The 57,671-nt window shown below is 35.0% G+C and carries 48 protein-coding genes and 5 tRNA genes (1 of these 53 running past the window's edge); 19 read left to right on the top strand and 34 right to left on the bottom strand.

The features are described from left to right. Positions 1-81: 81 nt before the first annotated feature. Both GOQ24_RS10385 and GOQ24_RS10390 read right to left on the bottom strand, forming a co-directional pair. On the bottom strand, positions 82-1,209 hold the full coding sequence (locus tag GOQ24_RS10385) for a protein BatD (protein WP_160339649.1): 1,128 nt from the start codon (positions 1,207-1,209) through the stop codon (positions 82-84). A gap of 196 nt (positions 1,210-1,405) precedes the next feature. Then, a complete protein-coding gene (locus tag GOQ24_RS10390) occupies positions 1,406-2,593 on the bottom strand; it encodes a hypothetical protein (protein ID WP_160339651.1) in 1,188 nt (395 codons plus the stop codon). Between the two features lie 291 nt (positions 2,594-2,884). Between GOQ24_RS10390 and GOQ24_RS10395 the strand changes: the two genes are divergently transcribed. Further along, entirely contained in the window at positions 2,885-4,636 is a 1,752-nt protein-coding gene (locus GOQ24_RS10395) for an aromatic amino acid hydroxylase (protein WP_160339652.1), read from the top strand. Here the strand turns inward: GOQ24_RS10395 and GOQ24_RS10400 are convergent. The 3 genes from GOQ24_RS10400 to alaS all read right to left on the bottom strand — a co-directional run bounded on the left by GOQ24_RS10400 (position 4,631) and on the right by alaS (position 8,926). Continuing rightward, complete coding sequence (locus GOQ24_RS10400; RefSeq protein WP_006259634.1) at positions 4,631-5,263, bottom strand: DUF4230 domain-containing protein; 633 nt, start codon at positions 5,261-5,263, stop codon at positions 4,631-4,633. The genes GOQ24_RS10395 and GOQ24_RS10400 overlap by 6 nt on opposite strands. A 2-nt stretch (positions 5,264-5,265) precedes the next feature. Further along, a complete protein-coding gene (locus GOQ24_RS10405) occupies positions 5,266-6,222 on the bottom strand; it encodes a GSCFA domain-containing protein (protein WP_160339654.1) in 957 nt (318 codons plus the stop codon). A gap of 76 nt (positions 6,223-6,298) precedes the next feature. Beyond that, positions 6,299-8,926 (bottom strand): alanine--tRNA ligase, encoded by a 2,628-nt coding sequence (gene alaS, locus GOQ24_RS10410; RefSeq protein ID WP_155093086.1) that lies wholly within the window; start codon positions 8,924-8,926, stop codon positions 6,299-6,301. A gap of 224 nt (positions 8,927-9,150) precedes the next feature. On the opposite strand from alaS, the gene GOQ24_RS10415 reads away from it, so the two are divergent. The 5 genes from GOQ24_RS10415 to GOQ24_RS10435 are packed head-to-tail and all read left to right on the top strand — an operon-like array spanning position 9,151 to position 12,378. Further along, on the top strand, positions 9,151-10,128 hold the full coding sequence (locus GOQ24_RS10415; RefSeq protein WP_155093087.1) for a M23 family metallopeptidase: 978 nt from the start codon (positions 9,151-9,153) through the stop codon (positions 10,126-10,128). Beyond that, entirely contained in the window at positions 10,128-10,457 is a 330-nt protein-coding gene (locus tag GOQ24_RS10420) for a MerR family transcriptional regulator (RefSeq protein WP_155093088.1), read from the top strand. The genes GOQ24_RS10415 and GOQ24_RS10420 overlap by 1 nt, the downstream gene beginning before the upstream one ends. A 14-nt stretch (positions 10,458-10,471) precedes the next feature. After that, positions 10,472-11,068, top strand: coding sequence for a LemA family protein (locus GOQ24_RS10425; RefSeq protein WP_155093089.1), 597 nt, complete (start codon positions 10,472-10,474; stop codon positions 11,066-11,068). Positions 11,069-11,070: 2 nt separating this feature from the next. Further along, positions 11,071-11,511: a TPM domain-containing protein gene (locus GOQ24_RS10430; protein WP_155093090.1), complete on the top strand. Its 441-nt coding sequence runs from the start codon at positions 11,071-11,073 to the stop codon at positions 11,509-11,511. A gap of 3 nt (positions 11,512-11,514) precedes the next feature. Beyond that, a complete protein-coding gene (locus tag GOQ24_RS10435; protein ID WP_155093091.1) occupies positions 11,515-12,378 on the top strand; it encodes a TPM domain-containing protein in 864 nt (287 codons plus the stop codon). A gap of 172 nt (positions 12,379-12,550) precedes the next feature. On the opposite strand, the gene GOQ24_RS10440 is transcribed toward GOQ24_RS10435, so the two are convergent. The 3 genes from GOQ24_RS10440 to era all read right to left on the bottom strand — a co-directional run bounded on the left by GOQ24_RS10440 (position 12,551) and on the right by era (position 17,626). Then, positions 12,551-15,301 (bottom strand): outer membrane beta-barrel protein, encoded by a 2,751-nt coding sequence (locus tag GOQ24_RS10440; RefSeq protein ID WP_155093095.1) that lies wholly within the window; start codon positions 15,299-15,301, stop codon positions 12,551-12,553. Positions 15,302-15,370: 69 nt separating this feature from the next. Further along, positions 15,371-16,681 (bottom strand): ribosome biogenesis GTPase Der, encoded by a 1,311-nt coding sequence (der, locus tag GOQ24_RS10445; protein WP_155093092.1) that lies wholly within the window; start codon positions 16,679-16,681, stop codon positions 15,371-15,373. 57 nt (positions 16,682-16,738) lie between these two features. Further along, the gene (era, locus tag GOQ24_RS10450) at positions 16,739-17,626 is read right to left on the bottom strand and encodes a GTPase Era (protein ID WP_155093093.1); all 888 of its coding nucleotides are present in this window, start codon (positions 17,624-17,626) and stop codon (positions 16,739-16,741) included. Positions 17,627-17,781: 155 nt separating this feature from the next. On the opposite strand from era, the gene GOQ24_RS10455 reads away from it, so the two are divergent. The 5 genes from GOQ24_RS10455 (at position 17,782) to GOQ24_RS10475 (ending at position 19,637) form a co-directional block, all read left to right on the top strand. After that, positions 17,782-18,444 carry a CatB-related O-acetyltransferase gene (locus GOQ24_RS10455; protein ID WP_155093094.1) on the top strand — a complete coding sequence of 221 codons (663 nt, stop codon included), beginning with the start codon at positions 17,782-17,784 and terminating at the stop codon, positions 18,442-18,444. A 69-nt stretch (positions 18,445-18,513) separates the two neighbouring features. Beyond that, a tRNA-Met gene (locus GOQ24_RS10460) sits at positions 18,514-18,586 on the top strand. A 328-nt stretch (positions 18,587-18,914) separates the two neighbouring features. Next, positions 18,915-18,987: transfer RNA gene (locus GOQ24_RS10465), tRNA-Met, on the top strand. A 335-nt stretch (positions 18,988-19,322) separates the two neighbouring features. Continuing rightward, positions 19,323-19,395 (top strand) — tRNA-Met (locus GOQ24_RS10470). A gap of 169 nt (positions 19,396-19,564) precedes the next feature. Then, positions 19,565-19,637, top strand: a tRNA-Met gene (locus GOQ24_RS10475). A gap of 116 nt (positions 19,638-19,753) precedes the next feature. Here GOQ24_RS10475 and abc-f read toward each other — a convergent pair. From abc-f to topA, 8 genes are all read right to left on the bottom strand, one after another. Further along, positions 19,754-21,679 carry a ribosomal protection-like ABC-F family protein gene (gene abc-f / locus GOQ24_RS10480; RefSeq protein ID WP_155092139.1) on the bottom strand — a complete coding sequence of 642 codons (1,926 nt, stop codon included), beginning with the start codon at positions 21,677-21,679 and terminating at the stop codon, positions 19,754-19,756. Between the two features lie 6 nt (positions 21,680-21,685). Then, a complete protein-coding gene (locus GOQ24_RS10485) occupies positions 21,686-22,741 on the bottom strand; it encodes an NAD(P)/FAD-dependent oxidoreductase (protein WP_155092138.1) in 1,056 nt (351 codons plus the stop codon). A 93-nt stretch (positions 22,742-22,834) separates the two neighbouring features. Then, entirely contained in the window at positions 22,835-23,722 is an 888-nt protein-coding gene (gene gldN / locus GOQ24_RS10490; protein WP_155092137.1) for a gliding motility protein GldN, read from the bottom strand. A gap of 38 nt (positions 23,723-23,760) precedes the next feature. Beyond that, entirely contained in the window at positions 23,761-25,314 is a 1,554-nt protein-coding gene (gene gldM, locus GOQ24_RS10495; RefSeq protein WP_155092136.1) for a gliding motility protein GldM, read from the bottom strand. 26 nt (positions 25,315-25,340) lie between these two features. After that, complete coding sequence (gldL, locus tag GOQ24_RS10500) at positions 25,341-26,000, bottom strand: gliding motility protein GldL (protein ID WP_155092135.1); 660 nt, start codon at positions 25,998-26,000, stop codon at positions 25,341-25,343. A 37-nt stretch (positions 26,001-26,037) separates the two neighbouring features. Then, positions 26,038-27,441 carry a gliding motility lipoprotein GldK gene (gene gldK / locus GOQ24_RS10505; protein WP_160339655.1) on the bottom strand — a complete coding sequence of 468 codons (1,404 nt, stop codon included), beginning with the start codon at positions 27,439-27,441 and terminating at the stop codon, positions 26,038-26,040. Positions 27,442-27,566: 125 nt separating this feature from the next. Continuing rightward, the gene (locus GOQ24_RS10510; RefSeq protein ID WP_160339656.1) at positions 27,567-28,715 is read right to left on the bottom strand and encodes a formimidoylglutamase; all 1,149 of its coding nucleotides are present in this window, start codon (positions 28,713-28,715) and stop codon (positions 27,567-27,569) included. Between the two features lie 3 nt (positions 28,716-28,718). Then, positions 28,719-31,244, bottom strand: a complete 2,526-nt coding sequence (topA, locus tag GOQ24_RS10515) for a type I DNA topoisomerase (protein ID WP_155092132.1) — start codon at positions 31,242-31,244, stop codon at positions 28,719-28,721. Between the two features lie 1,332 nt (positions 31,245-32,576). On the opposite strand from topA, the gene miaB reads away from it, so the two are divergent. The 7 genes from miaB (at position 32,577) to groL (ending at position 39,238) form a co-directional block, all read left to right on the top strand. Then, the gene (gene miaB / locus GOQ24_RS10520; protein WP_155092131.1) at positions 32,577-34,025 is read left to right on the top strand and encodes a tRNA (N6-isopentenyl adenosine(37)-C2)-methylthiotransferase MiaB; all 1,449 of its coding nucleotides are present in this window, start codon (positions 32,577-32,579) and stop codon (positions 34,023-34,025) included. 35 nt (positions 34,026-34,060) lie between these two features. Next, entirely contained in the window at positions 34,061-35,353 is a 1,293-nt protein-coding gene (locus GOQ24_RS10525) for a sigma-54 interaction domain-containing protein (protein ID WP_160339657.1), read from the top strand. A 3-nt stretch (positions 35,354-35,356) separates the two neighbouring features. Then, positions 35,357-35,860, top strand: a complete 504-nt coding sequence (locus GOQ24_RS10530) for an LptE family protein (protein ID WP_155092129.1) — start codon at positions 35,357-35,359, stop codon at positions 35,858-35,860. Between the two features lie 11 nt (positions 35,861-35,871). After that, positions 35,872-36,789 carry a tetratricopeptide repeat protein gene (locus GOQ24_RS10535; RefSeq protein ID WP_155092128.1) on the top strand — a complete coding sequence of 306 codons (918 nt, stop codon included), beginning with the start codon at positions 35,872-35,874 and terminating at the stop codon, positions 36,787-36,789. A 1-nt stretch (position 36,790) separates the two neighbouring features. After that, entirely contained in the window at positions 36,791-37,150 is a 360-nt protein-coding gene (gene secG / locus GOQ24_RS10540; RefSeq protein ID WP_155092127.1) for a preprotein translocase subunit SecG, read from the top strand. A 146-nt stretch (positions 37,151-37,296) separates the two neighbouring features. Beyond that, positions 37,297-37,572 carry a co-chaperone GroES gene (gene groES, locus GOQ24_RS10545; protein WP_155092126.1) on the top strand — a complete coding sequence of 92 codons (276 nt, stop codon included), beginning with the start codon at positions 37,297-37,299 and terminating at the stop codon, positions 37,570-37,572. 37 nt (positions 37,573-37,609) lie between these two features. Continuing rightward, on the top strand, positions 37,610-39,238 hold the full coding sequence (groL, locus tag GOQ24_RS10550; RefSeq protein ID WP_155092125.1) for a chaperonin GroEL: 1,629 nt from the start codon (positions 37,610-37,612) through the stop codon (positions 39,236-39,238). Positions 39,239-39,350: 112 nt separating this feature from the next. Here groL and rpe read toward each other — a convergent pair whose 3' ends face one another. The 3 genes from rpe to GOQ24_RS10565 all read right to left on the bottom strand — a co-directional run bounded on the left by rpe (position 39,351) and on the right by GOQ24_RS10565 (position 40,981). Then, positions 39,351-40,013, bottom strand: coding sequence for a ribulose-phosphate 3-epimerase (gene rpe, locus GOQ24_RS10555; RefSeq protein ID WP_155092124.1), 663 nt, complete (start codon positions 40,011-40,013; stop codon positions 39,351-39,353). Between the two features lie 91 nt (positions 40,014-40,104). Beyond that, positions 40,105-40,806: a lipoyl(octanoyl) transferase LipB gene (lipB, locus tag GOQ24_RS10560; protein WP_155092123.1), complete on the bottom strand. Its 702-nt coding sequence runs from the start codon at positions 40,804-40,806 to the stop codon at positions 40,105-40,107. A gap of 10 nt (positions 40,807-40,816) precedes the next feature. Further along, positions 40,817-40,981, bottom strand: coding sequence for a YqaE/Pmp3 family membrane protein (locus GOQ24_RS10565; protein ID WP_155092122.1), 165 nt, complete (start codon positions 40,979-40,981; stop codon positions 40,817-40,819). A 187-nt stretch (positions 40,982-41,168) separates the two neighbouring features. On the opposite strand from GOQ24_RS10565, the gene lysS reads away from it, so the two are divergent. Beyond that, positions 41,169-42,869: a lysine--tRNA ligase gene (lysS, locus tag GOQ24_RS10570; protein ID WP_155092121.1), complete on the top strand. Its 1,701-nt coding sequence runs from the start codon at positions 41,169-41,171 to the stop codon at positions 42,867-42,869. Between the two features lie 44 nt (positions 42,870-42,913). Here the strand turns inward: lysS and GOQ24_RS10575 are convergent, their stop codons facing one another. The 15 genes from GOQ24_RS10575 to ftsZ form a co-directional block, all read right to left on the bottom strand. Beyond that, positions 42,914-43,957, bottom strand: a complete 1,044-nt coding sequence (locus GOQ24_RS10575; RefSeq protein ID WP_155092120.1) for a cytochrome-c peroxidase — start codon at positions 43,955-43,957, stop codon at positions 42,914-42,916. 61 nt (positions 43,958-44,018) lie between these two features. Then, a complete protein-coding gene (locus GOQ24_RS10580) occupies positions 44,019-44,822 on the bottom strand; it encodes an MbnP family protein (RefSeq protein ID WP_155092119.1) in 804 nt (267 codons plus the stop codon). Between the two features lie 83 nt (positions 44,823-44,905). Continuing rightward, positions 44,906-45,265 (bottom strand): hypothetical protein, encoded by a 360-nt coding sequence (locus GOQ24_RS10585; RefSeq protein ID WP_155092118.1) that lies wholly within the window; start codon positions 45,263-45,265, stop codon positions 44,906-44,908. Positions 45,266-45,359: 94 nt separating this feature from the next. Continuing rightward, positions 45,360-46,226 carry an AraC family transcriptional regulator gene (locus GOQ24_RS10590; RefSeq protein ID WP_155092117.1) on the bottom strand — a complete coding sequence of 289 codons (867 nt, stop codon included), beginning with the start codon at positions 46,224-46,226 and terminating at the stop codon, positions 45,360-45,362. Positions 46,227-46,280: 54 nt separating this feature from the next. Further along, a complete protein-coding gene (locus GOQ24_RS10595; protein ID WP_155092116.1) occupies positions 46,281-46,649 on the bottom strand; it encodes a hypothetical protein in 369 nt (122 codons plus the stop codon). Positions 46,650-46,743: 94 nt separating this feature from the next. Further along, the gene (locus tag GOQ24_RS10600) at positions 46,744-47,607 is read right to left on the bottom strand and encodes an RNA polymerase sigma factor RpoD/SigA (RefSeq protein ID WP_155092115.1); all 864 of its coding nucleotides are present in this window, start codon (positions 47,605-47,607) and stop codon (positions 46,744-46,746) included. A gap of 168 nt (positions 47,608-47,775) precedes the next feature. Beyond that, positions 47,776-49,161, bottom strand: coding sequence for an NAD(P)-binding domain-containing protein (locus GOQ24_RS10605; protein ID WP_155092114.1), 1,386 nt, complete (start codon positions 49,159-49,161; stop codon positions 47,776-47,778). Between the two features lie 488 nt (positions 49,162-49,649). Then, a complete protein-coding gene (locus GOQ24_RS10610; RefSeq protein WP_155092113.1) occupies positions 49,650-51,812 on the bottom strand; it encodes a polyribonucleotide nucleotidyltransferase in 2,163 nt (720 codons plus the stop codon). Positions 51,813-51,985: 173 nt separating this feature from the next. Beyond that, positions 51,986-52,255, bottom strand: coding sequence for a 30S ribosomal protein S15 (gene rpsO, locus GOQ24_RS10615; protein ID WP_155092112.1), 270 nt, complete (start codon positions 52,253-52,255; stop codon positions 51,986-51,988). Between the two features lie 145 nt (positions 52,256-52,400). Then, positions 52,401-52,862 carry a GAF domain-containing protein gene (locus tag GOQ24_RS10620; protein WP_155092111.1) on the bottom strand — a complete coding sequence of 154 codons (462 nt, stop codon included), beginning with the start codon at positions 52,860-52,862 and terminating at the stop codon, positions 52,401-52,403. 1,114 nt (positions 52,863-53,976) lie between these two features. Beyond that, on the bottom strand, positions 53,977-54,396 hold the full coding sequence (locus GOQ24_RS10625) for a CBS domain-containing protein (RefSeq protein WP_155092110.1): 420 nt from the start codon (positions 54,394-54,396) through the stop codon (positions 53,977-53,979). A 473-nt stretch (positions 54,397-54,869) separates the two neighbouring features. Then, positions 54,870-55,580: a hypothetical protein gene (locus GOQ24_RS10630; protein WP_155092109.1), complete on the bottom strand. Its 711-nt coding sequence runs from the start codon at positions 55,578-55,580 to the stop codon at positions 54,870-54,872. A 257-nt stretch (positions 55,581-55,837) separates the two neighbouring features. Further along, positions 55,838-55,911: transfer RNA gene (locus tag GOQ24_RS10635), tRNA-Arg, on the bottom strand. Positions 55,912-55,926: 15 nt separating this feature from the next. Then, a complete protein-coding gene (locus tag GOQ24_RS10640) occupies positions 55,927-56,379 on the bottom strand; it encodes a GatB/YqeY domain-containing protein (RefSeq protein WP_155092108.1) in 453 nt (150 codons plus the stop codon). A 99-nt stretch (positions 56,380-56,478) separates the two neighbouring features. Then, positions 56,479-57,671, bottom strand: partial view of a cell division protein FtsZ gene (ftsZ, locus tag GOQ24_RS10645; RefSeq protein WP_155092107.1) — the 3' portion only. Its footprint extends 922 nt past the window's final position; the window shows 1,193 of its 2,115 coding nt (coding positions 923-2,115); its start codon lies beyond the right edge, outside the window; the stop codon is at positions 56,479-56,481.

The following is a 57,671-nucleotide window of genomic DNA, read 5'->3' on the forward strand; positions in this document are numbered from 1 at the left end:
ACTATTTTTACCCATAGTAGTTTAAAGTGTGGTTACTTCAAACTTACTAAAAATTAGAGTAGTCTGAAAAAACTACTCTTTTTATCGGACAACAATGATTTTAAATTCGTTTTTAATAGATTTCGCATTACTATTATCCAAATCAATTTTATAATATGCTTGGTACTCACCATCAAAATCAGATGCTAATGAATTTCCTGATACTTTATCCGTCCCCTTAACAGCAAGTTTTACATTTCCTTTACCGTTATCTTTATTTGGAGTAGTAAAAACAGGAATACTATACATAGTTTTTTCATCAGCCTGAAATTCAACGCCAAAAACTTTCCCTCTAAAATCTACGATAACAATCTGTTCATTAGTCGTAACCTGCCATGGTAAACGTAGGGCTTTTGAGTTCTCTTCTTGTTCTACATAAAACAATAAAGATCCAGAATTCTCATATTCTGTTCCTGATATCGAGTCATCAATCTTAACAGTAAATGTTCTAATGATGAAAGGCACAAAAGTTTTACCGTCAATTACTTCAGAATAAACCGATCCACCTTTACTAAAATAAAAGAAAGCACTTCCTTTTAAATCAATGCTTTTATTTCCCAAAGAAATAAAATTCTCAGTTGGCATAGGTGTATCCTGTTTCAATACATTAACAGAAACTTCATTCGAAGTTTTATATCCTTCTTTGGTAGCTACAAATTTAACAACTCCATCTTTATTTGCTGTCCAAGTCGTTCCATTTATTTTTGTTCCTCCTACCATTTGAACTGTAAACCCAAAAATATCTTCCTTATTATCTTTGGCTGTAAAAGTTACAACATCCCCCAATTTCACTTCAGATTTATCAACAGATAAAGTGAAACTCTTACTTGGTTTAGGTCCTTCATCATCAGCTACCACATTTATCTTAAGAATAGAACTATCTTTAAAATTTACTTTACTTGCATAAACTTCAAAAGTTCCACTTTCATTAAATACATATTCGTTTGATGCCTCTTCTCCATTGATAAAAATCTTCGCTCCATCAACATTCTTTCTATCTGCTTGTACATAAAAATTTACCTTATCACCAACCTTTATGTCAACACGATCTGCGTTGAGTATCAATTGATGGGTCATTTTATCTTCATTGGACGAATTATCATCACTGCTACACGACACTCCAAATGTCGCTAAACCAGCAACAGCTAAAAACATAAATAGCTTCTTCATAATTATAATTTATTTGGTTATTGATTAAAAGACCAAATTATTGAAGCACTCTTCAAAAAAAGCAAGCTATTCAAAGACAAAAAAACTATTATTAAAACTTTACAAAGAAACCTCTTATAACAGATCGCTTATATCAAACAAAAAAGCAGTTGCCATGGCAACTGCTTTTTAAAATTCTGTAAATCGTATTTTGTGATTATTTTACTAATAATTTTGACAATACTTGACCTTTAGAAATACTAACATTTTTCATGTTACTTGAATGATTAAAAGATTTAGTTCCTTTAGCATCTGGTTGATTTGTAGTATCAATACTGTACATTGCAGCAATATTTCCATCATACTTAAGTTCAAACTTTTGTGCATCATCTTTAACAGTTGCTTTAACATTTCCTGTTTTATCAGCAAACTCTTTTAGTTTTACATCTAATTGTGTAATAACTTCTTCTCCTTTAAAATCAACATCACCATTCTCTGACAGAACAAATCCGTTTACATTTAACTCTCTATTTGGATCCATACCAGGATAAAAAACTTCTTCACTTGCTTCATCTTGTATAACAATCTTGTAAACTCTAGAAACAGCACCTGTTACATTTTCTCCTGCAATTGCAAAATTCTTAGTGCGTACATCAACTGCAAACCTACAATAGAAAATCTTTCCTTCCTCAGTATCTAAACTATATAATCTAATATAATTTTCTCCATCATGAATAATAGTTTCAGCTAATAACTTTGTAGAAGCTTCATCAATGTCAAAGTTTTTTCCATTTACAGACATAAAGTTACCTTTTGGAGCCTCATCTTTCGTAACATTTACTGTAATTTCAGCTGTATCGTTATATCCATCCTTAGTAGCTATGAATTTCACAACACCTTCTTTTTCAGCCTTCCATGTTAAACCTGGTAACTCAGCACCACCTACAACCTTAACTTTAAATCCAGAGATTGCTACATTATTTTCTTTTGCAGAAAATGTTACTGTTTCTCCCACTTTAACATCAGCTTTATCAGCTACTAAAGTGAATGTTTTCTTCTCTGTGTCTGGATCTGTACCATCTTTCTTAGTTACAGTTATTTTTAAAGCAGCACTATCTTCAAAATTTGCCTTTTTAGCTACTACATTAAAAGTACCTTCTTTCTCAAAAACATGCTCAATACCAGCCTCTACACCATCAACGTAAATCTTTGCACCGTCGACATTTTTCTTGTCAGCTTGTACTGTAAACTTTACAAGATCACCTTCTTTTACATCAACACGATCAGCACTAAGAACCAATTGTTTGCTCTCTTTACCTGAATCTGATGAGTTGTCATCACTGCTACATGACACTCCGAATGTAGCTAGACCTGCTACAGCCAAAAACATAAATAGTTTTTTCATATAAGTTAGTTATTTTGGGTTATTAAATTTGGTAGCAAGATAAAAACTATTTTGAATCAAAAAAACTATTTCGTTAATTTTTTCAATATTTTTACTTAAAAAAAACTTAAATCAAATAATCATTATTACACATATCACATAAATAACACAGCATACATAAGCTTTTAAAATATATGAAAACTTAAAATTAATAAAATAATAATCGCATCATATACAACAGATATCAACTGTTAATATACCTTCCACAAGGATTTTTATTATATTTACGACAAACAATAACAAATTTCATTTATGAAAACACAAGAATATGAAAGTAACGACTTGATCGAAAGATTGCCACAGCATTTAAAACAATTTATCAAACCACAGAGTTATCAGGATTATACACCTATTAATCAAGCTGTGTGGCGATACGTTATGCGTAAAAATGTTGATTATCTATCTAAAGTTGCTCACGAATCATATCTTGACGGTCTAGCTAAAACAGGTATTTCTATAGAAAGCATCCCTAGTATGTATGGGATGAATAGAATATTAAAAGAAATAGGTTGGGCTGCTGTAGCAGTAGATGGCTTTATACCACCGAATGCCTTTATGGAGTTTCAGGCTTATAAAGTACTTGTTATTGCATCAGATATTAGACAATTAGAGAATATAGAATACACACCTGCACCAGACATTATACACGAAGGGGCAGGACATGCTCCTATTATCGCTAACCCTGAGTATGCTGAGTATCTGAGACGCTTCGGAGAGATAGGCTGTAAGGCTATTTCTTCTGGCAGAGACTATGAGATATATGAAGCTATCCGCTTACTATCTATCTTAAAAGAGGCTGAGGGTGTAGACCCTGAGGAAATCAAAAAGGCAGAAGAGCAGGTAGATTATTTACAAGGTATAACAGAAGAACCTTCTGAGATGGCACTTATCCGTAATCTTCACTGGTGGACAGTAGAGTATGGATTAATCGGTACTACGGATAACCCTAAGATATACGGAGCAGGCTTACTATCTTCTATCGGAGAGAGTGCGTGGTGTATGACTGATAATGTAAAAAAACTTCCTTACAGCATAGAAGCTGCATACCAAGGCTTTGATATCACTAAGCCTCAGCCTCAGTTATATGTAACTCCTGACTTTGCTTATCTAAGTGAAGTATTAGAAGAGTTTGCAAATAAGATGGCTTTAAGAAAAGGAGGCTTAATGGGAATAAACAAACTAATAGACTCTAAAGCCTTAGGTACGATAGAACTGAATACAGGTCTACAGATATCAGGTGTATTTACACGTGTAATCGAACACGAAGGCAAACCTGCTTATGTACAGACAGCAGGCAAAACAGCTTTAGCCTATAGAGAGAAAGAATTAGTAGGACACGGCACAGAGACTCATCCACATGGTTTTGGTACTGCATTAGGTCGTTTAAAGGGAATCAACCTTGCTATAGAAGATATGAGCCCTAGAGATCTAAAAGCTTATAACTTATATGAAGGCAAGCCAGTAACTCTAGAGTTCGAAGGAGGGATCACTGTATCTGGAACTAATATCACGGGTATTCGCAATATACATGGTAAGATTATTCTGATTAGTTTCAGTGACTGTACAGTGAAGCACAATGATGAAGTACTATTCCAACCAGAATGGGGGACTTATGATATGGCTGTTGGTGCTCATGTGATTTCTGCTTTCTCAGGGCCTGCTGACTACCACAGTTTTGATCTAATCAATCACGTTCCTTCTAGCCAAACAATAAAAGCAAAAAGAGACGAGAATAAAATAAAGCTTGAAAACTTCTACCAAGAAGTTAGAGCCATGAGAGAAGAGAATAAATCAACTGATTTAAACAACGTACTAGATGTTCTAATCAATGAATACCCTTCTGATTGGTTACTTACAGTAGAAATACTGGAATTAGCTAAAAAAGCTTCAAATACAGTATTAGCTGAAAAAGCAATGAGCCACCTTAAATCTGTTCAAACAAACAGACCTGAAGTAGCTCATTTAATCAAAGACGGTATAGATATTATTCTAAAAAGCTTATAAAGCTATATCTAATACCAAGTCTTTATCACTTTGAATAACGTTACCCTGATACTCTAGTTTCCAACCTAGAGTATTGGTAACTATTAATATTTTAGAAAGTTCACTTATAAGTCGATTCTCCGCATTCGATTTTAAAGTGGACTTTTCTATTTTATCTTCTAAGTCTTTCTTCACTTTTGCATTAATCTTATTGTAGTCATCTCCTTTAAAAGGGTTGAAAGTACTCTGTTCTACATCTAGTATTTTATAGTCAGGATAGATATTAACTTCTGCTTCTGGTATATATATTAATTGCACTACCTTATTCTTCTCATCAATCTGATATTGCAGTTGACTCAAATCATAAGACACTGTAGCCTTTGCATTAATAATAACCACAGCCTTTTTATCAAAAGAAAGCATATTTAAAAAGTATTTCTGCTGATCCTTATACGTCATTACTTGTGAGAAAGTAGCTTCTGTCACCACTAATTTACTCACATTTTTTAACTGCTCTTGGATTAGAGCTGTATTGTATTGCATATCATCTTTATCCCCCTTCACAAAGCTGTTATACAAAACAACTCCTGCAAACATAAAGAAGAGCACTATAAATATACCGAAGAGTACGCGCAATAACTTTCTCATAACTATCTAAAGTTCATAAATGGATATTTCTCTAATAAGTAATCTATCTTGGCTACCAATGTATCTAAGAAAGCTAAGTGTTGTTCTGCAGTAGGGTTAAAAGGTCTATGGTTCAATCCTTTTTGCACCTCATCTACTTTATGCATGATTGGATACATATCAGGATGAATCCACGTTGTCACAAAGCGCTCCCAGATATAGTCTATCGCCAACTCATTTGGATGTAACATATCAGCTTTATAAAAGCGATAATCTCTTAGCTCATCCATTACAATCTCATAAGAAGGGAAGTAACTAATTTTATCTCCGCTTTGCTGATCTAACACATCGTGTAGGGCAGTAAATAATACTGACTTACTTCTCTGATTCTCTACGATACCATCTTTAAAATGTCTCACTGGAGACACTGTAAACACAATCTGTATATCTGGATTAATAGCTTGTACTAATGTAATAATTTTAGACAATCTAACCTTCACTTCTTCAATACTTAATAATCTCTTTTTGAAATTACTCTGCGCTACCTTATGACAATTGGCAACAACCATTCCACTCTCGATATGCTCATATACCCAAGCTGTTCCTAAAGTAATATACATAAACGAGCTCTCTTTTAAAGCTACCTGTAAGTCAAACAACTTTACATTCAGCTTCGTCACGATATCTTCTTCTTCTAACTCATTCAAATCAGAATGTGCGATAAAGCTACTCCACACCTCGTTATGACAGAACACATCTGCACTTGTAAATTCATGCCCTTTCACCGCATACTCTAATATGCGCTCTATCGCAATAGGGTGAAACAGAATACCGAATGGATTCACCACACTTTGGAACTGATACTCTTTTAGCTTATCACTTATATTCACAGCAAAACAAGATCCCATAGATAAGATCTTATGCTCGTATTTAATTCTATCCTTTGCTACCTTAGTAGGCACTACTGTACTAAACTTCATAATCTGATGAACTCTTGAACAAAAAAAAGATTCTCATATGAGAATCTTTTTTTCTATTATAATTGCAAATATAATACTATTTCAAATAATCTTTTGCGTGAGCGATAGCGTCTGCCATACCTGCTGGGTTCTTACCTCCTGCTGTAGCGAAGAACGCTTGTCCACCACCACCACCTTGGATGTGTTTACCTAACTCACGTACGATAGTACCTGCATTAAGACCTTTGCTCTCTACTATATCTTTAGATACATAACAAGTCAGCATTGGCTTATCATTCGCTACACTACCAAGCAGTACATATAGATTAGAGAACTCATTACCTAACTCATACGCAAGGTCCTTTGCTCCAGCAGCATCTAAGTCCACTTCTACAGCTAAGAAAGAGATACCGTTTACCTCTTGGATTTGACCTTTTAAGTCTCCTTTTAGGTTCTTTGCTTTCTCTTTTAATAATTGCTCTACTTGTTTTTTAAGTTTAGCATTCTCATCTTGAAGAGATACTACCGCTTTTAAGGTATCTTGTGGATTCTTTAATACTGCTTTAAGCTCTTTTAATGTATCTTCTTGTTCTGCGTAGAACTGACGAGCAGCTTTATTCGTAATCGCCTCAATACGACGAATACCTGCAGCTACAGCCCCTTCACTTACGATCTTGAACTGCCAGATATCACTTGTATTTCCTACGTGAGTACCTCCACATAGTTCCATACTCTCTCCAAACTTAATAGCACGTACCTCATCACCATACTTCTCACCGAATAATGCCATAGCACCTTCAGCGATAGCCTGAGCCATCGGTATACTTCTGCGCTCTACTAAAGGCAAGTGATCGTGAATTCTATCATTCACGAATGCCTCTACTTGTGCTAACTCTTCTTCTGTCACTTTAGAGAAATGAGAGAAGTCAAAGCGCAAGTGCGTAGGAGCTACTAACGAACCTTTTTGTTCTACGTGAGTACCTAAGATAGTACGCAATGCTTGGTGTAGTAAGTGAGTAGCAGAGTGGTTAGCCATAGATTGCTTACGCGCTTCTACATCTACCTTCGCTACTAAAGTTCCTTCTACATTAGCAGGAAGCTCTCTTACGATATGTAATATTAAGTTATTCTCTTTTTTCGTATCGATTACTTGGATCGTGTCATTAGCAGATACTAATACTCCAGTATCTCCTACCTGTCCTCCCCCTTCTGGATAGAATGGAGTAGAATCTAATACGATTTGGAATAACTTACCATCTTTCTTACTATCAATCTTTCTATAACGAGTGATCTTTACTTCATTCTCTAACTGATCATATCCTACGAACTGCTCTACATTTCCTGACACTAATACAGTCCAGTCATCAGTAGATACTTCTGAAGCCGCACGAGAACGTGTTTTTTGTTCTAACATTGCTGCGTCAAAACCAGCTTCGTCTAGTTCATACCCTTTCTCTCTAAGGATAAGCGCTGTCAAGTCAATAGGGAAACCAAAAGTATCGTATAGTTCAAAAGCCTTCACTCCTGATACTACTTTACCTTCTGTTTGTTTGATTACATTGTCTAATAAATGTAACCCTTGCTCTAACGTTCTTAAGAAAGAAGTTTCTTCTTCTTTAATCACGTTTTTCACTAATTCTTTTTGACTAGTGATTTCTGGGAAGAATGCTCCCATCTGTGTACTTAACACCTCTACTAACTCATAGATGAATGGTTCTTTCTTATCTAAGAATGTAAATGCATAGCGAATAGCACGACGTAAGATACGACGGATCACATACCCTGCTCCATTGTTAGAAGGCAACTGCCCATCTGCAATAGCAAAGGCAACTGCTCTCACGTGGTCAACGATAACGCGGATAGCGATATTAATCTTCTCTTCCTCATCATCTTTTGCTTTCATTGTGTATTTACCACCTGTTAACTCAGATACTTTAGCGATAAGTGGAGAGAATACATCTGTGTCATAGTTAGACTGTACTCCTTGAAGCACCATACATAGACGCTCAAACCCCATACCTGTATCTACGTGCTGAGCAGGTAACTTCTCTAGAGAACCATCCGCTTTACGGTTAAACTCCATAAATACGTTATTCCAGATCTCTACTACCTGTGGATGATCTCCATTCACTAATTCTCTACCCGCTATCTTTGCCTTCTCCTCAGCACTACGGATATCTACGTGTATCTCAGTACATGGTCCACACGGTCCTTGATCTCCCATTTCCCAGAAGTTATCTTTCTTATTCCCCATCAGGATACGATCCTTGCCGATTAGGGTACTCCAGATATCATAAGCTTCTTGGTCAAAAGGAACGTTCTCCTCTTCGCTACCTTCAAATACAGTAACGTATAAAATATCTTTAGGGATGTTATAAACTTCAGTCAATAATTCCCAAGCCCAATTGATAGCTTCTTTCTTAAAGTAATCTCCGAAACTCCAGTTCCCTAGCATCTCGAACATTGTGTGGTGGTATGTATCGATACCTACCTCTTCTAAGTCATTGTGCTTACCAGACACGCGAAGACACTTCTGTGTATCAGTGATACGGTTACTTTTAGGCTTGGCGTTTCCTAAGAAATACTCTTTAAACTGGGCCATCCCAGAGTTATTAAACATTAAAGTTGGATCGTCTTTCAGAACGATCGGCGCAGAAGGTACAACCATGTGACCTCTTTCTTCAAAAAAGTTTAAAAACTTCTGACGAATTTCTTGTGATTTCATATCCTTTGGAAACTATAAATTTTAATTCAAATTCTCAATTACTGTTTTTTACCTCAACATTGTTAAAAAACAGCTAAATATTCTATTTTATTACTTTTTTTTATTCTTCTACTAAAGAAAACAATAGCTGTAATGAAAACATTTTTTAAATTTGTTAGCTATCAATCTTTTTCCACTTTAATGAAGATTAAAATTTTAGTGCAAAAATAGTGTTTTTTTAAAATATGGCTAAGGTAAAATATTATTACGACCCTGAAAAATTAGCGTTCCTAAAAATTAGACCTAAAAAGTTTAGATACTTAGGTAATGTCTTCTTATTCATACTTTCTTCTGCCATCTTTGGTGTACTTGGATTATTCGTACTCATTAACACTAATATCCTGCAAACACCTAAAGAAAAAGTACAAGAGAGAGAAATAGCAGAGTTCAAAACAAACTATCTACTTTTGAACAAGAAACTGGACTTAGTTGCAGAAGTATTAGATGAACTTGAAGTAAGAGATAATGACATTTACCGCGCATACTTTAATACAGCTCCTATTCCCGATGAACAAAGAAGGTCAGGATTAGGGGGAATAAACAGATATCGCTCGTTTATAGGGTTAACAAATGAAAAAATCCTAACAACGACGAACGAGAAGATGGATATGCTATCAAAGCAAATAGCCATACAGTCACAATCTTTAGATGACATCATTGAGTTAGCTAAGGGTAAAGAGGCATTCCTTGCATCAATTCCCGCGATTCAACCAGTAAAAAATGAAGATCTAAAACGCATGGCCTCTGGTTATGGGTATCGTAGTGATCCCTTTACAAAAATTAAAAAGTTCCACGCTGGAATGGACTTCTCTGCAGAAACTGGAACTCCTGTTTACGCTACTGGTGATGGTAAAATAATCCGTGCTAATAATGAATTATCAGGATATGGAAATCTAATAGAAGTAGATCATGGACATGGTTACTTGACGAGATACGCTCACTTAAGTCGATATAATGCTCGACAAGGACAAGCAGTTAAACGCGGTGATATCATAGGGTATGTCGGTAGTACTGGACGTAGTTCGGGACCACACTTACACTATGAAGTGCACTACTTAGGTAATGTAGTAAACCCTCTAAACTACTATTATGGCGATATTTCTGCTAAAGAGTTTGAATTACTTTCACAAGAGGCTAATCAAGAAAATCAATCACTTGACTAATGAAACTAAATTTACCTGACAAACGTTATTACAGTATAGGAGAATTAGCGAATGCTTTTGACCTAAATGCTTCGACATTGCGCTTCTGGGAAAAAGAATTTGACATCATTAATCCTAAAAAAAATGCAAAAGGAAATCGCATGTTCACACATAAGGACATCGAAAACCTTGAATTGATTTATCACTTGCTAAAAGAAAGGGGCTTCACAATTGAGGGAGCCAAAGAATACTTAAAGAAGCAACCTAAGTCAGAAATGAACAACTTTGAGCTGATAAAAAAATTAGAGAATATTAAAAACACCTTAATAAATATTAAAAACGAACTTTAAAAAGAAAAATTACTATGAAAAAAGCATTAGTTCCTATCATCGTTCTTGTGGTTGTAATTGCAGGAATATTTATGTACTCTGTTGGTATCAAAAATGATATCGTAGCATTAAGTCAGACGGAACAAAAACAATGGGCAGATGTGCAGGCAGCATACCAAAGAAGAAATGATTTAATCGGAAACTTAGTTAAAACTGTACAAGGTGCGGCAGATTTCGAAAAGGGTACTTTAGAAGCGGTAGTTAAAGCACGTGCTGAAGCGACAAAAGTAACTATTGACCCAAGCAATATGACTCCTGAACAGTTAGAAAACTTCAATCAAGTACAAAGCAACGTGGCGTCAAGTTTAAGTAAACTATTAGTGGTTTCAGAAAATTACCCTGAACTAAAAACTAATACTAACTTTTTAAAACTGCAGGATGAATTAGCAAGTACTGAAAACACGATACAAACACAACGTGTGCGTTTCAATAGTGCTATCATGGATTATAACGGTTATATTTTGAAATTTCCTAACTCTGTTTTTGCGGGAATGTATGGTTACAAAGAAAAACCGTATTTCAATGCAGTACAAGGTGCTGATAAACCTGTAGAAGTGGAATTTAATTTTTAATTATGCCTACTATCAGAGACTATTTATCTACACAAGATGAAAAGGAAATTGTACAAGCAATAACACAGGCAGAAGCAAACACTTCTGGTGAAATACGCATTCACATTGAGACAAACAGCAACGAAGAACCTATGGCAAGAGCGCAAAAGGTATTCTTCGAGCTTGGAATGCAGAATACGAAAGAGCGCAACGGGGTTCTATTCTATCTATGCATTAATTCAAAATCTTTTGTCATTCTTGGGGATGAGGGAATTAATCAAAAAGTTCAAACTGAAAACTTTTGGGAAGGGACTAAAGAATTGGTTATAAACCACTTTAAACAAGGATTATACAAACAGGGACTTATTCAGGGAATCCTCAAGGCAGGAATAAAGCTAAAAGCTTATTTCCCAGCTAAGGAGATCAACAAGAATGAGCTTCCTAATGAAATTTCAAAAGCATAGCAAATGAAAAATTTGTTTAAAAAAGTATTCCATAGTTTAACCTTTGCAATAATCATATTGCTTTGTCAGGTTAATTATGCGCAATTTGATATTCCCAAAAAACCAGCATTAAAAGATCAAAAATTACTTTATGACTATGCTGATTTATTTTCATCTCAACAACAAAGAGAGCTGACTGATAAATTAACGCATTACAGTAATGAAACATCTACTCAGATATTAGTCATTATAATAAAAAGTCTCAATGGAGAAAATATTTCATTATTAGGACCAAAATGGGGACATGAATGGGGAGTTGGAGAAAAAGGAAAAGATAATGGGGTAGTTATTTTGATGTCTGTACAAGATCGTCAAATTGGTATTTACCCAGGTTATGGAGCAGAGCAGTATATAACCGCTGGACAAGGAGGAGAACTTATCCGAAATAGAATTATTCCACATTTCAAAAATGGGGACTATTATGGAGGGATTCACACCGCAGTCGACGGAGTGACTGAAATGCTCAAAGGAGTATACAAGTCAGACAAAAAAAATACTGTTCGCGCAGAAGGAGACAATGAAACTGGAGGTCTATTCTGTCTATTTGCTATCATATTTGTCATCGTTGGAACTATTATATTCAATAAAGGAGACAAAAACAATGGAGGAAAAGGTGGAGGAAACAAACGCAATCGCAGCTTCTTAGAAGATCTTGCAACTGTAATTATTCTTTCAAATAGTGGATCAAGTAGCTCTTCAAGTAGTAGAGGCGGTTGGTCATCTGGTGGAGGTGGCTGGTCATCTGGAGGAGGCAGTTCTTCTGGAGGAGGTTTCGGAGGCTTCGGAGGAGGAGGTTTCTCTGGAGGAGGCTCAAGTGGAAGCTGGTAAAACTTTTCAACTATATAAAACAAATTAGAGGATATCTGAAACAGATATCCTCTTATTGTTTTATACTATCTCTATTTTCGTATTCTAAAGTACTTTTGCACACTAATACAAGTCCCATGCTCAATGAGAACTTTTATATTACATAAGCACTACAATCATCTCTTTTTAAATATTACATACGGAATGCACGCATACTTTGTCCACGCTTACCACGACCTCCTTTTGTACCTTTTCCCTTCTTTGGACCTCCAAACTCATTCAATTTATACACTAAAGAAAACATGACATATTGTTTCAATACCAAACTTTCAGAATCCACAATCTCTGTAGGATCGATAGTACGTCGACTACTGGTATTCTGATTGAGCACATCATACACCTTTACTTTTGCTCTAAACTTACTATCAAAAAACTCATAAGCTAAACTTATATTCCACATATAAAAGTCTTTTTTATAGCCTTGTGCAATTTGAGAGTTGTAAGTGTAATTAAAATCATTGCCAAAGATGAAGTTCTTAGGCCAATAGGTTGTAGCCTCTAAATTAAATCTATGTGTGAAATTTGAAGCTTTATCAACAGTAAAGTTATTGTAACTCGTTCTATTATAGTTATACGTATATGAAGGATGTAGAGTCAAAAACTCTCCATAGTCATAACTAAAGTACGCATTCGGCACAATAGTATTTGCTCGAGATTCGTACATAACATTGTCAATATACCCTTTCGAAAAATGATTAGAAAATCTAACTCCTATACCATATCGGAAGTTATGCTCACCTACCTTCTTGTTCTGAAACAAATTTACTCTTGCTGACCACTGATAATTACCTGATATGTTTTTATAAGTTGAGATACTTTTCATATCCTCGTCATACTCAATTGCATTTACAATCGTATTATCTTGTAGGGAGAGATTTCCTCCAATAGAATACCCAGATCTCGTCTGGAAATCATAAGAGCGATAATTAAAACTAAAATTATGTTGATCCGTCGGTTTCAAGTTTGGATTTCCTACTTTAGTGTGTAGTGGATTGGAGATATCCGTAATTTCCAATAACTCTGTTGCACTTTGATAAGTCTGATTGTATCCATAACTGAAATAAATATTATCATTTTTACTCACGTTAAAGAACGTATTCATATTTAAACGCGGACTAATGTAATACTTATCTAAACTGTAATCCTTTTCATTGTACAATGCATCTGCTGAGTTCTTGACAATATCAGTATAAGAAGTAAAATACAGCGAAAACTTATTCTTATTAATTGCAAATCTGACAAACGGACTAGTTTCCTTTACAACACTTTTATATCGATTCGTTTCTAACTTATTAATAGAGGAATACTCGCCTGTAGCCTCATCATAATCATAAACGTACATACTGTTGATGCTTTGTCTGTAGTTCCACTCAGTTCCGACTTCAAAAGACAATGAGTCCGTAATCGGTTGTCTGAATGACACATCCAAGCTATAGGTATCAGATACATCTTCACTATTTTTAAACTGTCTACGCATATCATCAGCCTTTTCAGATTGAAAGAATTTGGTATCAGATTCAAATAGAATTTCATTATTTCCCTTAGAATTTGAATTAGAAAAATTTACTGATAAGAACTGTCCCGGTTTTTTAAAATTGCGCACATACGAAATATTGTTTGCAAAATTATTACTATCTCCCCTACTATATGACTGACTACGGCTCTCGTTCAAGGGATTCATATTTTCATCAAAAGATGCTTCTTCTGACTGACTATTAGAATAGGTATGCCCTTTGCTGAAGTTAGGCATAATTGACAAAAAGTCTTTCTCTCCTCGATAATCAATTGAAAAATTGGCTTTATTCCCTTCATCTCCACTTTTTGATGAAGAAGAAGACGTATTATAAAACTGACCACTTGGTAAAAAACGAGTTGACGTCGTTTTATTCCTATTCTCAGTTTCAGAAAAATTGTAATCATAACTTCCATTTCCCGACAATAATTCAGTAAAATCCTCCAGGTAATTTAGCCCTATCATCCTCGACTCAGTAACGCCTCCTCTACTACGTCCACTGCGCATATTATCAAAGACATCGTCCATTGAAAAGCCTACTGCATTAATATTATTGGCAGAACCAATGACTGATATCTTTCTCCTCTTGTTAAAACTATTCAAAAACAGACCCGCTTCATAGCGATCATCTGTTCCATATCCCGCATTAACTTGTCCGAAGTACCCTTTGTTATTTTCCTCATCAATTGTCACGTTGATACTTGCATCATCAGACTTTGCACGCTCACCTGTAAATTTTTCCCTTTTAGTCTTTTTATCCGTAACTTGGATTTTGTTAATGATTTCACTTGGTAAGTTTTCCAAAGCTACTTTACCATCCTCACTAAAGAAAGGCTTGCCATTCACTAAGATCTCATTAACCTCTTTCCCATTCACAGTTATCTTTTTATTCTCGTCTATCTGTAAACCAGGAAGTTGCTTTAACAAATCTAAAAGTTTGGCGTCAGGCCTAACCTTAAATGACCCAGCATTATACTCTATAGTATCATTTCTAACCCTCAAAGGTGGGGTCTCAGCAACAATAAGCAACTCGTCTAAATTAGTAGGCAAATCCTTAAGCACTATTTTACCAAGATCATCATTCTCTGTAATCCCCTTCGGGTATTCCTTGACAAAGTCTTGATAACTCATCATAGAAGCTTTAAGGAAAGTTCCCTCTTGTAGCGATCGAATCTTCAGATCAAAATTTCCTGTTTTATCCGTAACGGTATAACCTACCATTGTAGAATCTTTATCTCTATTCAAATAAACAGTTACATACTCTAAAGGCAAATTCAAGGAGTCGACTATTCTTCCCTTTATAGAAATAGCGTTCTGTCCAAATGAACTAATACAGAGTAAAACAGTCAAAAAAGTATATATCGATTTCATAGCCATAAAAAAAGCGGTCTATACAAATGTACAAAGACCGCTTTAAGTTATTATCATTTATTCAAAAATCTATTTCTGACGGAAAAAGATATCAATTGGAACACCTTCAAAGTTATATATCTCACGAAGTTTATTCTCAATATATCTCTTATAAGGATCCTTTATATACTGTGGCAAGTTTGCAAAGAATACAAACTGAGGTGTAGGCGTAGGCAACTGCATACAGTATTTAATCTTAATGTATTTTCCTTTAATTGCCGGTGGTGGAGTATGCTCTACTACAGGTAGCATAGCCTCATTGAACTTAGACGTAGAAATACGTTGTTTTCTATTTTCATATACTGCTACAGCTGTCTCCAAAGCTTTTAATAAACGCTGTTTAGTGACTGTCGAAGTAAATACGATCGGCACATCCGTAAAAGGAGCAATCTCTTCACGAATTTTATCTTCGAACTGTTTAGTTGTCATCGTATCTTTTTCTACTAAATCCCATTTATTAACAAGAATAACAACTCCCTTTCTGTTCTTTTCAGCTAACCAGAAAATATTTTGATCTTGCCCTTCGAAGCCTCTTGTTGCATCAACCATTAAGATACAAACATCACTATGCTCAATTGCGCGAATAGAACGCATTACAGAGTAAAACTCTAAATCTTCTTTTACTTTAGATTTACGGCGAATACCCGCTGTATCAACTAAATTAAAATCAAAACCAAACTGATTAAATCTCGTATCAATAGCATCCCTTGTTGTTCCAGCGATATCAGTAACAATATAACGATCCTCACCAATCAAAGCGTTGATAAAACTAGATTTACCAGCATTTGGACGACCCACTACTGCAAACCTTGGCAACTCATCTTCCTCTGTCGTTAATTCTTCCTCCACTGGTAATGCAGCTACTACAGCATCTAATAAATCTCCTGTACCACTACCACTCATTCCTGCAATTGGAAAAATCTCTCCTAATCCAAGGTTGTAGAATTCAAAAGTATCATCCATACGCTTTGAACTGTCCACCTTATTAACTGCTACAAAAATAGGTTTCGTTTCTTTACGCAACAGGCGAGCAACTTCTGCATCCATTGGAGTTATTCCCTCCTCAACATCAACAACAAATATAATAGCGTCTGCTTCGTCTATTGCTAAACTAACTTGACGTCTAATTTCCCCTTCAAATACATCATCAGAACCTTTCACATATCCTCCTGTGTCAATGACAGAGAACTCTCTCCCATTCCATTCTGATTTGCCGTAGTTTCTATCACGTGTTACTCCACTTACTGAATCTACGATGGCATCTCTCCTTTGAATCAAACGATTAAAAAAAGTCGATTTTCCTACGTTTGGTCTCCCAACTATGGCTACTATACTACTCATATTATTTCAAAATAGGTCGCAAATTTAATGTTTATTACGACATTTTTATTTTTATTATTACTTCTTTTGATTATATCCGAAGCGACGTAACTGATAATCGCTACTTCTCCAATCTTTATTTACCTTGACAAACAATTCTAAATGGACCTTTTTCATAAAAAACTTCTCCATTTCTTCTCTTGCTGCTATTCCCACTTTCTTTAATGCTGCACCTTTATGTCCAATGATTATCCCTTTTTGGGTATCTCTTTCAACCATGATAACAGATTTGATTCGAATAATGTTATCCTCCTCTTTAAACTCCTCTGTTTCTACTTCCACTGCATAAGGCACTTCTTTTTCGTAATTCAACAGGATCTTCTCTCTAATAATCTCATTCACAAAGAAACGCTCAGACTTATCAGTTAAAGCATCTTTAGGGAAATATGGAGGGCTATCTGGTAGTAACTCAATGATGCGATCATAAACAGCCTGTGTATTAAACTTCTCTAAAGCAGAAATAGGGAATATCTCAGCATTTGGAACTTTCTCACTCCACAATGCCACTTGCTCTTCTAATTGAGTTTGATTAGATTTGTCAATCTTATTCAATAAAAGCATTACAGGTACCTTTGACTTATTGATTCGAGCAAAGAAATCCTCATCTTTTAATTCTCTCTCTCCTATCTCTACCATATAAATCAACACGTCAGCATCCTCAAAAGCGGATTTTACGAAGTCCATCATTGATTCTTGCAATTCATAGGCAGGTTTAATAATACCAGGTGTATCGGAGAATACAATTTGATAGTCATCTCCATTTACAATACCCAATATTCGATGTCTAGTAGTCTGTGCCTTAGAGGTGATGATTGACAATCTCTCTCCTACTAAAGCATTCATTAATGTTGATTTACCTACATTTGGATTACCAATAATGTTAACGTAACCAGCTTTATGCGTCATATTATTCTATTTTTTCGAGAGCAAAGGTAGTTTATATCAATGACATAGGAAAAATTAAATAAAATTTATAACAACACTTTATATATATTTAGCATCTAACTTATCTAATAATTAATCACCTATTTAGGGTACTTGATAAAATAACATAATTACAAATGAAAAAAGAAGACAAAAGACATTGGTCTAAAGTAGAATATTTACACGAAACAGTAAAAAACCCAAACATTCACATTAAAGGAACGACATCTTATTACAGCAATGCATGGACAGGGAACTTTGAAGAAAGTGTGGTGCGCTATCTCTATGGTGATGAATACAGTCTTAATACATGGGATCCCATCTGGCATATTGATCAACTATACATTGGGGCGTATGTGTGCATTGCCGCCGAAGTAGTAATACTTATGGGAGGCAACAATACACATCGCACAGATTGGTTTAGCCTGTATCCCTTTACAGAAATAATAGAAGAAGCTTATCAAGCCAAGGGAGATACAATAATAGAAGACGGAGCTTGGTTAGGGATGCGCTCGATGATCATGCCAGGTATAACAATTGGAGAAGGGGCAATCGTAGCTTCGGGAGCAGTTGTGATAAAAGATGTAGAACCTTATACCATCGTTGCAGGTAACCCTGCCAAACCTATTAAAAAGCGCTTTTCTGAAGAAACAATAAAAAAATTAATGGATTTAAAAATTTACGATTGGCCTGAAGAAAAATTCCACTCCTTTATTAAGTTACTCTGTAACAATAACATTGATGAACTTATTGCTCAAAACAGCGAATATACAAAAGGGAAAGACAGTGAATACCTATGAAAATAGGCGATTATTCTCATAGCTGATTTGTGGGTTCCAAATATTCCTACTATATTTGCACCACAATATCGCGGGATAGAGCAGTAGGCAGCTCGTCGGGCTCATAACCCGAAGGTCACAGGTTCGAGTCCTGTTCCCGCTACTAATAAAAAGCCACTTCAAATGAAGTGGCTTTTCTCTTTTATAACTTCTCGACTATTTCTAAGCTTAATTTACTCCAAAGAGGAAACACACTGATATCAGAAACAAACAAGCCACGCTATTCTGAGCAAAAGAATGCATCCCTCTCCGTCTATACAGTGAAAAAAAGCATTAAACAAACTTTAACACCTTCCCAAAAATAACAAACAACAATTTAAATGTCAGATATTTAAACACAAGAAAACTGTTAAACTAAAATAAAAAATAGAATGTCTGGCAGAATAATATTGTGTACCCCAAATAAACGCATTACATTTGCACCACAATATCGCGGGATAGAGCAGTAGGCAGCTCGTCGGGCTCATAACCCGAAGGTCACAGGTTCGAGTCCTGTTCCCGCTACTAAGGCCCTTATTACCGCTTCCATTTGGTTTTAGGGGTTTTTCTTTTTTATAAACTTTCACTTTTCCATTTTACTGGATTAAAAACTTAACAGTTCATTTCCCTTATCTTACAAATAATATTAAGCTTATTACTTAAGCAGGGAAAGTTATTTGGCAAAGTTAGCCTACACTCATTTTTCCAGTGAATAATCCTATAGCGATCACATTTACAACAGTCGCCTATTTTAGTAGAATAACAGTAAAATCCCCCTCCCCCTTTTCACACTAATTAAGCTTTTTAATAAAAAACATTTGTAAAGTCCAAATAATCGTATTACATTTGCACCACAATATCGCGGGATAGAGCAGTAGGCAGCTCGTCGGGCTCATAACCCGAAGGTCACAGGTTCGAGTCCTGTTCCCGCTACTAATAAAAAGCCACTTCAAATGAAGTGGCTTTTCTTATTTTATCCAAATTAGCAACTTACCTACTCTCCTTTATAGCAGCTGTTCAAAGGATTACAAATTATAAACTACATTAAGATTGACTTTATTTGTCAATTGATAAAAAACGCATTACATTTGCACCACAATATCGCGGGATAGAGCAGTAGGCAGCTCGTCGGGCTCATAACCCGAAGGTCACAGGTTCGAGTCCTGTTCCCGCTACTAAGCTTTTAAACCACTTATTACATCAAGTGGTTTTTTGTTTATAACCATATAACTTTATTACGCCTACTTAATTAAAAAAGGGTTTACTTTAAAAAGTAAACCCTTTTTTAGCTTTATGACAATAATTCTTCTTGAATGCTTTCCCATTCTTCCATTAAGTCATCTATTTTCTTCTTTTTAGCTTCATAATCCTTAAAGAATGTAGCATCATTCATCATCTTTTCGTAATCAACTGCTAAACGCTCATCGTCTTTAGCTATTCTCTTTTCAAGATCACTTATTTCACTTTCTATTTTACTCAGCCTATTCTGAAGGCTCTTCTGTTTCTTTTGATCTTCGTAAGATAAAGATTGACTCTTTTGCTCCTCTTTCTTTACTGTCTTATCTACAACATTTGCAACCTCTGTCTTCTTTTCAATTTCACGCATACTCTGAGCATTGCGTTCTTCTAAGAAATAATTAATATCTCCTAAGTACTCTTTAATCTTTTGGTCTTTAAACTCATAAACAAGCTCTGTAAGACCTTGTAAGAAATCACGATCGTGGGAAACCAATACTAAAGTTCCTTTAAAGTTTCTCAAAGCCTCTTTCAATACATTTTTAGATTTAATATCTAAGTGATTGGTAGGCTCATCCATAAGCAATACATTGATTGGAGATAACAACATTTTACACAAGGCCAATCTATTTCGCTCACCTCCAGAAAGCACTTTTACTTTCTTCTCCACATCATCTCCTCTAAACAAGAATGCCCCAAGCATATCGCGCACTTTCACACGATTACCATCACTTGCAGCATCTAACATCGTATCGAGTATCGTTTTTTCACCATCCAAATAATCGGCTTGATTCTGAGCGAAATAACCAATCTGTACATTGTGACCTAACTTAATCGTACCTTCATACTCAAACTCCTTTAAAACAGCCTTAATTAAAGTCGATTTACCTTGACCGTTCTGTCCGACAAATGCAATTTTAGTTCCTCTTTCAACTAAGAGATTAATATCTTTAAAAATAACTTTATCGCCAAAGCGCTTAGTTACACCGTCAATCTCTAAAACAACTTTACCAGGATCTATACTCACAGGGAAAGAAATATTCATCACCGCGTTGTCATCTTCATCTACTTCGATACGCTCTACTTTATCCAATCGCTTAATTAGGGATTGTGCCATCGAAGCCTTGGTAGCCTTGTAGCGAAATTTCTCTATTAATTTCTCCGTCTCTTCAATTTTTTTAGCTTGGTTTTTTTGCGCAGCTAATTGTATTTCACGTAGCTCTTCACGCAATACAAGGTACTCTGAATAAGGCTTATTAAAATCGTAAATCTTCCCTAACGAAATCTCTATTGTGCGATTAGTCACATTATCTAAAAACATTTTATCGTGGGAAATGATAACAACAGCTCCCGGATAAGTTCTCAAAAATTGCTCTAACCAGATGATACTTTCAATATCTAAGTGGTTAGTAGGCTCATCCAGTAGCAAGACGTCGTTATTCTGAAGCAATAACTTTGCTAACTCAATTCGCATGCGCCATCCTCCTGAAAAGGTATCAGTCAGATTGTTAAATTCCTCACGTTTAAAACCTAAACCTTGTAATACACGTTCAGTGTTTCCTACATAATTATACCCCCCGATTATTTCAAATCGATGAGTTAAATCACTCAATTTCTCGATTAACTCACCATAACTCTCAGATTCATAATCTGTGCGTTCTGTTAATGCTGTATTAACTTTCTCTAATTCACTTTCGACAAACTTAATTTCCTCGAATGCTTGATAAGCCTCCTCCAAAACTGTGCGACCTGGAATAAAGTCAATATCTTGTCTAAGAAACCCAATCTTTAAATCTTTATCAGTTGCAATACTACCCGTATCCGGTTCAATATCTCCTGACAGGAGCTTCAACATTGTTGATTTACCAGCTCCATTTTTTCCAACTAAACCAACCCTATCACCTGCGCCAATCTTAAATGTAACGCTTTCAAATAAATACTCTCCTGAAAAAGAAACAGAAAGATTATGAATATTCAACATATATAATTAATTCTTTATTTTAAATTTTTTATACCTATGAATGGATAAATGCTCATCTAAAGGTTCACCATTCTCTATATTATTAAACAATTTACTAGCTACAAAAGGGCCTAACAATACTCCACGAGTACCCAATCCGTTTAAGACATGTATTCTATCTGACTCCAAACTTCTCCCCAACAAAGGTCTTCTGTCTTTCACTGTAGGACGAACACCAGCCGTGTGAAGAACAATCTCAAAATCAAGATCGATAATATCCTTCAAGCCTTGTATAAGTTCTTCTTTAGCCTCCTGTGTGGGATCATCCGACTTATCCTCCCAATTATAAGTTGCTCCTACTTTATAAATATCATTACCAATTGGAATGATAAATACATTAGCCTTCAACATAAAGTCAATCTTGAGGTCAGGAATCTTCACCAACATTAATTCTCCTTTTGTACCATCCAAAGGTAACTCTTTAAAGAAGGGATTATTCAACAATCCATAACCTTCAGCAAAAACAATATGACGTGCTTGAATACCTTTATAAGTCACGCATTCACTTGAATAAGTTAGCTGATCAAAGTCAAAACTCTCCTTGAGGTAACAATCCTTTTCATGTAGATAGTTGCGATAATTTGTAATCAAATCGTGTGTTTCCAAGTACCCCGTATATTTCACTTCTCCATAACCAAAGGGAGCTTCCACCCCATTGATATCCATCCTTGACAACTTAGGAGCCAAATACCTTTCAAGATTAGGCTTGTCCGCAGCGTGAAACCAATTATTTTGTTCTTCAACAGATAACAGACGTCTAAACAAAGGCATAGGATACAAAAACTGAATTCCTAATTTCTTCTCTAACCCCTGATAAAAGGGCAAAGCTATATCCAATTGTTCATCTATCTTCCACACTTCCGTAAAGCGTTTGAGTACAACAGGATTATACATTCCTCCAGCAATCCATGATGAGGAACGCCCTTCGTTATCAATCACTTTAAAGCTTTTTCCTTCACTAATTAATTTCTCAGTGAAACAGATACCGGCCAACCCTGTACCTACAACAATATAATCAACCATAATACACGCATACTATTAAAACAAAAGCTCTTATCTAATTTAATTAGATAAGAGCTTAGTAAATTAGTTACTACAAATTTAGTAATTCCTAGTTTAATATTTCCACATATCGTCTTCCAGGTTGCGAATTAACTCTTTAATTCTTTCACCTTCAAACAATTTTTGTAAATCATTACCTTGTATGTACTCATCTATACGACGACCACCATATTGGTTATCTGCTTTATAAATAGTAGCACTAAATCTTCTTGAATTCAATAAGTGATCAAAGTTAATCGGATTCATTGGATTCTTAGGATTGAACGCATAGCTTTGGTATAAGACATCTCTTGCATCTGCAAAGAAAATCCAAAACAACTCTACGAAGTTCTCATTTTCGCTACCTTTTGTATAAATATCTACAACAACAGGAGCGATTCCCAATAAACGATATCTCAATTGTCCTTCATTGCGATCAAAATACCACATACCTAAGATATGATAAGCACTCACGTCAGAAGATCTCAATTCTGTACGATCAATATACTCATCTGGCACAGCTTCTCCAGCATTAAGGTACTCAATACCTACGTCAGTTGTATCAACCTTAACAAATGAAGCTTCGATATCTTTTAAAGTACGTTGTACTTTAAAATCACTACTATCATATACTTCAGTAATAGCACCAGACTTAACACCATCTAACAACACTTGGAATAATGACTTATGCTCACTATCTTCTGTATCATCAATAGGGAAATAATATGACTCATTTGCTTTTTCAGACAAGGAGATTTTCTCCCATACCTTAATACCAAATAATACATCTTTATCATTAACCTGTCCATAAGGAATAGGCCCATCTGATTTAACTAAAATATCTAACAAAGACTTTTGCCCGATTTCACTAGCAGATTTAGCATTCAATAAGTTCGATTGCGCAAAAGATCCTATTGAAAACAGAGAAAACACTACAAATAGTGATAAATTTTTCCAATTCATATTTTTCTAAATTTTCTTTCTTTAAAATTAAGAAGTAATTATTTAATTTCAAAAGTACACGGTGCCGTTTTTTTCAACTGATAGTCACCACCACCTTGTAATTTTGCTTTAATATCAGAGATAACTACAACATCTCCTATACGAGCTCTGCGTATAGCTGCTTTAGCTCTATCGTTCATCTTGTTTCCAGGTACAACAATACTTGGTTGTCCAGGAATTTGAACCACAAAGCTACTAACTGTTAGATTCACGTCGAAATCAAAATCTTCTAATTTCGCACCGATACTCACCCTTTCCAGGTTTTCTTTTGATCCAATAGCAGCAAACTCACCACGAACAGTACCACGAGGAGAAGGAATATCTTTAATTCTAAATACCTTAGAATCTTTAGCTCCTTTTCCGTCGTCAAATGTACCCGTTACACTAATAGTAACCTCTCTACCTCCTTGAGGTCTTAAAACGTATTTACCATTTCCAACCTTACTTAAACCAGGAGCACTTGCATTTACCTTACTATCAGGAATACCTGCAAATGAAATAGAAATCGGGTTATCAACTCCTCTATAAACAACGTTCATCTTATCAGCTGATATCGTTGCACTATTTGGTCTACTAACTACTACGTATGATCCTTTAAAATCAACTGGTACTTCTTCTCCTTCTTCAATGAATACAAATTTACCAGAGAAATTGTGTTCTCCTACGCTATTAGCAGGTAAGTTCAATTTAACCTGACCATTTTGAAGCGATTTATTCAAGTCTATTTCTTTGCCATTGACAAATACTTTCTTTGGGATTGTATTGTCATAGCGCCCTAAGGCAACAGTACTTGAATAGTTATCACCTACGTAATAAACAGATTTATCAGGAATAATCAATGCTGAATAATTCTTCATAGAAGCAGCTTCGATCAATTTATTTCCTAACAACAAATTATACATATCCTGCTCCATAACGCGGGCGTCATTTTGCATAGCGGATAATTTAGTCAAAGATGCCACAGCAGGAAACCCAAGGAAGTTGTAGTTTAAGTATGGTTTTTTCACACCACTACGATCCTTCACATCGTTCAAGTCAAAGTTCTTGTTAAACTTTTCCTTTACATTTTTGTATGCTACATCTTCACCTAAAAGTGTATTAATCTTATTCTTATAATCTTCAATATCTGCAATAAATGCCTTTCCTTCATCAGACAATTTATCTCCTTTAAACCAAAGATTATCAATAACATCACTCTTATCCATCATTTCAAAAGGAAGACTTCCATCAGCCTCTCTATATTTCTCAACGATAAGCTCTTTTGTCGCGCCAATTTTTACAACAAAAGCATCAGTAATGTCTTTAATTTGTTTTGCCTTATTATAAGGCTCTCGGAACTTTGCAGCATCATCCTCTGCTTTTTGTTCCAATTGTTTAAGAGATACAAGCTCATTATTTGTTGCCAAAGCAGTAGTTGTCTCCTCAAACTTCTCGTTCACCATACCAAAAGCTGATAAAACCTCACGTGACATTTGAAGTGCCATCATAGCGATGAACACTAAATACATCAGGTTAATCATCTTTTGTCTCGGTGTCAATTTCTGTTTTGCCATTATCTATAATATTTTTTAATTATAAATTAATTAGCATTTCTTCCTGCTCCCATAGCTGAAAGCATTCCACCATAAACATTGTTTAAAGAAGCTAAATTCTGCGTTAAAGCCTGCATCTGTTCTTGTAATCTTACATTATTCTCAGCTACAGATTTATTAATTTCAGCATTAGAAGTTGCACTTTCTAATTGTACTTTATACATTTGATTCAACGACTCCAATTGAGCAGCAGCGATCGTCATTTCTTGAGCGTATTTTTGCGAAGAAGCAACAGTATCAACAGCTGGAGCAATATTTTTAGATGCAGCTTCAAAGTTGCGAATACTATTTCCTAAGCTATTCATTAACTCACCGTCAATCTTAGCATCTTTTAGCATTTCATCCAATTTCTTTGAAAGCGATACCTCAACATTCTCCACTACAGGAGTCTCCTTACCTTTTTTCAGTTGACGAGCTTCCCCGTCTTTTAACTCTGGATAAACTTTACTCCAATCTAATTCCTCATCAACAGGTTCGAATGCAGAAATAGCAAAAATAATTGCTTCTACAACCATACCGAAAATCAACATGTTATTACCATTAAGAGGACCTACCTCCATGTGAGTGATCTTAAATAAAGCTCCTAAGATAACGATTGAAGCTCCCATTCCATAACAGAAGTTCATTACTTTTTTTGACATTGCCATAGCCTAATAATTCTTTATAAATTTTCTTTCCAATTTTTTAACGAGCCATTTTTGCAGCATTAGTTCTTGACATAGAACCTGAAACTGACTGCACAGTTCTAAACCCAATGTAGCTTCTTGATGAATCTGCATACTCTGAATCACGAGTTGCTACTTGTAAGAAATAAGCAGGATCTCTCCATGAACCACCTCTTACAACTTTTAAAGGATTATCAGTTTGTCTATTTCTCGGTTTCATAGAAGACATAAAATCATAAGCAGAAACCTCATAAGGTGAACTAGTCCATTCGGCAACGTTACCAGCCATATTGTATAAGTTATATCCATTTGGAGGATATGATCTTACATCTGCTGTATATAAAGCGCCATCAACCGCATAGTCAAAACGAGTTGGTTTAAAGTTTGCCATAAAGCAACCTCTTTCATCTGTTGCATAAGGTCCTCCCCAAGGATACATAGCTCCTTCAAGACCACCACGAGCAGCATATTCCCATTCACTTTCCATTGGTAAACGGAACTCGTGAACTTCTTGTGTTTGATTATTTGTACGTAAAAAAGTATTCTTATACATTGTTCTCCAAGCAGCAAAAGCTTTTGCTTGATACCAGCTTACACCAACTACAGGATACTCTCCAAAAGCCTCATGCCAAAAGTAATCGTTGTGCATTGGCTCATTATAAGAATACTGGAATTCTTTAATCCAACGTGTAGTATCAGGATAGATTAAAAGTGTCTCCGTTTTCAAGTGTCTTTTGCGTTTACTACGTGGATCTGTACCTTGATCTCTTGTTGCACCTTCCACGTCAACGTAAGTATACTTAAATTTCAACTTAGACACATCGAATGTAGTCATTCCATTATATGTTTCAGAAGCAGGGATATAAAGAGAATCCATTACCTCTACATAATACTCATCTGGAAATTTACTATTATTCGTAACCACTGGCACTTTTTTATTCAAACGACGACCAGAGTAAATATCATCACTCATTTCCATACTATAGTAATTATCATACATATAGCGTTGGTATGGTGTCATTTTATCTAAATTTTCTTCTGAATCTAAAAAAGCATAAGCCCCTATTCCACCAGCATCTTTATTCATCCCCATATCATCAGCCATGATAGCTAATTTAGTACGAGTAATTGAATCTTTTACCCATTCAACGAATTTTCGGTACTGGTTATTACTTACCTCTGTCTCGTCCATATAAAACGATCCAATCGTAACAGTTTTTGTAGGAGCATCTTGTGCACCTAAGAAGTCTTCATTAGCCTGTCCCATTGTAAAAGTTCCTCCTGGAACTAATGACATGCCATGCGGTTTTGTGTTACGCCATCTTTTACCTTCTACACCTCCCATTAACTCACCTCGATCTCCACCTGCTCCACAACTGAACATCAAAGCCGCCAAAACTCCTAACGTAATTATCTTCTTCATATAATTTTAGGTTTATATATACAATTTTTCTTTACTACTATTTAAAGTTAATTTTTTCTTATTTCTTTCAATAAACAAAGCTAAAGATTAATTTACATTAATTCTTCTCAAAAAAAACTTTTTTTTTACAACATACTCCTTTTTAGAGCTTTCCACCATCTTTCTGGTATTTCTTGCTTAGTTGCCATCAAATATTCTTCTTCGTTACACGGCATTAAAGAAATTCCTTTGCTATTCTCAAATTCTACAATGCCATTTTCTACCCACCAGCGACCAGAAATGTCACTTTTATAGAAAATCAAATCCTCGTAGCCTTCAATAGGAACTATAAATTTCAAATAATTTGCGCGTCTTTCAAAAGGATACTCTCCTGTGCGATAATTATATCCCTCTATAAAATACCAAATGATTTGTGCTATTAATAACGCTTCATTCTTTGTATTATTATAATTGAATATTCCAAAAGTTGAAACTCTATCACTCAACCCTGCGTATCGACCTAATGCACATATCTCTTTACCATCAAAGCCATTTGGGTTAAAAGTGATGTGATTACCCGAATCACCCGATTTGACAACCCCCATATCAATGCTTACTATATCGGCATCTCTCAGCACTGGCTCTGCTATTTTTAAATTTGCAGAAACCTCACCTACGCGATAAGCTTCAAAATATAAGCTATCTATTAAATCTATTTCTTCTTGTGAATTATAAAACGTTTGATAACCTAAGTTTGCATAGTTAAACAAATTCACAGGTTCCTCTAAAATAATACGAGAAAGAAAACTTTCAACTGATAAATTAGCTCCTTTTGCTACATCTAACTTAGAGTCGATTGTCACGATATTTACCAACTTATTCAAATCATCGTATGCGCGATACATTCCGTAAGTCAAGTCTTGAGACCCACCTATAACAATTGGCAATACATTATTCTTAATCAAATCACTTACGATAGATTTGACAACGAAATGAGTATCTTCTATTGTATCACCAGGTAATATATCTCCAAAATCAATAATTCGAAGACCCCAGTTACCAGGATATAATGCATAGAGTGCTTTTCTAATTTTAGAAACATCAACAACAGTTAAATCTTCTTGACCAGCTCCTCTATTATCGCCAATACCAATTATAGCAATTTGATACTTGTCATAATCAAAAAACTCTTTTTCGCGATAGTATGTGACTTTCTTACCTAATGTCTGACTAGGCAATCCATCGATGTAATCAACCACATCATCACTTAAAGGCACTAACAACTCGTACATCATAAATTACTTTTTTGTTTTCTTTGTAGTCGTAGTTTTCTTAGTTGCTGTCTTTTTTGTTGTCGCTTTCTTAGCTGCTGTTTTCTTTGCTGGAGCTTTTGCCTCAATCATAGCTTTCACTTGATCCAAAGTTAAAGCAGCTGCATCAACATCCTTCGACAATTCTATTTTCGTTTTCCCTTGCAAGATAACAGATCTCCCCCATCTTGCTTTTTCAACGCGAATCCCTTCAGCAGACCAATCGTGAATAACTTTATCCTTCTCTTTTTGAATTTTATCTTCAATTAATTCAATAATATCAGCTTGAGATAAATTGTCAAAATTATATTTTTTATTCACATTGATAAAAATGCCATTCCACTTTAAGTATGGGCCAAATCTACCAACGCCTTTTTGAACATCCATTCCTTGAAAAGTAGCAATAGGTGCATCTGCTTCCTCTTTCTCTTTTATTAGCTCAACCGCTCTTTCAAACGACACATCTAATGGTTCTTCTCCTTTTGGCAAAGAGATAAAAACTTTACCTACGCGAACATAAGGTCCAAAGCGGCCGTTATTTACCTCTACTTCTTCTCCTTTATATTCTCCTAACTGTTTAGGTAATAAAAACAATGTCAATGCTTCTTCCAAGCTAATAGTACCAATATTCTGGTCAGGTCCTAAACTTGCAAATTGTTTATTCTCGTCTTCAGCATCACCAATTTGAGCCATCGGTCCAAATTTACCCAGACGAACCAATACAGGCTTACCTGTTTTAGGATCCTCTCCTAAAATACGCTCTCCAGATTCTCTTTCAGCGTTTTCTTCAACATTCTTAACTGTAGGGTGAAAATGATCGTAAAACTCCTTCATCATTTTAGCCCAATCTGCATTTCCAGCAGCAATCTCATCGAAATTCTCCTCAACTCTCGCTGTGAAGTTATAGTCTAAGATTGTTTGAAAATTCTTAACTAAGAAATCATTTACAATAATTCCAATATCTGTAGGTACTAACTTACCTTTATCCGATCCTGTTTTCTCAACTAAATTCTTTGTGCGAACGCCATCATTCCCCAATTCCAACAATTTATACTCGCGTTCTTTTCCTTCAGCACTTCCTTTCTCAACATAATTACGAGCTATAATAGTTGATATCGTTGGTGCATAAGTTGACGGTCTACCAATCCCTAACTCCTCTAATTTCTTTACTAATGAAGCTTCTGTATATCTTGCTGCAGGTTTACTGAATCGCTGAGTTGCCACTAAAGTCTTTCTCATCAACTCCTCTCCTACTTTCAACGCTGGCAAAATTCCTTCTACTTCTTCATCTTCCTCATCGTGTCCTTCCAAATATACCTTTAAGAAACCGTCAAAAAGTAAAACCTCACCAGTAGCTGCAAATTGATCTTGAAATTTATTCGAAGCTATGCGAACATTTGTTCTTTCAAGTTTAGCATCACTCATTTGAGAAGCAAGCGTACGCTTCCATATCAAATCATATAAACGAGCTTGATCTCTATCTACAGGTGCATTGTGCAAGGCCATATTTGTAGGGCGAATAGCTTCGTGAGCTTCTTGTGCTCCTTTACTCTTTGTTGTATATGTTCGCGGTTTAGAATACTGAGCACCATACGATTTAGAAATTTCATCTGCCGCAGCTTTCATAGCTTCTTGCGAAAGATTCACACTATCCGTTCTCATATAAGTAATCAATCCACTTTCGTATAATCGCTGAGCTAAAGTCATCGTTTGACTTACCGAAAAATACAGCTTACGCGCTGCCTCTTGCTGTAAGGTAGAGGTAGTAAATGGTGCAGCAGGAGACTTCTTAGCTGGCTTAGTTTCTAAGTCGCTAATTTGATATCTACTGCCAATATTTAGTTCTAAAAACTGTTTAGCTTCTTGTTCTGTAGCAAAGTTCTTTGCCAACTTCGCTTTTACAGTCTTACCTTCAGCGGTAGCAAATTCAGCTACTACATGATAAGACGATGCAATATTAAACTCGTTGATTTCTTTTTCGCGTTCCACAATTAGTCGAACAGCTACAGATTGAACACGTCCAGCAGATAACCCTCCTTTTACTTTTTTCCATAGTACAGGAGAAAGTTCATATCCTACCAAACGGTCTAAAATACGGCGAGCTTGTTGAGCATTTACAAGGTTATAGTCAATTTGTCTAGGGTTCTCAATCGCTTTTACAATGGCAGATTTAGTAATCTCGTGAAAAACAATTCGCTTTGTTTTATCAGCATCCAATTTTAATTCTTCAGCTAAATGCCATGCTATAGCTTCTCCCTCACGGTCCTCATCGGAAGCTAACCAAACTGTCTCAGCTTTCTTTGACAAATCTTTTAACTTCTTAACAACTGCTTTTTTATCACTCGATACTTCATATGAAGGTTTAAACCCATTATTGACATCTACGCCAATTTCCTTAGAAGGTAAATCCGCAATATGTCCATAACTAGATTCTACTTGATAATCTTTCCCTAAAAATTTTTCTATAGTTTTTGCCTTAGCTGGTGACTCAACAATCACTAAATTTTTTGCCATACTTCATTATTTTGTGAAGCAAAAATATATGATTTTTTTGAATATATCCGTGCCACTACTTATTAATGCATCTTTTAACTAATATGCCAGCATACAATAATTGCATTAATCATCAAATTATTCGTAAAATAAACCAACATTACAGCAATAAACCGATATATTGATTTTTTTTACAAACAAAATCAGAAAATTACACAATTTAATAACAATTCTCTACCTTTTTCAATTCTCACCTCTATCTATACTTTTAAATCTCCTGATATCTCAAAACATTCTTAAAACTTGACGTACCATGAAAAATGGTCAATAGTATATATACGATACTCTAAAAATACTTAATAAGAGATAAGGTATAACAATAGTCAGAGAAGAATCCCAAACCTATCTAAATCAAATACAGCAAACAAACTCATTTCGTCAACTGGTCAATATGCTCCAAAACTTTCTTACCAAACATTTAGATAACTACAACACCCCTATACTAATGTGAATTTGATTTAATAAAAGAAAAACAGTATAACTTTTAAGCTATTTATTTACGGGTATCTATTTACTCTAAAAGAGTTACTCTATCCAATCTAATGACGAAATCACCAAAATTGACGAGCACGTTTACGAACCTTAAAAAACAGATTCGCTTGATTTAATAGAGGGGTTTTCTTGCACTTTCTTGGGGAATCCTTGCACTTTTCTTGGGGTTTTCTAGCCCAGAGAGGGGTTTTCTCGAAGAAAGGTGCAAGAAACCCCCAAGCAATGCCCTCTCATCTCCGTACAAAACGATAGGTAGATTATCAACAGATAAAAGGAAGTAACAAACAGATAGTTTAGATCAAATTCAAGTTATCTTATACAATTGATACTCGTTTATAAGTACATCGCTTGTTTCATATTTGAAAATAAAAACAAGAAAAGATCGCTGCCCAACTTACCAAAAACAACAAACTACACTCAACCAAAAGGTAGATAGAAATTTCGCCAATTACCTTCTAAAACTACCGTTAATACATACTCACGCAAATTCACTCAACACTTCTTCAACTATCTTCCAAGATTACTCAACCTAAGTAGCTGTTTCTTGAATAAATACTGAATCAGTATTGAAGACACCTTGAATATATAATCACCGGAACAACCACTTTACCAAAACAGCCTAAAACGCTTTATGGTCATCTCTCCAATCAAGCATTGCAGTATCACTTTCTCAATTACTACTAACCCTCCGCATCTAAAGGCATCCTAAAAAAGACAGAAACAAACTACTGCTGTCAACTTGTCAGTTGCACAAAAAAAAGTATCTTTGCCCAAAATGTAGAACACCCTTTGAACAATCTTATGGAAAAGGTAATTGACGAAAATAAACAAGGAACAAGCTTACAATTAGAGCAAAAACAAGACAACAGTAAAAAACTTTTTATTGAAAGTTACGGATGTCAAATGAACTTCTCTGACAGTGAAATTGTTGCTTCGATCCTATCAAATGAAGGATATAACACCACAAACAATTTAGAAGAAGCTGACTTAGTATTAGTAAACACCTGCTCTATCCGCGATAAAGCAGAACAAACAGTACGCAAGCGCTTAGACCAATACAATCAAATCAAAAGAAAGAATCCTGGTATGAAAGTAGGAGTATTAGGATGTATGGCGGAGCGTTTAAAAAGTAAATTCTTAGAAGAAGAGAAAATTGTAGACATGGTTGTAGGACCAGATGCTTACAAAGATTTACCTAATTTATTAAAAGACGTAGACGAAGGTAGAGATGCTATTAATGTGATTTTATCGAAAGATGAAACTTACGGAGATATTGCACCTGTACGTTTACAAAGTAATGGAGTAACTGCTTTTGTTTCAATCACAAGAGGATGCGACAATATGTGTACTTTCTGTGTAGTACCATTTACAAGAGGAAGAGAGCGAAGCCGTGACCCACAAAGTATTATAGAAGAAATACAAGACTTATACGAAAGAGGTTTTAAAGAGGTAACCCTATTAGGACAAAACGTAGACAGTTACCTTTGGTATGGAGGAGGACTTAAGAAAGACTATGAAAAAGCTACTGAAATGCAAAAAGCAACAGCAGTAGACTTTGCACAACTTTTAGACACATGTGCTACCACATTTCCAAAAATGCGCTTCCGTTTTTCTACTTCAAACCCACAGGACATGCACATTGAAGTGATAGAGACTATCGCTAAGCACGAAAATATATGTAAATACATTCACTTACCTGTTCAATCGGGAAGTACGCGTATTTTAGAAGCGATGAACCGTCAACATACAAGAGAGGAATACATGGCACTTGTAGATAAAATCTATGAGTTAATTCCCGACATTTCACTTTCTCAAGATATGATTACAGGTTTCCCTACAGAAACAGATGAAGACCACAAAGACACTTTATCACTTATGGAATATGTACGATATGACTTTGGATTTATGTTTGCCTATTCTGAAAGACCTGGAACATTAGCTGCTCGAAAATTAGAAGATGATGTACCAGAAGAAGTTAAAAAACAACGATTGACAGATATAATTACGCTACAAAACAAAATCAGCTTAGAACGCACTCAGCGCTTTGTTGGAACTACAGTAGAAGTATTAATTGAGAAAACATCTAAGCGTTCAGAAGATGAATGGTCTGGGCGTAATTCACAAAATACAACAACTGTATTCCCTAAAGAGAATTACAAAGTGGGAGACTTCGTATTAGTAGAGATTACAGATTGTACTTCTGCAACTTTAATTGGAAAAGCTGTAGGGTACTCTCCAATGCAAGCATAGTTATATCAACAAAAAGATAAAGAAGTAAAAAACCTATGGAAAATGTTCAAGCAATTAAACAACGCTTTGAGATTATTGGTAATGATCCTAAACTGAATAGAGCTATTCAAAAAGCAATTCAGGTGGCTCCTACTGATATTTCCGTACTTATTACAGGAGAAAGTGGTGTAGGTAAAGAGAGTATGCCTAAAATCATACACTCGCTATCTCACCGAAAACACGGAAAATACATTGCAGTCAACTGCGGAGCTATTCCAGAAGGAACAATAGACAGTGAACTATTTGGACACGAAAAAGGGGCTTTTACGGGTGCAGTAGGTACCCGTGAAGGATACTTTGAAGAAGCTGATGGAGGTACTATTTTCTTAGACGAGGTTGGAGAACTTCCCTTGACTACACAAGTACGTCTATTACGTGTTTTAGAAAACGGAGAATTCATTAAGGTAGGTTCATCTAAAGTACAAAAAACAGATATTCGAATCATTGCTGCTACAAACGTGAATATGATCGAAGCGATTGAAAAAGGAAATTTTAGAGAAGACTTATATTATCGTCTAAGTACCGTTGAAATAACTTTACCTCCCCTTCGCGAAAGAGGAGAGGATATTCATTTGCTTTTTAGAAAATTTGCTTCAGATTTTGCTCACAAATACAAAATGCCGCCTATCAAATTAGAAGCGGATGCAGCAAATTATTTAGTGCGTTACCGCTGGGATGGTAACATCCGACAGCTGCGCAACGTAGCAGAGCAGATTTCCGTGTTAGAGACAAATAGAAACATATCATTAGCTGTACTGCAATCTTATTTGCCTAATCACGATAGACAAGTCCCTTCAATTGTTAATGGCAAAAAGGCAGAATCAGATTTCAGCAATGAAAGAGAGATTCTGTACAAAGTATTATTTGACATGAAAAGCGATTTGACTGACCTTAAAAAGCTTACCTTAGAATTGTTGAAGCACGACAGCAGTCAAGTGCAAGAAACAAATCAGGGGTTAATTCAACGCATCTATGGCAGTAAACCAAGTGAACCCGCAGAAGCATCGTTCCAGAAAAACATTACAGAACTTAGTCTTCTTCCTGCAAGCGATCACAGTAATCACACACCTAATTTTCACCATGCTACAATAGCAGATGACGAAGATGACGACAATGATTATTTACTCGCAGAAACAATCGAAGAGGAACCGCTAAACTTAGAGGAACAAGAAGTTGAACTAATTCGAAAAGCCTTGGAAAAGAACAAAGGTAAACGTAAAGCTGCCGCTGATGAACTCGGTATTTCAGAAAGAACACTCTACAGAAAAATTAAACAATACAATCTATAATCTATGAAAATAAAGAATTTAATCCTTATTTTACTTCCAGTACTATTTTTTAGTAGTTGTAAATATTATAACTTTACAGGAACAGGTAAGATAGATGCTGACTCCTTTCAAGTAAATTTCTTTCAAAACAATGCAGACTTAGTAGAGCCTGGTATTGAACGTACATTTACTATGGCTTTGCAAGATTTAATACAAAATCAAACGAGTTTAAGCCTTACCAATGAAGGAGGAGATTTAATCTACGAAGGAGAGATCGTTGATTACCGCATTAGTCCGACAACGGCTACTGCTGACCAACGCGCAGCACAAAACAGATTGTACATTGCTATAAATGTTCGATTTATCAATAAAAACACACCTGAAGATGATTTTGAAAAGAGATTTTCTTTCTACTACGACTATGATGCTAATGTGCAACTGGCTGGTGCAAGTTTGACAGAAGCATTAGACGTAATATACGAGAGAATCACACAAGATGTATTCAATGAGTCTTTAGCTAAATGGTAAACACAAGGAATTTGAATAAAGAAAAAATAAATATTGCCTTAATAAATTCAACTCTTATTGAAGCAGATGATTTACAATCATTTGAAGAAGTATTAGAGGAATATCCCTATTTTCAATCTATTCGAACTTTGCACCTAAAGTGTTTATACCAAAACAAAAGTGAAAGATATAATACAAATCTGAAAAAGACGGCTGCTCATACGCTTGATCGAGATATCTTATTTGAATTCATAACTTCCGATAGTTTCATTAATTATCCCATCTCAATTGAGAATGATGCGATTGAAAAAGAAAGTGACATCACTCTACCTATACCAGAAGAAGAGAATATAGAGTCACAGAACACTTCAGTTGCTGTAGAAAAAGACGCTATTTTATCTACAGAAACCGAACAAAAAACAGGTGATGATAACGAAGATCTTTCACCTTCTGAAACGCAGACTACGGATCTTCCAATAGAAGTAGAGAAAGCAGGACAAACCAAAGTAGAACAACTCGAGGATAAATTAGAAATAGGGAAACCTTTAACAATTACCGAAAACGAAAAATATTCGTACGAAGAGTGGTTAAAAATATCTTCATTTCCTCCTATTGACAGAGAAAAAGAATCTATTTTAACGGAAAATGAAAAAAAATTAGAAGAAGAACGAAGAAAAAAATTAACGCTTATAGATCGATTTATTGAAACAAATCCTAAAATTGTTCCAACCAAAAAAGCGACGATAAGCCCCGCAAACATTGAGACCAGCGTACAAGAGAACACGAGTTTAATGACAGAAACTTTAGCAAAAATTTATCTTGAACAAAAAAAATATCAAAAAGCAATACAAGCTTATGAGATTTTAATTTTGAAATATCCAGAAAAAAGTAGTTTCTTTGCAGACCAAATATTAGATATAAAAGCGTTACAACAACATAATAGTTTATAACATGAACACATCATTTACAATATTCCTAGTACTGATAGCAATCGTATGTTTCCTACTTATTGTAGTAATTATGGTACAAAATCCAAAAGGAGGAGGATTAGACTCATCATTTGGAGGTTCGACTGTGGCAGGAGGTGTAAAAAATACAAACGATTTCCTTGATAGAAGTACATGGTTCTTAGGAGCTACATTAATTGTTTTAATTTTAATGTCAAGTTTAAGTACAGGAGGAGGAGTTTCTGGAGATTCTAAATTATTAGATCAAAACGCTACTATTCCAACAAGTACAAATGTTACTATTCCTACGGAAAACAATACACCTGCAGAACAAGCTCCTGCAAGTGACAATACACAAGAATAATTAGTATTACCTCATTATAATTCAAATGCCGGCTGTCAAGCTGGCATTTTTTTTTGTCCTTTACTGACAAAATATGATTTGGCACACTTTATGTCTAATCTATAAGCATTATAAATAAAATTCAATTTCATAAACTATATTAAATTATGGCATTAAATATTAAACCACTTGCAGACAGAGTTCTTATTGAACCACTACCAGCAGAAACTAAAACTGCTTCAGGTATTTTCATTCCAGACAATGCAAAAGAAAAACCACAAAGAGGTACAGTAGTAGCGGCAGGAAACGGCACTAAAGATCACGAAATGACTGTAAAAGTAGGTGACATTGTACTGTATGGTAAATATGCTGGAACAGAGCTAAAATTTGAAGGTAAAGATTACCTAATTATGCGTGAAGACGACATACTTGCAATTGTTTAAAACAAATTGAATCATTAACAACTAAATCAGATCAAAAATGGCAAAAGATATTAAATTCGACATCGAAGCGCGCGAAGGTTTAAAACGTGGAGTGGATGCATTAGCAAATGCTGTAAAAGTAACATTAGGTCCAAAAGGTAGAAACGTAATTATCGGTAAATCATTTGGAGCTCCAGTAGTAACTAAAGATGGTGTTTCTGTAGCTAAAGAAGTAGAGCTTGAGAACACACTTGAAAATATGGGAGCGCAAATGGTAAAAGAAGTTGCTTCTAAAACGAATGATTTAGCTGGTGACGGAACTACTACTGCAACAGTATTAGCACAAGCAATCGTTAAAGAAGGACTTAAAAACGTTGCAGCTGGTGCAAATCCAATGGACTTGAAACGCGGTATTGACAAAGCGGTTGAAATTATCGTAGAAGAGCTAAGAAAACAAGCACAAGAAGTTGGTGGGTCAATGGACAAAATCAAACAAGTAGCTTCTATCTCAGCAAATAACGACGATTTCATTGGTGAATTAATAGCTCAAGCTTTTGAAAAAGTTGGAAAAGAAGGTGTTATCACAGTTGAAGAAGCAAAAGGTACTGAGACTTATGTAGATGTAGTGGAAGGAATGCAATTTGACAGAGGTTATCTTTCTCCATACTTTGTAACTAATTCAGAAAAAATGGAAGTAGAGCTTGACTCTCCTTACATTCTATTATACGACAAAAAAGTTTCTTCTTTAAAAGAGCTTTTACCAATATTAGAACCAATAGCTCAATCAGGAAAACCACTTTTAATCATTGCTGAAGACGTTGACGGAGAAGCTCTATCAACATTAGTAGTGAACAAATTAAGAGGTGCCTTGAAAATTGCAGCTGTAAAAGCTCCAGGGTTTGGAGATAGAAGAAAAGCAATGTTAGAAGATATTGCAATCTTAACAGGTGGTGTTGTAATTTCAGAAGAGCAAGGATACACATTAGAGAATACTACTTTAGAAATGCTTGGTACTTGTAAACGCGTAAGCATTGATAAAGATAACACTACTATTGTTAGTGGAAGTGGTGATACTGAAATGATTAAAAACAGAGTAAACCAGATAAAAGCTCAAATGGAAGTTACTACTTCTGATTATGACAAAGAAAAATTACAAGAGCGCTTAGCTAAGTTAGCTGGTGGTGTTGCTGTTCTTTTTGTTGGAGCTGCTTCTGAAGTTGAAATGAAAGAGAAGAAAGATCGCGTAGATGATGCTTTACACGCAACAAGAGCTGCAGTGGAAGAAGGAATCGTTGCTGGTGGAGGTGTTGCTTTATTAAGAGCGAAAGATGCATTAGCAAACATTAAAGTAGAAAATGCTGATGAAGAAACTGGAATCGCTATCGTAGCTAAAGCAATCGAGTCTCCATTGAGAACAATTGTTGAAAATGCTGGATTAGAAGGTTCTGTTGTTGTTGCTAAAGTATTAGAGGCTAAAGAAAACTTCGGATACAACGCTAAGACAAATGAATATGTAGATATGTTACAAGCTGGTGTAATCGATCCTAAAAAAGTAACAAGAGTTGCATTGGAAAATGCTGCTTCTGTTTCAGGAATGATCTTAATCACTGAGTGTGCTTTAGTTGATATAAAAGACGAGAGCGGTGCAGGAATGCCTATGGGAGGCGGAATGCCAGGTATGATGTAATACATTCATTGTATATAAAACTAAAAAGCGGTTTAGAATTAATTCTAAACCGCTTTTTTTATCATTAACAGTCGCCATTGAGCAGTCAACATGCGACTATTCTTCAATACCTTTAGAAGGTTGTTATTTCTTTCAATTCAGCGATAGTTGATTTCGGATCTTGTGATTTAAAAACAAAACTACCTGCTACTAACGCAGCTGCTCCAGCCTCTACTAAGGCTTTAGCATTCTTACTCGTAACTCCTCCGTCAATTTCAATAATAGTATTAGCCCCTTTATCCTGAATCAACGCTTGTAATTTACGCACTTTAGCATAGGTATTCTCTATAAAGCTCTGACCTCCAAATCCAGGATTAACACTCATGATTAATACCAAGTCCAAATCTTGAATAATATCCTCTAACACACTTACAGGAGTATGTGGATTAAGTGCTACACCCGCTTTCATTCCCTCCGCTTTGATTGCTTGAACTGTACGGTGAAGATGTGTACATGCCTCGTAGTGCACTGTCAAAATATCAGCTCCTAAGTCTTTAAATGTCTTGATATATCGATCAGGATCGACAATCATTAAGTGAACATCTAATACCTTCTTGGCATGTTTACCAATAGCCTCTAAGACAGGCATACCAAAAGAAATATTAGGAACAAAAACTCCGTCCATAATATCGATGTGAAACCAATCTGCTTGGCTTTCATTAATCATTTCAACATCGCGTTGTAAATTTCCAAAGTCTGCAGCAAGTACAGATGGAGCAATAACTGTATTTTTCATATTCTTGTGTTGTTTCAACAAAGATAAAACTATTAACTCTAAACAAAAAAAGCCTTAGTGCATACTGCAAAAAGACTTCTATTATTGTCGATTATTTTATAAATTGAACTTCAAATAATTCTGTGAAATACTTGAGAATCTTACTGCGAACCTCATCCTCATCGACACGCTCTACCCCCAACTCTACATTGAGTGATGTTACACCTTTTCCGCGTATTCCACATGGGATAATATTGTCAAAATAACCCAAATCCGAATTGACATTCAGTGCAAAACCGTGCATAGTTACCCATCTAGAAGCTCTTACTCCCATTGCGCAAATCTTGCGGGCAAATGGCGTACCTGCATCTAACCATACTCCTGTTTCACCTTCACTTCTACCTGATTCAATACCGTAATCTTTCAAGACTAATATCATTGTTTCTTCCAGTAAACGCAAATATTTATGTATGTCTGTAAAAAAATTCTCTAAGTCTAATATTGGATATCCTACAATCTGTCCAGGTCCATGGTAAGTAATATCACCACCTCTATTGATTTTATAAAAAGTCGCACCTTTTTCTTTCAACTGTTGATCGTTCAAAAGCATATTGTGCACATCTCCACTTTTACCAAGTGTATAAACGTGGGGATGCTCTACGAAAACAAAATAATTCTCTGTTGCATCATTTTTGTTCTCACGTCTATTCGCAACTTTTACATCTAAAATAGACTGAAATAATTGTTCTTGATAATCCCATGTTTCTTTATAATCTTTTTCTCCAAGATCAATTAATTTTATTTGTTTATTCATTACGTTCTAATTATCGATTATATTTTGGGTTATTCAATATTACAAGAGCACCAATAATTCCGGGAATCCAAGCTGCTAAAGTCAATAAAAAAACAATTACAATAGACCCACAACCTTTATCTAAAACTGCTAAAGGTGGGAATATAATAGCTAAAATAACTCTCCAAATACTCATACTCAATATTTTTATCTTACAAATTTCGTCATTTTTAAACAAAGAAAATAATCTTTTATCTCTTACTAAGATATGAATTCGAAAAATACCAAACAATAATGACAATATTGCTTCATTTGAGAGAATAGTAATTGCCGCATTTTCAAAGAATAGCTATATTTGCCTTTTAAATTAATTCACAATTATTATGCAACTTTCAGAACAAGAAATCATCAGAAGAGAAAAGCTGAGCAAACTACATGAGCTTGGCGTGAATCCTTATCCTGCAAACCTATTCCCTGTTGATCATACATCGAAACAGGTGAAGAACGATTTTCAAGAAGGTAAGAAGGTAATTGTGGCAGGAAGATTAATGTCTTCAAGAATTCAAGGAAAAGCTTCATTCGCTACTATACAAGATAGCGAAGGTAAAATACAGTTATACATCAACAGAGACGAATTATGTCCTGGAGAAGATAAAACACTATATAACGAAATCTATAAAAAATTAATTGATTTAGGTGATATCGTTGGTATAGAAGGAGAGTTATTCACTACGCAAGTAGGCGAAAAAACAGTACGCGTAAAAGGTTTGCATTTACTAAGCAAATCACTACGACCATTACCTCTACCAAAAACCGATGCAGAAGGCCACACATTTGATGCCTTTACAGATCCTGAGTTGCGCTATAGAATGCGTTATGTAGATTTAGTAGTAAACCCTCAAATTAAAGAGACGTTCATCAAGCGTACAAAACTGTTTAACGCGATGCGTAATTTCTTTAATGAAGCTGGTTATATGGAAGTTGAAACTCCTGTTCTTCAGTCTATCCCTGGAGGTGCGGCTGCTCGTCCATTTATGACTCATCACAATGCTTTAGACATTCCACTATACTTGAGAATTGCCAATGAACTATACTTAAAGCGATTAATCGTTGGTGGATTTGACGGGGTATATGAGTTCGCTAAAAACTTCCGTAATGAAGGAATGGATAGAACACATAACCCTGAATTTACAGTTATGGAAATCTATGTAGCTTACAAAGACTACAATTGGATGATGGACTTTACAGAGCGTTTATTAGAACATTGTGCAACAGCAGTTAATGGGACACCAGTAGCTAAGTTTGGAGAACACGAAATTAACTTCAAAGCTCCTTACAAACGCATCACTATGGCAGATTCTATTAAAGAATTTACAGGTTTTGACATCACAGGAAAGACAGAGGATGAAATTCGCCAAGCTGCTTTAGGCATGGGAATCCCTGTAGATGAAACAATGGGTAAAGGAAAACTTATCGATGAGATTTTCGGTGAGAAATGTGAAGGTAATTATATTCAACCGACATTCATTACAGACTATCCAAAAGAAATGTCTCCATTGACAAAAGCACATAGAGATAATCCAGAACTTACAGAGCGCTTTGAATTAATGGTTTGTGGTAAAGAAATTGCAAATGCTTATTCAGAGTTAAATGACCCAATCGATCAAAGAGAGCGTTTTGAAGCACAAATGGCTTTAGCTGATCGCGGAGATGACGAGGCTATGTTCATTGATCAGGACTTCTTACGTGCTCTTGAATTTGGTATGCCTCCAACTTCTGGAATGGGAATTGGTATGGACCGTTTAATTATGTTCTTAACCAATAATCCTTCTATTCAAGAGGTATTATTCTTCCCACAAATGAGACCAGAAAAAACAGCTCCTGCAGTAGAGCTAACTGATGAAGAAAAAATCATTATTCAAATTTTAGAGAATAACGATAATAAAGTGGAGTTGGGTGCTTTAAAAGAGCAAGCTGCACTAAGTGGAAAGAAATGGGATAAAGCAATGAAAAGTCTTTCTTCACATGCCTTGACAAAAGTAGAAACAGAAAACGACATTAAATACGTTGTTTATACAAATTAATATAAATAGAAAAAGGAACTCAATGAGTTCCTTTTTTTTATTATTTACAATTGAGGATTAGCGATAAACTGATGATCTGTCAAAGTCTTTAAAAATCGAATAATGGCATGCTGTTCATCACTGGATAATTCAATACCTATACGACCATCTTTTCTCTTTAAAAGAGGATCCAAAGTTTCGCTATCCACTATTCCATTAGTATAAAACGCTAAAACCTCCTCTAATGTATTAAAACGCCCATCGTGCATATATGGCGCTGTCAACTCAACATTTCGCAAACTACTTACCTTAAAGGCAAATTTGTCTTCATCAAAACCAGTAACCTCATATCTTCCCAAATCATTTAATTTCTCATTAACCTGTAAACCGTTGTTTCTAAAACTTTGATCAGTAAACAAATCTGTACTGTGACAAGCTGCACACTTCTGCTGAAACAACTGCAGTCCTGTTTTCTCAATCTGACTCAATGTACCTCCCTTTTCTCCTCGAACATATCGGTCATATCTCGAATTACTTGAAATCATCACTGCCATATATTGTGCCAATGCTTTCAACATACTGGTAGAAGTGATTTCTCTATCATTAAAAGCTTTTTCAAACAAACTCCTATACATCGGCTCACTTCTCAATTTCTCCACAATTGAAGGAAGATTCTCACGCATTTCAACTTCATTGTGAATAGGAACAATAGGCACCATTTCCAAGTTATTTGACGCCCCATCATAGAAATACTCTGTCATAAAAGCCATATTCTGAATAGCTGGAGCATTGCGCTTGCCTACCAGACTATCTATACCAATACTAAAGGCTTTTCCATAATCAGAGAAAGCAAACTCTTTTATATGACAACTGGCACATGAAATAGTATTATCTGCTGATAACCTCACATCGTGAAACAAGACTTTACCCAGTTCTATTCGAGATTTCTTTAACCCGTTATTGACATACTGGTAACTAAGAGAAGGAAAGTTACTGGGAATAATGAGTTCATAGGCATCGTCAATATCATCAGAATAACGCTCAGATTGATCTTTAGAACAACTTAATAGCAATAAACATAAACTGATAAATACACACTCTTTAAACATGGTACAAACAATGTTTAGACAAAAAGGAAAGGTGCTGCCTTTCCTTTTTGAAACTATAATTCTATTCTTTATCAATCACAATACTTCGTATGTTAAACATCGTCTGAGCATTCTGCATAATCTTTGGCGCACGTACAGCATCAATCATAATATATGGCGATTCCTTCAACGCGATTTTGTGTGTACTGTCTAATAACTTAGATACTTCAAGATCTACATGAACAGTGGATTTATGCTTTGCACTTACAACAAAATGTTGAGGACTTTTTAATAGAACTTCTTTATAATTATCTAACTTGGAACCATGGCTACCAATGTGTAATTGAAATCCTTCCTCGTCTTGACCTCCAGTTTTAAATAAACCTTGGCAATTGATAAATTTATATCCTGTAATCCATCCCCAGATTAAATCATGTTCTTTACACAAATCCCAAAACTCTTGTTGGTCTTCCATTCCTCTCAAGTACTTCTCTTGATCCACACCTACACCAAACTTAACTTTACTATACCTTCCCGCTGGTACATTGTTAAGCGTAATTTTGAAATCCTTCGTTTTCGAATCTACAAAGAAATAACTGTCATCCTTCTTGTAAGTGAACTCTGCTCCTTTTTCATCTATTAAAACAAAGTTGCTAACTATATACTTCAGGAAAGTGATATTCAATGACTCTCCAATAGAGTTCTCTTTGTAATACTGATCATAAACTATATCCTCACCAAACATCTGATGATTAAACACAAAGGAAACTGAATTTGTTCCTTCAAGCACTTCTTCAGGAACTTCAACAACTGCGTTGTCATCACTCGAACATGACGTGAAAACAAAAGCTATAACAGCAAATAATAATATATATACTTTTTTCATTTCTAATTTTATATTAATTAATTATGGGCAATACAAGGGCCTTCCGATTAAATCGGACAACCAAAACACACGATTATAAAAGATTAGAAAATGGGTGGATCTAAAAGAGAGGATACTTGTAAATAGTTGTAATTATTGACATAACTATCCAAAGCCTCACTCCTCCATACTAAGGCTAATTCGAATGACAAATACCTGAAAGTGCCACTAACCAAGTAATCATATAAGGTATTGTATTTATCAAATACCAACTTGCCTGATTTGTCAAAAGACTTTGATAATTCATTTGACAAGTGACATTTACCATTACACTCTAATTCTGGTTTAGATACATTCTCACATAGAACTTTAGATACATACTCGTAATTAACCCAATATTCCACCAACGGTGCAACAGGGCGAAATAAAACAATAAATACTATTATGATATATATCTTTTTCACAAGACAAATTTAAAACAATGATTAAAGGCTAAACAAGAACATAGATTGAGTTTTATCTACTTTTCACTATTTACAAAATAGAACAACCGAAAAACTAAACAACAAGTCGACGGTATTCTTCAGGAGTCTTACCTTCCTGCTTCTTAAAAAATGTCACAAAGTAAGAAGTACTATCGAACTGTAATTCATTGCCAATCTCCTTTATTGTAAAAGACGTAAAGCGCAAAAGTCGCTTTGCTTCCACTATGATACGTTGACGAACAATCTGCCCCGCTGTTAATCCTCTTTCTTGTTTACACAGCTTATTCAGATAGTTCGGTGTAACACATAATTTATCAGCGTAAAAAGAAGGAGTTTTCGCCTCCTTATAAAATTGATCGACAAGGGCTACAAACTCACCTACTTTATCATTCAGTGGCTTAACTAAAGACTCACTCATAGGAACAGGGTGCTCTGTCAAATTTTGAAAGTCAAACAATAAAATATTTAAATAAGAACGCAAAACAACTTCCCTATTTTGATTGACTGATTGATACTCACCTACCATTAACTGAACCATCAAAAGCAGTTTACTCAATTGGTCATATGGCAATTTAGCATAAGGAAGCACCTCAGGTTGAAAAAAATTAAATAATCGCAGATTATTCTCGTGATAACGCTGACTAAAAAAAGACTCTTCAAAGGCAATAACATAGCCTGAACAATCTTCGAAATGTAGCTGAGCGTAATCACCAGGTTTGATAATAATAACAGTTTGATCTTGATCCGTCAAATTATACTCATTTACAGTAACTGCGTACTTTCCCTTGGTCACAATGATAATCATATAGAACTGCCCAACAAAACACTGGCTCAATAAAGGAAAATCATACACAATACTATCCGTATCACCCATAAATAGTGACGAATTACCATGTGTAAAATAAGAGATGGAACAAGATCTTATGCTTTGATTTAACATAAGATTTGAAGTATTAATTAATAATTTTATCAGCTCTAAATGAGCCTAAATTCACTAATTAATGAGAGGGGGTCTGAAAAAAAAGTCAACAAAAGTCTTTAAACTAAAAACAGTATAACTTTCTATTTTATCTTTCAATGTAGATGCAAAATTGTGAAACTCAATCTCTACCACATCAGAAAGATAATAGATAAATGAAAAAGATAAGTTACTGAGTTTTTTTGCCATATCGTTATTTTGATCCTCGGCAACCTTGGCCATTTCCTGCATCAAATAACACTTACCATTACATTCTAATTCAGGTTTTTCTTTATTAATACACAATACTGTCGAGATATACTCATAGTCGATTGCATAGTCCAAAAGAGGAACTACAGGTCGAAATAAGACAACTGTTATTATGATTAATAAAAAATTCTTCATACCACACAAATATACACAACAATCGCTGGATAACAAAAATAAAAAAAGCGCTACACTTAAAGTGTAGCGCTTTTTGAATATATAAGTATAAGTCTTATCCCAAATACGTTTTTAAAATCTTACTTCTTGAAGTATGTTTTAATCTGCGAATTGCTTTTTCTTTAATTTGTCTGACACGCTCTCTTGTCAAATCAAAAGTTTCTCCAATCTCCTCAAGAGTCATAGGGTGTTGATCTCCTAAACCAAAATACAGACGTACTACATCAGCTTCTCTTGGAGTTAAAGTTTCAAGCGCTCTCTCAATTTCAGTTCTTAGAGATTCGTGAATTAACTCTCTATCAGGGTTTGGTGATTCACCAGAACGCAATACATCATATAAGTTTGAATCTTCACCTTCAACTAATGGAGCATCCATTGAAAGATGACGTCCAGAGTTCTTCATACTCTCTTTCACGTCATTGACAGTCATATCAAGCTCAATAGCAATTTCCTCAGCAGATGGTGGTCTTTCATTTGATTGCTCAAGTAAAGCGTACATCTTGTTGATTTTATTGATTGACCCAATCTTGTTCAATGGTAGTCTTACAATTCTCGATTGTTCTGCTAAAGCAGAAAGAATTGATTGACGAATCCACCATACAGCATAAGAAATAAACTTAAACCCACGAGTCTCATCAAAACGTTGAGCAGCTTTTATCAATCCAAGGTTTCCTTCATTAATTAAATCGGGAAGTGTTAAACCTTGATTCTGATATTGCTTAGCAACAGATACAACGAAACGTAAATTTGCTTTAGTCAATTTCTCAAGTGCGCGTTGATCACCAGCTTTAATTCGCTGAGCCAATTCCACCTCTTCATCAGCCGTAATTAGGTCTACTTTACCAATTTCTTGCAAGTATTTATCCAACGATGCCGTCTCTCTGTTGGTTACCTGCTTGGTAATTTTAAGTTGTCTCATATTATTTCTATCCTTTATTTCTATTTAATGTAACATTCATTATACGTAAGTAATCATCAAAAAGTTACAACAACATACTTCTTCGACTCACTTTTAACAATACTTTACAAAAAAGCACCTAAAAGGTACAACAAACCCTTTAGGTGCTTTAAACACTTATTATGCCAATTAATAATAGTTTTCTCTACTTAATTCACACTCGTCGGCTTCAACTTCATCCAAATAGCGCTCAAGACTATCATCTAACTCTTTCATCCACGGTGTATGGTGCTCCTCTGCAGTGACACCCGTCATAACAGAAGTATATACCTTATCTCTGTAATTTAATATATTCGTTTCTTTATCACGTAGCCAACTCTTAAACATTTCAGCTACTTTATCTAAATCAAATGTAGGATAATCAGTCAGAGAAATTAATTCTTTAATATAATCCGTTTGAAAATCTACATGTTCTTCACCTGTAACTGTAGCTCTTTCTGCCTTTACCCATTTATCAATATCCATACTTCGTTCCTCTTTTGTAGGCAATGCAATTCGTCCGAGCATATAATCTCTCGCAAACCAAGCCTGGGTATCAAACATATTGAATGTATAGTACTGGTCTTGCATCCCCAAAAACAACAGTCTTTCATTATCATTGAATACAACACCTTTATAAAGGTTATCTGGGTAGAGATTATTCTTTGTCTTTAAACGCAAGTTGTCTGGTAAAAATGGAAACTTATGTTGATAACCAGTACACAAAATAACAGCATCAAACTCCTCAGAAGATCCGTCTTTAAAGTACGCTACATTATCTTCAAAATGGGTTACCAATGGTTTTTCATCTATACCCTTAGGCCATTTAGCGGCAATAGGATTGGTACGATAAGAGATAGTAACTGATTTACTGCCATGTTTAAAACATTGAACACCGATATCCTCAGCAGAATAACTACTTCCTATCAACAACAATTTTTGATCTTTAAACTGATCCGCTCCTCTAAAGTCGTGTGCATGCATCACTGTTCCAGGAAAACTATCAATACCTTTAAAATAAGGCATATTTGGAGTTGAGAAATGACCTGTTCCAACAACGAGGTAATCAAAGTATTCTTCAAAAGTTTCGTTCTTAACTAAATCGTCAAATACCACTCGAAACTGTTTCTTACTCTCTATGTAATCAACCCATCTTGCTACAGTATTAAACTTGATAAACTCTCTTGCGTTACTTTGTTTAATACGCCCTTGGATATAATCAAATAAGACTTCTCTTGGAGGATAGGAAGATATAGGTTGTTTAAAGTGATCCATAAAAGTATAATCGGCAAACTCTAAACATTCCTTTGGACCGTTTGACCATAGATACTTATACATACTACCGTGCAAAGGCTCTCCGTATTTACCTACACCTGTGCGCCAAGTATAATTCCACATTCCTCCCCAATTATCTTGTTTTTCATAGCATTTAATTTCAGGAATAGGATTCCCTTTACGTTGTTCAGACTCAAAAGCTCTTAACATTGCTAATCCACTCGGACCAGCACCAATAATACCTACTTTAAAATTTGACATATAAACATAAGTTTTTTACCCCCATCAAATAAATGATGAAGAAATTAATAAAATGATTGTTACTGAATACTCAGCCGAGATAGAACCATTAAATGTTCTAATAGACGCATCTGATATCGCGATGCTTTTTTATAAGGGTAGATTACAGAATCTACAAATTAGGATTGAATAAAATATTCAATTTGAGAAAGGCGATTTTAGCAGAACTTCTGTCTAAAATTTATCACCTTATTTTAGTAACCAAGCTAAGATACTACAAATTAGGCTTATACTAAAATACACTAACTTTAGAAAGAGTTTTACAAGTAAATTATTACCACTAATTATCATAAAAAACATGGCTTTACTACAAGAGGGTAACCCTTATATTACAAATACCCATCCAGAGTACACAGAAGTTCACAAAATATCATAAAAGTAAAAAACACACTTTTAAACATAAAAAAAGACACCTTAATAAGGTGCCTTTATAATATCAAATAACTCAATTATTTCTCTTGATTATTCTTTTTAGGAGCATCATCTTTCTTCTCCACTTTAGGAGGACGAGGCATTAAAGCTTTACGAGATACTTTAGCTTTTTTAGTTTTAGGGTCAATACCCATATACTTAACATCTAACTCATCTCCAAGCTGAAGTACATCTCCCACATTCTCTATGCGTTTCCAATCCAACTCAGATACGTGTAGTAAAGTCTCTTTACCAGGTACAAATTCAACAACTGCACCGAAGTCAAGCATCTTAACTACTTTTACGTGATAAGTTTCACCTTCAACAGGAGAGAAAGTAGTATTGCTAATCGAAGCTAATGCTTTGTCCATTCCAGCTTGATCAGTTCCCAACACTTCAATAATACCAAAGTCACCTTCTTCGTTGATAACAATTGTAGTTCCCGTTTCAGCTTGTAAAGCTTGAATGTTTTTACCTCCAGGTCCAATGATAGCACCAATAAAGTCTTTCGGAATACTAACTGTAATAATCTTCGGAGCTTTAGGTTTAACAGTAGCATTTGGAGTAGCAATAGTGTCAACTAATAATCCAAGAATGTGCATACGACCGTCGTGAGCTTGTTTTAAAGCTTGCTCCATAATCTCGTAAGCTAACCCTTCAATCTTAATATCCATCTGACATGCTGTAATACCGTCTTTAGTACCTGTAACTTTGAAGTCCATATCTCCTAAGTGATCTTCATCTCCTAAGATATCAGACAACACAGCCCAACGACCAGTTTTCGCATCAGAAATAAGTCCCATTGCAATACCTGATACAGGTTTTTCAATCTGAATACCAGCATCCATTAATGCTAATGTACCAGCACAAACTGTAGCCATAGAAGAAGATCCATTAGACTCTAATACGTCAGATACTAAACGAATAGTATACGGACAATCAGCAGGAATCATATTCTTAAGCGCACGTTGTGCAAGGTTTCCGTGTCCAACTTCTCTACGAGAAGTTCCTCTTAATGGCTTAGCTTCACCTGTTGAGAATGGAGGGAAATTATAATGTAAATAGAATTTCTCTTCACCTTGTTCACTTGGCAAATCAATAACATTAGCTTCGCGAGAAGTTCCCAGTGTTACTGTTGCTAAAGCTTGAGTTTCCCCACGTGTAAAAATAGATGAACCATGCGTAGATGGTAAATAATCAACTTCACACCAGATAGGACGAATCTCAGTAGTCTTACGACCATCTAAACGAATTCCTTGATCTAAAATTAAATTACGAACAGCTTCTTTTTGCGTTTTCTTGAAGTAAGTGCTAATAAGTTCACCTTTTTCTTCTAAGTCTTCCTCAGAAAACAAAGCTTTAACTTCTTCGTATACTTCAGCAAATTTCTCTCCACGCTCTGCTTTAGCACTTGCATGAGAAGCGATATCATAAAGTTTAGCATAAGATGCATCATAAACAATTTTCTCTACTTCAGCATCTGATGCTTCTGGTTCGTACTCACGGTAAGTAAGTCCTAATGCAGCACGCATCTTTTCTTGAGCCTCAATCTGAGCTTTAATTGCTTCGTGTGCAAACTTAATTGCTTCAATCATTTCTGCCTCAGAGATTTCTTTCATCTCCCCTTCCACCATACAAACAGAATCTTTAGATGCTCCAATCATCATATCGATGTCTGATGCTTCTAATTGCTCTTTAGAAGGATTAATGATTAATTGTCCGTCTACACGAGCAACTCTTACTTCAGAAATGTAATTGTAAAATGGAATATCCGATACAGCTAATGCTGCAGAAGCAGCCAAACCAGCTAATGCATCAGGCATAACATTCTCATCGAAAGACATAAGTGAAATCATCACCTGTGTCTCTGCGTGATAATCATCCGGGAATAAAGGACGTAAACAACGGTCTACAAGACGCATTGTCAAAATCTCTTGATCACTTGGACGAGCCTCACGTTTAAAAAAGCCTCCTGGAAAACGTCCAGCAGCAGAAAATTTTTCTCTGTAATCTACAGTTAATGGTAAGAAATCAACACCTGGATTTGCAGTACGAGCAGAAACTGCTGTTGCCAAAAGCATACAGTCTCCCATTCTTACTACAACAGATCCATCTGCTTGTTTTGCTAATTTCCCTGTTTCGATTGAGATGCTTCTACCATCACCTAAATCGATAATTTCTTTGGTTACCTTAGGAATCATATAATAATAAATACTTTAGGGTTTCTGTCTCTCCGAAGAGAGACATTAATAATTCTGTGTGTGTTGTGTTGTTGTGTTGTGTAGTTGTATGAAACCCAATGAAAAACCAGACTTTTTCTGCTAAAAGGCTAAAAAAGAAAAAGAGGCGCACAAGGGCACCTCTTCTCAATTGATTATTTTCTAATATTCAATTCCTTAATGATCTCACGGTATCTGTTGATCTCAGTATTCTTTAAATAGTCAAGAAGTCTTCTTCTTTTACCTACTAAAAGAACTAATGAACGCTCAGTGTTGTAATCTTTACGATTTCTTTTTAAGTGCTCAGTTAAGTGAGAGATTCTGTAAGTGAACAAAGCAATTTGTCCTTCAGCAGATCCAGTGTTTACAGCTTTTCCTCCGTGTTTAGCGAAGATCTCAGCTTTTTTCTCTTTTGTTAAATACATGCCAATATTTTTTAAATGATTTTTATGCGGCAATTATAGTCTATCTATAATTTGGTGCAAAGGTAATTTTATTTTCGAGAAAACACCATTAAAAATCATATTTTTTATTTCAAAGAACAAAACAACAACATTATAAAAAAGAGCTCTAATACAATTTGGCTACTTCTTTGTTTAAAGCTTCTAAAAAGCTTTTATCTTCATTCGTAAATGCGTTCAAGGTATGAGAATCAATATCTATCTGACCTATATTAATACCCTGCACAAATATAGGAACAACGATTTCAGACTTTACCGTCAAACTACATGCAATATAATTAGATTGAGCTGTAACATCATCAACGACAAAAGTTTCATTACTTAGGGCAACTTGACCACAAATCCCCTTTCCAAATGGAATTACAGTATGCTCTGTTGGCTCTCCAATAAACGGTCCTAAGTGTAATAAATCAGTTGAATGATCAGCAAAATAATAACCTACCCAATCGTAATAAGAAATAGAATCATATAACAATTCACATATTTCTTGAAGTATTTGATTTCTCGTAATATCTTTCCTTTCTAATATTACTTTTGACCTATTTAATAAGGCGACATAATCACTAGTCATATACGCAATTTTAATACAAAGACACTAAATTACGAAATATAACTCATTGTACACCATTGTATACCTGTCATTCTTTTCATTTTAAATTATAAGTACAATTAGCATTACATTCTTGTTAAAATCTCAAATATCTACCATAAGTTAAAACAAGTACTTCAAAAAACCACATCGGCTTCAAAACTTGAGAGAAGGCAAAAAGTATTAATGTCGTTTTAAAATAAAGCAAAATTAGATAAGGTAATATCCTATTTAATCATCTCTTAAAACAACAAAATCACATCCTTTAATAGAGCCTCTATGGATGCGACATGAAAAACTTAGAGATCAAAAATAACTACATTTATTTTGTGCATGAAGTTAAAATCAGTACAATCTTGATCGTACTTCCTTTGGGATTTCTGGCAGTTTGCTAAGGGTTTTCTTCGAGAAACACGCCTTTTTGCAGATAAAACCCCAAGGATACACGAAGAAAACAGCAAGAAAGTCCAACGAATCTAAGTGTTTTGCAAGCGCTTAACCATTTCTAAAGTCTTAAAATCGACAAGAAGGAGTAAGCACTTTTATTGAAATGATCTACAAATGCTAAGCAAGTGTATGTAAAGATTAATAATCTCAGACATTAAGATTATTTACAAAAAAACAGAGAAATAGTGATAGCATTACTTACTCACTCATATTAATTACATTCCTAAAGCACCATTTACACATTGTTATTTCGCTTTATACGATACTCATATATTCAAGTGCTATATATTTATTACCACACATATAGTTGCGATATAGCTCCAAATCGGACTCTTAATGTAAAAACAAAAACATTCTTATCCCTTTCAGTGATGCATGAGGTTTTAATCCTCGTCCTTACAAACTATTTGAATCTTTTGGATAAAAAACACTTCTGCTATAGATTTATAAAAATACTTCACTTATATAGACATCTATACAGCAAGACCACTATTCTACTCAACAAAGATGCTATTCCCAAAGCGCTATCTATATGCAAAATAAAAAAGCACTAATGCTGAACACTAGTGCTTTCCTCAAACAACAATATGTAATTTTGTAGCCAAACTCACAAACCACAAAATCAATTTTCTTTTTATAGCAATTCTTTCTAATCGTATTGATTCAAAAGATACTTTATCAAATCCGTTGTAGTTAACATTCCTACAAGTACCTGCCCATCTAAAACAGGTAATGCTCGAAAATCTTTTTTAACTAATATTTCAGCAGCATCCTTTATATTGTCATCTGCCTGTATCGTAGTAACATTCTTTACCATAACCTGTTCTAATGTAAACATATTATAAACGGTTGTATCCACGATATTATCATCTTCATCCGTATCAGCTAAACTGATTTTCAATAAATCTGTATAACTTAATATCCCTACCAACTTATGACCTGAAACTACAGGTAAGTGACGAATCTTGTGCATTTTAAATAACTTCTCAGCATCTGTTAATGAATCCGTCAAATTCAAGCTAACAATAGTTGAAGTCATAATTGACGAAACTGGAACTCTTTGTCTCATACCACTATCTAATTAACTTTCTACTACAAAGATAAGTTGACTAAAAAGCATAAAACATGATTTTTATCAGTAAATGGGATTTTTTACTTTATCCATTAAGGCAAAATCTTCACTTAAAACACTCTAAATCCACTATATTCAAGGTACATAAGAACTATACTTCGTATTCAAAATGTCCTAATTCTAAAGTAAAAAAAAACAATTTCACAAGTATAGAGTATAATTTAAGAGTTAAAACCACCGATAATAATCTTTCATTCGCATTTAGCATTAACTTTAAAATTTGAAAGATATGAATAGTTCTTCAACAAACCTGCTGAGAATTTAGCCATAAAATGACTACACCTAAACTGTAATAAAAGTAAATCCCAAAACAATAAACAACTCAGTACAGTGTCATAAAAAAGACCGAACTCAAGTAAAATACTTGAGTTCGGTCTTTTTTACAATAAACTTTTGAAATTAAATGAATACTAATTCCAATCTTCAATAACATGCGAGTGACCATCTTCTATTGTCACAGATATGCTCCTTGGAGCATTAGGATTTCCTCTTCCATGCTTACCTTCTTTAAACACTAAAGGAATTGGTTTCAACAAATCAAAGTGAAATGCACCTTCTTTATCTTTTACTACTTTAACTGCATCCACATAGAAGCCTTCGTCCACGTGTTCATACACAGCATCATTATAATCACTAGACTGTCTTTTTTCATTTTCTATACCCAAATTAACTGATATTATAGCTAATCTTCTTCCTCCGTCTTTTACATCCTTAGGAAAATGACCAAAGCGATTTGTAATAGTATAAAGCCCTTCTTCTACATTATTCAATGCAATTAAAAGACTTCCTCCTTTCAACTCACCGTATACTTTAGTGCGTTCTTCGTCAATTTTATCGTAATTTTCTTTAGTATCACCATAATTCACATCCCACATTTCCATATGAACACCTTTAATAGTACCATTCACTTTATCATAGCCAGTAACTGGAAGATAATTCCAATACACTAACTTTTTATCTACATCGTCAACTTTTGTATGAACCGTGAAAGTCCCATAAGATTTCACATTTACTCCTCCTTCTGTTCCACCATTAGTTTCACTATCACTTCCTTTATCATCGCTACTACAAGCAGTAAATAGAAAAGAAACTGACATAACAAGAATCATTACTTTTTTCATATTATTTTTTAATTAAATTAGTTAATAAAGCACTACTAACTTTATATTCCTCAAAGCTACGCTTTATTTTTATTTAACTATCTATTAACACATTAAACTTTAGTAACATCATATCGAAAGACCAAAAAAAAGGTAGCTACCAAAACTGGTAGCCACCTTAATTCAATCTATTTCATTCCTCGTGCATTTGAACAGAAGTTAAGTACACAATAGGTTGTGTTATTTAGTACTTGACAAATACTTTTGCCAATACATAGCGTCCGCGGAGGGGTTCGAACCCCCAACCCTCAGAGCCGAAATCTGATATTCTATCCAGTTGAACTACACGGACATACCTATTATAATTTTATTTAGATAAAATAGCTTTTACAATACTTGAGATCGTTTTACCGTCAGCTTTACCAGCTAAAGCTTTTGATGCTAACCCCATAACCTGTCCCATTGAACCCATTCCAGAAAAAGAACCTTCTGAAACTATTTTTTCAATAGCACTTCTCACTTCCTCCTCTGACAACTGTTCAGGTAAGAATGCCTCGATTACTTTTGCTTGATCTAACTCTGGTTGAACCAAATCTTCACGACCTTGCTCTTGGTAAATATTAGCACTGTCTTTTCTTTGTTTCACTAACTTTTGAAGTATTTTGATTTCTTCTTCCTCTGTTAGTTCTTCTTTACTACCTGATTGAGTTTGGGCTAATAATAACTCAGACTTAATCGCTCTAAGTGCCTCCAAGGCTAAAGTATCTTTAGACTTCATTGCACTCTTCATTGCGTCCATTACATTTGACTGTAAACTCATATCATATCTGTTTTTGATTGTTGCAAATATAAGAAAAAGCCAGAAAAAATATATCTTTTCTGGCTTTTATCTATAACCTATAAGTACGCTATACAATTGCTAATCTACATTGTCGTGTAAGAAAGAATTGTTAGAACGCAGTTTACTATCGTTATTACTATCTAAACTAATTGATGTTCTTGACTTTTGTGAAGAATCATCTACCTCATTTAGATTTACACCAGTTCTCTTGTAAGCTGGTTCTGATTCCAAGTCATTGATCTGACTATTAGTTGCTGTTCCACTATTAAATTTGTAGTTAAAGTCACGCATTTTCTTTCTGCGTTCAGCAGAACGACTTCTTAGCGTAAACTCTTCAATACTCATTTCCATTGGGTTAATCTCATCATTCTCAGCTGTTACAGGAGATTCAACATTAGCTACCCCCTCATCTTCATTTTCCTTCATAGAAACTTTGAACCCTTCTGCAATATCTTCAGCGTGCTTAGATGCATTTGGTTTCGCAGTTTTTAACTCCTCTTCTTTATCTGTGTAGTCTTCAAGTGAGAAATAAATAAACTCCTCTTTAGTGTCTTCAGTTGTCGAATGATCAATCTGATCTTGAATATCTAATGTAGTTTCGCTATTGAACTCATTAGTGTTATCATCAAGATTGTAAACAACTGTTTGAGCAACCTTAGCTGTAGGTACTTGAACAGTATCATCAATTTTTTTAGTTACGATAACAAATTCAGGATCCACAACTTTAATATCGCGTAAGTCTTTAGCTTTATTTAAAGTCTTAGTTTCTTGTGTGCTATTTACTACCTCTGGAGTTACCTCTTTTTGAGGAGTAACTATTTCAAAGAAAACATCTAAGTTTTTAGCAGCAGGAGAAGTCTCAGTTTGAATTGGCGCTTTAGGCTCAACGCTTTCAAAATTCACAGCAAACTGCCCTCCATCATCACTAATAGTTGGATCTACTATTGGTTCATCAGATATATCTGTTGAATTAGAAAGAAAGTCGTTTTCAAACTCATCCTCTGCTTCCAATGTAAATACTTTTCGTTCTTCTGGAGCATCTGCTGGAGACACAGCACTATCAGAAGTTTTAGTCAATGGTTGATCTGGAGTAGAAAAACCTAAATTACCTGTTACTGAATTACTTGAAAGATTACGAACTAAAGTTTGTTCATCTCCTAAAGTATGAACAATCACTTTTGGCTCACCAGAAGCAACAATCGTTTTTTGTTGTTCAACATTGAAACCAGTCGCGATAATAGTTACAGAAATAGCTTCACCAAGACTTTCAT

The organism is Myroides sp. LoEW2-1 (assembly GCF_009767705.1).
In the GTDB taxonomy this organism is placed as follows: Bacteria; Bacteroidota; Bacteroidia; order Flavobacteriales; family Flavobacteriaceae; genus Flavobacterium; species Flavobacterium album_A.

Bases quoted from the DNA above. Each gene is read 5' to 3' on its own strand.
- GOQ24_RS10385 (WP_160339649.1), bottom strand. From the start codon at position 1,209: ATGAAGAAGCTATTTATGTTTTTAGCTGTTGCTGGTTTAGCGACATTT.
- GOQ24_RS10390 (WP_160339651.1), bottom strand. From the start codon at position 2,593: ATGAAAAAACTATTTATGTTTTTGGCTGTAGCAGGTCTAGCTACATTC.
- GOQ24_RS10395 (WP_160339652.1), top strand. From the start codon at position 2,885: ATGAAAACACAAGAATATGAAAGTAACGACTTGATCGAAAGATTGCCA.
- GOQ24_RS10400 (WP_006259634.1), bottom strand. From the start codon at position 5,263: ATGAGAAAGTTATTGCGCGTACTCTTCGGTATATTTATAGTGCTCTTC.
- GOQ24_RS10405 (WP_160339654.1), bottom strand. From the start codon at position 6,222: ATGAAGTTTAGTACAGTAGTGCCTACTAAGGTAGCAAAGGATAGAATT.
- alaS (WP_155093086.1), bottom strand. From the start codon at position 8,926: ATGAAATCACAAGAAATTCGTCAGAAGTTTTTAAACTTTTTTGAAGAA.
- GOQ24_RS10415 (WP_155093087.1), top strand. From the start codon at position 9,151: ATGGCTAAGGTAAAATATTATTACGACCCTGAAAAATTAGCGTTCCTA.
- GOQ24_RS10420 (WP_155093088.1), top strand. From the start codon at position 10,128: ATGAAACTAAATTTACCTGACAAACGTTATTACAGTATAGGAGAATTA.
- GOQ24_RS10425 (WP_155093089.1), top strand. From the start codon at position 10,472: ATGAAAAAAGCATTAGTTCCTATCATCGTTCTTGTGGTTGTAATTGCA.
- GOQ24_RS10430 (WP_155093090.1), top strand. From the start codon at position 11,071: ATGCCTACTATCAGAGACTATTTATCTACACAAGATGAAAAGGAAATT.
- GOQ24_RS10435 (WP_155093091.1), top strand. From the start codon at position 11,515: ATGAAAAATTTGTTTAAAAAAGTATTCCATAGTTTAACCTTTGCAATA.
- GOQ24_RS10440 (WP_155093095.1), bottom strand. From the start codon at position 15,301: ATGAAATCGATATATACTTTTTTGACTGTTTTACTCTGTATTAGTTCA.
- der (WP_155093092.1), bottom strand. From the start codon at position 16,681: ATGAGTAGTATAGTAGCCATAGTTGGGAGACCAAACGTAGGAAAATCG.
- era (WP_155093093.1), bottom strand. From the start codon at position 17,626: ATGACGCATAAAGCTGGTTACGTTAACATTATTGGTAATCCAAATGTA.
- GOQ24_RS10455 (WP_155093094.1), top strand. From the start codon at position 17,782: ATGAAAAAAGAAGACAAAAGACATTGGTCTAAAGTAGAATATTTACAC.
- abc-f (WP_155092139.1), bottom strand. From the start codon at position 21,679: ATGTTGAATATTCATAATCTTTCTGTTTCTTTTTCAGGAGAGTATTTA.
- GOQ24_RS10485 (WP_155092138.1), bottom strand. From the start codon at position 22,741: ATGGTTGATTATATTGTTGTAGGTACAGGGTTGGCCGGTATCTGTTTC.
- gldN (WP_155092137.1), bottom strand. From the start codon at position 23,722: ATGAATTGGAAAAATTTATCACTATTTGTAGTGTTTTCTCTGTTTTCA.
- gldM (WP_155092136.1), bottom strand. From the start codon at position 25,314: ATGGCAAAACAGAAATTGACACCGAGACAAAAGATGATTAACCTGATG.
- gldL (WP_155092135.1), bottom strand. From the start codon at position 26,000: ATGGCAATGTCAAAAAAAGTAATGAACTTCTGTTATGGAATGGGAGCT.
- gldK (WP_160339655.1), bottom strand. From the start codon at position 27,441: ATGAAGAAGATAATTACGTTAGGAGTTTTGGCGGCTTTGATGTTCAGT.
- GOQ24_RS10510 (WP_160339656.1), bottom strand. From the start codon at position 28,715: ATGATGTACGAGTTGTTAGTGCCTTTAAGTGATGATGTGGTTGATTAC.
- topA (WP_155092132.1), bottom strand. From the start codon at position 31,244: ATGGCAAAAAATTTAGTGATTGTTGAGTCACCAGCTAAGGCAAAAACT.
- miaB (WP_155092131.1), top strand. From the start codon at position 32,577: ATGGAAAAGGTAATTGACGAAAATAAACAAGGAACAAGCTTACAATTA.
- GOQ24_RS10525 (WP_160339657.1), top strand. From the start codon at position 34,061: ATGGAAAATGTTCAAGCAATTAAACAACGCTTTGAGATTATTGGTAAT.
- GOQ24_RS10530 (WP_155092129.1), top strand. From the start codon at position 35,357: ATGAAAATAAAGAATTTAATCCTTATTTTACTTCCAGTACTATTTTTT.
- secG (WP_155092127.1), top strand. From the start codon at position 36,791: ATGAACACATCATTTACAATATTCCTAGTACTGATAGCAATCGTATGT.
- groES (WP_155092126.1), top strand. From the start codon at position 37,297: ATGGCATTAAATATTAAACCACTTGCAGACAGAGTTCTTATTGAACCA.
- groL (WP_155092125.1), top strand. From the start codon at position 37,610: ATGGCAAAAGATATTAAATTCGACATCGAAGCGCGCGAAGGTTTAAAA.
- rpe (WP_155092124.1), bottom strand. From the start codon at position 40,013: ATGAAAAATACAGTTATTGCTCCATCTGTACTTGCTGCAGACTTTGGA.
- lipB (WP_155092123.1), bottom strand. From the start codon at position 40,806: ATGAATAAACAAATAAAATTAATTGATCTTGGAGAAAAAGATTATAAA.
- GOQ24_RS10565 (WP_155092122.1), bottom strand. From the start codon at position 40,981: ATGAGTATTTGGAGAGTTATTTTAGCTATTATATTCCCACCTTTAGCA.
- lysS (WP_155092121.1), top strand. From the start codon at position 41,169: ATGCAACTTTCAGAACAAGAAATCATCAGAAGAGAAAAGCTGAGCAAA.
- GOQ24_RS10575 (WP_155092120.1), bottom strand. From the start codon at position 43,957: ATGTTTAAAGAGTGTGTATTTATCAGTTTATGTTTATTGCTATTAAGT.
- GOQ24_RS10580 (WP_155092119.1), bottom strand. From the start codon at position 44,822: ATGAAAAAAGTATATATATTATTATTTGCTGTTATAGCTTTTGTTTTC.
- GOQ24_RS10590 (WP_155092117.1), bottom strand. From the start codon at position 46,226: ATGTTAAATCAAAGCATAAGATCTTGTTCCATCTCTTATTTTACACAT.
- GOQ24_RS10595 (WP_155092116.1), bottom strand. From the start codon at position 46,649: ATGAAGAATTTTTTATTAATCATAATAACAGTTGTCTTATTTCGACCT.
- GOQ24_RS10600 (WP_155092115.1), bottom strand. From the start codon at position 47,607: ATGAGACAACTTAAAATTACCAAGCAGGTAACCAACAGAGAGACGGCA.
- GOQ24_RS10605 (WP_155092114.1), bottom strand. From the start codon at position 49,161: ATGTCAAATTTTAAAGTAGGTATTATTGGTGCTGGTCCGAGTGGATTA.
- GOQ24_RS10610 (WP_155092113.1), bottom strand. From the start codon at position 51,812: ATGATTCCTAAGGTAACCAAAGAAATTATCGATTTAGGTGATGGTAGA.
- rpsO (WP_155092112.1), bottom strand. From the start codon at position 52,255: ATGTATTTAACAAAAGAGAAAAAAGCTGAGATCTTCGCTAAACACGGA.
- GOQ24_RS10620 (WP_155092111.1), bottom strand. From the start codon at position 52,862: ATGACTAGTGATTATGTCGCCTTATTAAATAGGTCAAAAGTAATATTA.
- GOQ24_RS10625 (WP_155092110.1), bottom strand. From the start codon at position 54,396: ATGAGACAAAGAGTTCCAGTTTCGTCAATTATGACTTCAACTATTGTT.
- GOQ24_RS10630 (WP_155092109.1), bottom strand. From the start codon at position 55,580: ATGAAAAAAGTAATGATTCTTGTTATGTCAGTTTCTTTTCTATTTACT.
- GOQ24_RS10640 (WP_155092108.1), bottom strand. From the start codon at position 56,379: ATGAGTTTACAGTCAAATGTAATGGACGCAATGAAGAGTGCAATGAAG.